Genomic DNA, 57,671 nt, shown 5'->3' with positions numbered 1-57,671 from the left:
CTCGTTCTTGTTTCCATGACCGTCCGATCCGGAGCAACTGCTGTCAACCTGAGGACGGTCCTATTCAGGAGCGGGTTTACGATGTCACTCATGGGGCGTCCTGGATCACATCGAAGGCATCGTCACCGCCGGGGCCCCGGGCCTGGAGGTGTCGGAAGGGGGCGTGGTCCCCTCGGGCGCGAAGGCCCGGCTTGTGTGGCCGATCGATGCGTCGAAGCGGGTCCGGACAGCGCTGATGCCGCCGCTGCCATGTCGGCACGGTACGACCCGGTGTCCTGGCGGTGACTGGTAGGGGAACTGTGCGATCTGCTTCCGGTCGGCATCTCCTGGGTGGGGGGGAAACTTTGCCAATAATTCGGATTTTCGTAGGCATGTCGATTCAGCGCCTGAGTAGCTTTGGCGAATATCGTTCGAATTTCGGGCATGGTCTCTGCGCGACGTTTGTAGAAGGCCTCCAGGCCTGGCGCGTTCTTGAAAATGACCAGCGTCGCAACTGCCATTGCTAGGCTCCGCTTGTCCTCTGGGTCCAGTCCGTTTTGTGCAGTGGACAGAAGGCGAGCCATCCCGAGCTGTTCCCAGTCGGGGGGCATCACCGTGGCCGGCCGGCCGTGGCCGTCCGGCCGCGGCTGCCTCGATGATGCGTTCTGCGGCGGAGGTTCACCCATTCGGGAACGCACCCAGTTGTTGGCGTGCCGCAAGCCGTACCCGATGCGTCGCAGGTTGTTCCTGGTCCTGCGCAGCCCCCTCCAGCCACGATTCTGGAGGTTGGCATGGGCGACCTTGTGCATAGCCTGATTGAACTCACGGACTCTTGTGCTCACTGAGGGAGGCTTCTGGCCGTACAACAGACTTTTGTCGTTGCGCGCCATCAAGGTGTCCCGCATCGCGCCTTGGAGGTCGTCGAAGACTGCGTCGCGCGCACGTTGAAACGTGGTGAGGGATACGGAGGCGAGTCCTGAGATGGTTCCTGAATCCATATTCAATGAACGGCCCCGTCTCCACCCCGGTTCACGACGCCCTCCATGGGCCATCTCAGATAATGGACTGTCGATGTCTCCACCGTGGATCAAGAGGCAGTAGCCTGGGGTGCGACGCTGCCGACATCGGCCGGGACCGGGGAGAGCTGCATGGACATGCTGAGACGCGCTCGTAGGGCGACCACGCTGACGGCCGCCGTTCTGCTGGCGGGGATCGGGCTCGCCGGCTGTGCCAAGGAGGACACCGGGGGCACCACCGAGTCCGGGGTCTCGCTGGTCAAGGCCGGGGTGCTCACCACCTGCACGCATCTTCCCTACGCTCCCTTCCAGGCGAAGGACGAGACCGGCAAGGTCGTCGGCTTCGACGTCGCGCTCATCGACCTGGTCGCTGAGAAGCTGGGCGTCAAGCAGGAGATCGTGGACACGCCGTTCGAGGGCATCAAGTCCGGGTCCGACCTCAACGCCGGCAAATGTGACGTCGCCGCGGCCGGCATGACCATCACCGATGAGCGCAAGCAGGTGCTGGACTTCTCCGCACCCTACTTCGACGCGACCCAGGCGCTCGCCGTGCTCACCGGCAACCAGGTCAAGACGCTGGAGGAGTTGAAGGGCAAGCGTCTCGGCGTGCAGGGCGGCACCACCGGCGAGGATTACATCAAGACCCAGGTGAAGGACAAGAGCCTCGACATCGAGGTGGTCTCCTACAAGGATCTTGCCGCGCTGCAGCAGGCGCTGGCCACCAACCAGATCGCCGCGGCCGTCAACGACCTGCCGGTCTGGAACGAGTACATCCGGGCCAACCCGGGCAAGATCGCCGTCGCGGCCGGGTTCGACACCGGGGAGCAGTACGGCTTCGCCGTCAAGAAGGGCAACGCGGCGCTGCTCAAGTCCGTCGATGAGGCCCTGGCGGCGGCCCGGTCGGACGGGACGTACGACAAGATCTACACGAACTGGATCGGCGAGAAGCCGGCCAGTTGATGAAGCTGAGTCGTCGCCGGCGGCAGCGGATCGCTCGGATCGGCGGATACGTCGTCTTCGCACTGGTGATCCTGGCCGTGGCCGGCGCCGCGGACTGGGGGCGCCTGTCCGAGGCGTTCTTCCGGCTCGACGTCGCCCGGAGCATGTTCCCTGAGGCCGTCACGGTCGCACTGCGCAACACTGTGGCGTACACATTGCTGGCCTTTGTCTTCGGTCTGACGCTCGGGCTCGTCCTCGCGCTGATGCGGCTGTCGTCGATCGGGCCGTATCGCTGGCTCGCCACCGCCTACATCGAGCTGTTCCGTGGGCTGCCGGCTCTGCTGGTGCTGTTCATGGTCGGCTACGGCGTGCCGCTGGCCTTCCCCGACCGGGAGATCCCGGGCGGTGTCTACGGTTCGGTCACCGTCGGGCTCGGCCTGACCGCCGCCGCCTACATGGCCGAGACGATCCGCGCCGGCATCCAGGCCGTGCCCCGCGGCCAGCTCGAAGCGGCCCGCACGCTCGGCATGTCGCACACCCGCGCGATGGTCTCGATCGTGCTGCCGCAGGCGTTCCGCATCGTGATCCCGCCACTGACCAACGAGATCATTCTGCTGACCAAGGACACTTCCCTGGTGTACGTCCTGGGCGTCACGTCCACGACGATCGAACTGACCAAATTCGCCGGTGACTCGCTCAACACCCGCGTCAACCCGACCCCGCTGGTGGTGGCCGGGCTGCTCTACCTGGTCGTCACGCTGCCGTTGTCGCAGCTGGTGCGCGGGCTGGAACGCCGGGCGGCGAGGGAGAGATGACCACGATGTCCACCATCGAGATCAGCGACCTGCACAAGTCGTTCGGCACTCTGGAGGTCCTGCGCGGCATCGACCTGGCCGTGGAGCCGGGCGAGGTGGTCTGCGTCATCGGCCCGTCCGGCTCCGGCAAGTCCACACTGCTGCGCTGCGTCAACCTGCTGGAGGAGCCGACCTCCGGCACGATCCGGGTGGCCGGCGTCGAGGTGACGGACCCGGACTGCGACATCGACGCCGTACGCCGCGGCATCGGCATGGTCTTCCAGCAGTTCAACCTGTTCGGCCACCTGACCGTCCGCGAGAACGTGACCATCGCCCAGCGCCGCGTCCTGAAACGCAGCCGTGCCGAGGCTGCCCGGGTGGCGACAGAAAACCTCGCCCGTGTCGGGCTCACGGAGAAGGCTGATGCTTACCCGGCTCAGCTGTCCGGTGGTCAGCAGCAGCGCGTGGCGATCGCCCGGGCCTTGTCGATGAACCCACAGCTGATGCTCTTCGACGAGCCGACCAGCGCGCTGGATCCGGAGCTGGTCGGCGAGGTGCTGGCAGTCATGCGAGGCCTGGCCGCCGAGGGCATGACCATGCTGGTGGTGACCCACGAGATGGCCTTCGCCCGGGAAGTGGCGTCCCGGGTGGTCTTCATGGACGCCGGCGTGATCGTCGAACAGGGCCCACCGGCGAAGGTGTTCGGCGAACCCCGGGAGGACCGCACCCGCGAGTTCCTGCACCGGGTGCTGGAGCCCACCCGGGTCAGCGAAACCGAGATCGGCGCCCACCCACCCGACTGATCGTGAGACCTGTGATGGCCGTATCTCGGCATGGGCAGGATCGTCCCAGACACGCGCGGATGCTGACGTTCCGACTCCGCGAGTCCGACTAGATAATGAGGATTCGTCATTTCTCCTGCCCGGGCCGGGTGAATGATCGCAGCGTGGTGAGATTGCGCTACTCACCCGACCCGTTCGTAGGGACTGCAAGGTCCGGCCTATTTGCCCGGAGAATGACTCATCTGAAGGGTTTTGTTATTTTTGGCTGACGCGTCCTGACGGCGCGTGAGGGGTCATCGGCCGTGCGCAGAGGCCATTCGCTGGCCAGTGTTCGCTGCGTATGGACGAGCGCCTCCGGTCCCCGATCCGCCCGTTCCTGGGCCTCCACCGGGGCCGCCGCGCCGCAGTCCTGCCGCGTCCGCGATTTGGGAAACCCCTGCGCGTCGGCTCCGAACGTTATCGTATACAGCGAATGCCGCCACGAACGCATTTGAATTTGCCGTATAAAGTCCACGACGGTACCCTGAAACGTCGAGGTTGTTGCTGAGAGACATCTCCGCCCACTGGCCGAAATTGCGATTCGCTTGCATTCTGGTGTTCATGTCCTGCGTGATGAGGCTTTCGTTGTAGTACTGTAATCCGATAGTAAGAAATCCATCCGCTGTATTAGCGATTTCTTGACGTGACATTTGTGGCTGTTCCATGGACCTACTTCAACCTTCCTGACTCAGTGGATGTAAATTCACCAGTTCATCTGTTTCTTTTCTTGTCCGGATCGCCTGCAATCTGCGGCTCCAGGCACACTGCAAAGCAGGAGGTGAACTGGTGTTGAAAAAATTGTTCCTTTCGTCACTCGGCCCGCCGTCAAGGCCGTCTCGGTGACAACGGGAAGAATCCAGGTTCGGTTCACGCGACGTCGCGCGGATAGAAAGGCAATGAGAGCCGGCGGCGGCCCGCGTCCTCTTCTCGGTCGGCTGCCTGATTGTCGAGCAGGGTCACCCGAGGGTCGGCGAAACCCACGAGAATGCACCCACGAACTCACTGCGCCCTGGAGCCCACCCATGTTGACGGGACCGAACTCGGCAGCGGTAGCTATCTTGTTCAGGTCTGTGTTCGCGGTTTCCAGTCTTGCGAGATTCGGTGCGGCCCAGATGGCTGCTGCGCGACCGGCGACCCTGTGGTTGTCCGCTGCGTCGCCTGCAGAAATACTCGGCCTCTGGCGCATGAACCCCTACGGCTGATGAAGACAGCACTCGGTCAGGCGACGGCTGCGAGCGGTACCTGGTTCATGGGGTACTCCAGCCTGCTACGTGGATCGACCAATTTTTTGGAAGTCGACAAGGGGCGGGGATTTTGCACCACCAGGATGGTGGTCGGAGCATGATCGCGCGATGGTGCCGGCCTCGTCCTGGACTGCAACGCGGCGACGTCCGCCATGGCTGGAGATATGCGGGGGGCCGTGGGGCTCTGTGTTCGACAGGAGCGGCGCCTGGATCGTCGAAGATCCGCATGTCCGGACGGTCTCCGCTCCGGCCCTGAAGCTTTGGGCCCTGCGGGGGTGCTGGGATCCCCAGGCATCTCCGAGAATGGCCTGGCCTATTCGGGGAGGGCCCGATTCGACCCTTTTAAGCCTGGTCAGAGCGAGGTAGATCGATCGCAGAGCCGGTGAACGTCGGAAGAAGTTCGGCTTCTTGCCGGTGGGAGACGATTGCTGGTCGTAGCTCATCGGATGCCTCTCCTCATGATCATGGGCTGAGGTTGCTTGCCGGGTGGCCGCGCCGGCCCGCTGTGAATCAAACGGCTGACTACGCGCACATGTTCACGGATCTGTCGGGGATCGCCGCTGCGGCGTGGAGATTCGGTGGTCTTTCATGGCATGGCCAGAGATGTGCTCGGCGTCACGTGCGGATGGTCATCCATCGGGAATCGTCGATACCCTGGTCCGGTTGAGGGGGTCGCAACGGACGGAGACCCCGGTCCTGGACTCAAGGAGCAGGCAATGAACGAGAAGAAGGTCATCGCGATCGTCGGTGCGACCGGAGCGCAGGGTGGAGGCCTGGCCAAGGCGATCCTGGCGGACCCGGCCAGCGCATTCACCGTTCGCGCGCTGACCCGTGACGTCACCTCGGAGAAGGCGCAGGAGCTCGCCAAGCTGGGCGCCGAGGTGGTCGAGGCCGACAATTATGATGCGGACAGCCTGACGAAGGCTTTCACCAGGGCGTACGGCGCCTTCCTGGTCACGAATTTCTGGGCGCACATGTCCGCCGACAAGGAGACGCAGGAGGCCACGAACCTGGCCGGGGCGGCCAAGCGGGCCGGTCTGCAGCATGTCATCTGGTCGACGCTGGAGGACACCCGCGATCACATCCCGGTGCACGACGACCGGATGCCGACGCTGCAGGAAAAGTACAAGGTGCCGCACTTCGACGCCAAGGCCGAGGCCGACGCGCTGTTCACCGCGGCCGGGGTGCCGACCACGTTCCTGCGGACCACGTTCTACTGGGAGAACCTGGCCACCGGCTGGGGTGCCACGCGGGACGCGGACGGTGTGCTGACGCTGGGCCTGCCCATGGGGGACAGCCTGCTCGCCGGGATCGCGGTGGAGGACATCGGCCGGACCGCGTACGGGATCCTGAAGGCCGGCAAGGAGTTCATCGGCCGTACCGTGCACATCGCGGGTGAGCACCTCACCGGTGAGCAGATCGCCGCGGGCCTGTCCCGCGCGGTCGGTGAGCCGGTCGTCTACCGTCCGATGACCCACGACGCCTATCGTGCGCTGGGTTTCCCGGGTGCGGACGAGGCCGGGAACATGCTGCAGTACTACACCGAGCACGCCGACTATTTCACCGGTGTTCGTGACCTCGACGCGGTGCGCCGCCTCAACCCGGAGCTGCAGAGCTTCGACGCCTGGCTCGCCGCCAACGGGCACACCATCCCGAGAGACTGATGCCTGGTACGGAACTGACGGCCGCCACCCGCAGCAGGGTGGCGGCCGCCGGTGTTCAGGACGCGAAGTCGAGCGTCTGCATGCCGGTGTAGCCGCCGGACGCGACGAGTTTGCCGTTGTCCACGGAGATGATGCCGAACGCGCCGCGCAGTTCGAACTGGCCGGAGTCCCCGGCCGGGACCACCTCCCAGATCTGCGACGCCTTGCCGGACTGGCAGGTCTCCAGCTTCAGCGGCACACCCGCGGTGTCCGCCACGCAGGAACCGTCGCCCAGGTCCTCGTTGAAGAACGGCGGCTTGATGACCACCCGGTTCTTCGCCGAGACCGGGGCCGGCTGCAACGACATCATCGTGGAGTCGGTCCTGCTGGTGCCGGTGAAGTCGACCACGCCGTTCTTGCCGACCGCCATGAAACGGTCCACCCCGTCGTCGGCCACATCGATGAGCACGCCCGCCCCGATGTCGATGCCCAGCTTCTTGAGCTGGGACAGGTCCGAGGTGGAGCCGCCGGACGAACCCCTCGTCGTGGCCGGCGCCGCGGTGGTCCCCCGGGTGTTCTCGGCCCGGGTGGGCTCCGCCTCCGCGGGCTCGGTCGGGTCGGTCCTCTCCACCGCGGGCGGCGCGGTGTCTTCGACCGCGGGCGGCGCGGTGGACGATGCGGTCAGGGGCGCGGAGGCAACAGCAGCCGGCGGGGCCGCCACCGGGGCGGTGCCACCGCAGGCACTCAACGCGGCGGTGCAGAGGCCGGCTACGACGAGACGGGAAACGCGCATGGTTGTTCCTCAGGAAGATGGCGGGACAGGGTTGGTGAGTGCGGCGAGTTCCTTCTCCAGCCGGCGGTTGCGGTCGCGCAGCTGGTCGAGTTCGCCGTGCAGCTTCTGCAGGGCGGGAGCCAGTTCGGCCTGGGTCCACCGGGGGGTGATGTGCTGCGGGCAGTTCCAGTCGTAGCCCTGCACGCGTACGGTGATGACTCTTTCGACGTGCGCGCGGTAACCAGGCGTGCTGACCTGGTCGAGCAGCGCCGCGGCGTCGCCGTGGCGGGCGTCGACGGTGGTGGCCTCGCCGAGGATCTTGAGCCGCTGGCGGCCCGCGTAGTCCATCAGGAAGATCGACACCCGGGCAGACGCCTTGAGGTTGCCGATCGAGACGTACTGCCGGTTGCCCCGGTAGTCCGCCCAGCCCAGCACGCTGGCGCCGGCCTCGGTGCCGAGAACCTTCAGGAACCCGGGCGGCCCGCCACGATGCTGAACGTACGGCCAGCCGCTCTCACCGACGGTGCCGAGGTAGAAGCTGTCGCGTTCACCGATGAACGCGGCCTCCTGTTCGCCGAGCACGCCGTCGGTGTCCCAGCCGGCGATCAGCCGCCGCATGGCGGTGTGACTGCCGTACTCCCGCTGGGCGGCCTCGACCGACGGCGTGTCGAGCTCGGTCAGATAGCGGTGCGGCACAGCGACCTCCAGGACTTGGACACAGCCTGGAAGGTATTGCCTGCTAGTTGACGATCAGTGAATCCACTGGTCCAGCCCTCGTCCACTGCGGCCGGTAACCCCGTTCGGTGCAACGTGCGGTGAGAGGCGTCGCCGCATCGAAGGGGCCCGGTGCTCCGCCGTTACATCCGATTGCCCGGATTGGTTGAACCATGCGTCTGGTAAGGGGGCGGGTTCATCTCGGACTGAGTCCTTTGGCCCGATACGGGTGCACGGTTTCCACCTAGATAGGAAGAAACCGTTCCGGCAAAGCTTGCAATTGTGCTTGGTTGCGCCTGCCTTGCGGCTCCTGCGATGGGCGTAAGGATGCGGCTCAAGTTGTTCGCCCTCGCAAATATAGCCCCGGCTCGTGCGGCAGCTGCGGCAAACGGGGCAAGGTGGGGAGAACTCGCGGTGTAGCGCGCTGATTCCTGCGAGGCCGCAGCGGAAATCTCAATATTCCCCGGCTTGTCGAGTTCGTTTCGGCGTCTTGACAGGTTGTGGTTGAATCGCTGCTCTCGTTGGTTTCCAGCGGCGAGTCTGGCCTGGAATTCAGGTGGGTAACCCGCCTGAATTCCTACTACTTGGTTATGATAAAAACTTTGGACTGCATGTGCCTCGTTCTTGATAATGTCGAGGGCTGGAACGACGTATTGAAGTGCGCCCGCTGCGTGTTCATAGAGCTGGCCGTAAAGGCTTGTAATATGTTGGGCGTCGGTGGCGCGAACAATGCGGTAGATTTCGTCACGAAACCATTCCTGGTTGGGGGAGTCTTGTAGTCTATCGGCGGCGATAGATATTGCCCGCGCGTCGTCGCTGGCCTGGTTTCTTGCGGCTTGAGCCTGTTGGTTGTCCATGTTTTCCTCTCAGCCCGCTTGTATCAGCTGAGTTGTACAACGGGAGCCCAGACCGACTGGTTCACTCAGGATCCCTAACCAGGTTGACCGCATTATTGGGGGCGGACTACCTCGAAGCGGCCATCATCCGCCACGACGCGGATGGTCACGGGGCGTTGCTGGCCGCCTACGAGGGCGTTGCAGGAGAATTGCAGACCTTCATCGACCGGTACGGACGGTGGGCAGGCGACCGCGTCGGCGGCTATTTCGTAGTTGTCGCGCAGGACTCGTAGGACGCCCTTCTGTAGTGCTCCTGTGTCGTAGATCGTGGAGATGAAGAAGCCCGGCGTCCAGAAGCCGAGGATGCCGACCAGAGCGAGCACCACCCCTACGCCCGCGCCGATCGCGATGCCCAGCTTTTGCCGGTTGCGGGGGCTCGACAGGGTGGGCGGGGCCGGCGGGGTGGTGCCGGTCGGGACCGCGTTCCAGGACGGTGCGATGTAGGGCTCGCTCATGGGGTGCACACGCCGGATCCCGCGGGAAGGTTCAGGAAAAAGTCGTGAACCTTCCCGGGAGATCCGGCGTGTGTGTCGGGCCAACGCGGCGGATGGGCTCATACCGCTGCGACACGATGCGAGAAAGCGAGCCGTTCATGGCTACGTACCACATCCAGACCGAGGACATCCAGGAGTCGGCGAGCTGGCTGCAGCAGAACATGCAGACGCTGCTGGACGGGATGAACCAGGCCAAGACGAAGATCGACACCCTGATCCAGGGCGGCTACAACACCCCGGCCGCGCAGGCGAAGTTCGGCCCGTACTTCGACGAGTACAAGGGCAGCGTCGACCAGACGCTGCAGGGCATGGAGGGCATCAGCCAGTACCTGACCCAGGTCGGCACCGCCTTCGAGGAGACCGACACGCAGACCGGTAACAGCCTGGGCTGATCCGGCCTGCGCAGGGGCCGCGCGGTGCACGAGGGCCGCGCGGCCCCGCCGTGTCCGTGCACCCCTGACCCGAGGAGAAACCGTGCGCCTGTTGCTCACCGTCGCGGATCCGGCCGCGGCCGACGTCGATGTCCTGGTGGACACCGCCCCGGACACCACCGTGCGGGAACTCGCCGAGGCGCTGGCCGCCCGGCGTGCGGGGCCACCGGGCCCGGTGCCGCACCTCGTGGTCGCCGGGGTGCCGCTCGATCCCACGCTGACCGTCGCCGACTCGCCGCTGCGCCAGGGCACGGTGGTCGGGCTGGACACGGCCGGGACGGTCCCGTCCGGGGCGCCCGCGCTGGTCCAGGTCCGGGTCGTCGGGGGGACCGACGCCGGCGTCGTGGTCGGGCTGGACATCGGCGAGCACGCCATCGGGGCGGCGAGCACCTGCCGGGTACGCCTGTCCGGCCCGGCCGTCGCCGCGGTGGCCGCCGAGGTCCGGGTCGCCCCGGACGGCCGGGTCATGCTGCGCCCCACCTCGCCGGGCATCCTGGTCGACCGGGCCGAGCTCGACCAGGTCCGCGAGTGGATCCCGGGGGCACAGCTCGCCGTCGGGTCGAGTCTGCTGGAACTCGCCGTGCCCGAGCGGGCCGACGCCGCGCTGCAGGTGTCCGACGACGGCGCCGGACTCGACTACAACCGGCCGCCGCGGCTGCTGCCGGTGCGCCCGGTGACCCGGTTCGCGCTGCCGAATCCGCCCGCCCCGCCGGAGCGCCGGCCGATCGTGCTCATCACGGTGCTGGCCCCGCTCGTGGTCTCGGTGGTGGCGTTCCTGTTCACCCGCAATCCGCTGACGCTGCTGTTCGCCGTGCTGTCGCCGGTGGCGCTGATCGCCAACCAGGTCGGCAGCCGCAGGCAGGGGCGGCAGAGCTATCAGGAACGCCTGACCTCGTACGGGCAGAAGCGCGACCGGATCACCGCCGAGGCGCACGAGGCCCTCGCGGCCGAGCGGTTGTTCCGGCGTCAGTCCGCTCCCGACCCGGCGGCGGCACTGCTGATCGCCACCGCGCCGCAACGGCGGCTGTGGGAGCGGCGCCGCTCCGACCCGGATTTCCTGGAGCTGCGCGCGGGCACCGCCGATCTGCCGTCCGAGGTGGTGCTGACCGATCCGGGGCAGGACGAGCACCGCAAGGAGGTGCGCTGGGACGCGCTCGACGTCCCGGCCACGATCGCGTTCACGAAGTACGGCGTGGTCGGTGTCGCCGGCCGGCACGCGGCCCGGACCACGGCGCGCTGGCTGCTCGCCCAGGCCGCGATCCTGCACAGCCCGGAGGACCTGGAGATCGTGCTGCTCGCCGGGGCCGGTGACGAGCGGGGCTGGTCGTGGGCGCGCTGGCTGCCGCATCTCGCCCCGCGCGCGGGGCAGGACGCGCTCGCCGCGGTCGGCACCGACACCACGACGCTGGCCCGCCGGGTGGCGGAGCTGGTCGCGACGGTCGGGGCCCGGGCGGCCGCGGGCAAGGAAGCGGGGGCCCATCGTACCGTACTCGTGGTCCTCGACGGTGCTCGTCGCCTGCGGGCCCTGCCGGGTGTCACCCAGCTCCTGAGGGAGGGGCCGGTGGCCGGGATCCACGCGCTGTGCGTGGACGACGAGGAGCGGCTGCTGCCCGAGGAGTGCCAGGCGGTGCTCGCGGAACAGGCGGACGGGACCCTCGTGCTGACCCGGACCCGGGCCGCGGCGGTGGCCGGCATCCACGCCGACCTCGTGTCACCGGAGCTGCTGGGTACGGCCGCGCGGGCGCTCGCGCCGTTGCGGGACACCGGGGGAGCGGGGGAGTCGGCGGCGCTGCCGGACGCGGCGCGGCTGCTGGACGTGCTGGACCTCGAACCCCCCGAGCCCGATGCGGTGGTCGCGCGGTGGGCGTCGGGTGGCCGTACCACCGAGGCGGTCCTGGGGGTCTCGCTCGATGGTCCTTTCGCCCTGGACCTGCGGCGCGACGGGCCGCACGCGCTGGTGGCGGGCACCACCGGGGCCGGCAAGTCGGAGCTGTTGCAGACGCTCGTGGCCTCGCTCGCGGTGGCGAACCGGCCGGACGCCATGACGTTCGTGCTGGTCGACTACAAGGGTGGCAGCGCGTTCAAGGACTGCGTGGCGCTGCCGCACACCGTGGGTATGGTCACCGACCTCGACACGCACCTGGTCGGCCGGGCGCTCACGTCGCTGTCGGCGGAGCTGAAACGCCGGGAGCACATCCTGGCGTCGGCCGGGGCGAAGGACATCGACGACTACGTGGACCTGCTGCGCCGGGAACCCGGACGCGACCCGATGCCGCGGCTGCTGATCGTCATCGACGAGTTCGCGTCGATGGTCCGGGAGCTGCCCGACTTCGTCACCGGTCTGGTCAACATCGCCCAGCGGGGCCGCTCGCTCGGCATCCACCTGGTGCTGGCCACCCAGCGCCCCGGCGGCGTGGTGTCGCCGGAGATCCGGGCCAACACGAACCTGCGGATCGCGTTGCGGGTCACCGACACCGCCGAGAGCCAGGACGTCATCAACGCGCCGGACTCCGCGTCCATCTCGAAATCGACACCCGGACGCGCGTACGTGCGGCTGGCCCAGTCGTCGCTGGTGCCGTTCCAGGCCGGCCGGGTCGGTGGCTTCCGGCCCGGCGCGCGGACCGTGCGACGACCCGCACCCGAACTGACGTCGCCGGCGTGGGGGGATTTCGGCCGGCCCGTCCCGGTACGGAAAGTGGCCGCGGTGCCCGACGAGGAGCTGACCGACCTGGCGGTGCTGGTCGAGGCGATCCGGAAGGCGAACGCGCACCTGGCGATCCCGCCGCAGCACAGCCCGTGGCTGCCGGCCCTGCCGTCGCTGTTCACGGTGGACCAGCTGCCGGCGTCGGTGCCGGGCGGGCCGATCCCGTACGGGATGGCGGACATCCCCGCCGACCAGGCGCAGGTGCCGTTGACGCTGGACCTGACCACGCTGGGGCACCTGCACGTGATCGGCTCCTCGCGCAGCGGCCGGTCGCAGACCTTGCGGACCATCGCCGGCGCGGTCGCGCGCACGCAGTCCACCGCGGACGTGCACGTGTACGGCATCGACTGCGGCAACGGCGCGCTGCTGGCCTGCGCCGAGCTGCCGCACTGCGGGGCGGTCGTGCAGCGCACCGAGGCGGAGCGGCTGACCCGCCTGCTGAACCGGCTCACCGCCGAGGTCGCCCGGCGCCAGCAGCTGCTGGCGGCCGGCGGCTCGGCGAACCTGGACGAGTACCGCTCCGGGGTCACCCCGGAGCAGCGCCCGCCGCACGTGCTGGTGCTGCTGGACCGCTGGGAGGTCTTCGACAAGACGTTCGCCGACTTCGACAACGGCTCGCTGATGACCGCGGTGCTGGTGCTGCTGCGCGAGGGCGCGACCGTCGGCGTGCACCTGATCCTGGCCGGGGACCGGGCGATGTTCTCCACCAAGATCTCCGCGAGCACCGAGGACAAGCTCGTGCTGCGGCTCACCGAACGCGCCGACTACAGCATGGCCGGTATCAACTACCGGACCCTGCCCGACGAGATCGCCCCGGGCCGGGCTATCCGCGCCCAGGACAGCGCCGAGGCGCAGATCGCGCTGCTCGGCCCGGACGCGTCCGGCCAGGGGCAGGCCCGGGCTCTGGTCGCGATCGCGGCCGACGCGCGCGAGCGGGACGCCGCCGTCCCGGCCGCGGCCCGGCCGTTCCGCATCGACGTGCTGCCGGAATCGCTGAGCTACGCGCAGGCCCGGGCGCTGGTGCGCGAGCCGGCCCCGTTACGGCCGTTGCTGGGCGTCGGGGGCGACGAGCTGGCCGGCATCGGCCCGGACCTGACGGTCATCCCCAGTTTCGTGCTGGCCGGACCGGCCCGCTCGGGACGCAGCACCACGCTGCTGGCGATGGTGACGTCGCTGCTGGAGTACGGCACCCCGGTCGTGATCGCCGCGCCCCGGCGTTCCCCGCTGCGGGAGCTGGCGGGCCGGCCCGGGGTGCTCGACGTCGTCACCGACGAGGGGCTGACCTCCCGGCGGCTCGCGGCGGCGCTCGACGGGGTCGACGGCCCGGCGGTGGTGGTCCTCGACGACGCCGAGATGCTGCTCAAGGCCGACGCGGGCAGCGATCTCGGCGAGATCGCCCGGACCGGCGCCGAGCACGGCCGGGCCCTGATCCTGGCCGGCACCATCGAAGGGCTGGCCGGTGGCTTCGGCGGCTGGCACGTGGACGCCCGGCGCAACCGGCAGGGTGCGCTGCTGAGCCCGTCCGGCCTCGGCGACGGCGAGCTGATCGGCCTCAAGCTGAGCCGTGGGCAGCTGGGCGCGGGCCGTCCGGGCCGGGTGCTGGCCCACTTCGGCGACGGCACGCCGCGGATGATCCAGGTGCCGAAATAGCACCGGTGGAGGGGCCCGCGCCCCTCCACCGGCTCCGGTCAGACCAGCTCGAGCGTGGCGGTGATCGCGGCGAAGAGCTCGAACATCTCCTCGGCCTCGGCCACGTTCGGGCTGCTGCCGGTGACGATGAGCATGGTCTGCTCGCCCGGCAGCGGCACCACGGTGTGCATCACCGCGCTGGGCACCGGGTGGTCGTCGATGAGCACCCGCTGCACGCCGTGCACCCGGCCGACCACGCCGACGCCCTCGATCTCGGCCGTGCCGACCCGCCGCCAGGAGCCGTCCGCGCGTTCGGGATGCTGCACCCCGAACAGGGCGTCCAGCAGCTCGCCACCGGGCGGTGGCACGACGAGCGACACCAGGACCGTGGCGATCATCGGGCCCTCCTCGGTGAGCTCGAACGTGCCCGCCGCGTGCAGGGCCCCGGTGCGACGGGCCATGCGCACGTTGCGGCGTACCGATTCGGTGAACTCACCCGCCTGTTGCTGGCTCAGGCCCGCGGCGATCGCTTGGTCCCAGCAGTCCCGGGCGATGCGGTTCTCGTCGGACTCCTCGGCCAGCCGGAAATCGGTCCAGCTCTCGGGCGTCCGCAGCCGGTATCCGTCGCTCATGCCGTCGCCGTGCCCGGGTCGAGCGCGTTGCCGACGGCCGTGTCGGTCTCGGCGAACGCGTCGGCGACCGCCTTGGCGGCGTCCCGGACCCCGCTGAGGTCCTTGCCGACCACGTGCCGGCCGTCGCCCCAGCGTTTCTCGAAGTGCCGGGCCGCCTTCTGCAGGCCGCGATGGCCCAGCGAGTCCACCTCTCGTCCCATCCCGCGGATCGGGGAGCTGTCCATCAGGTCTTTTGTCCGGCGCAGCAGCTCGTGCACCCGTTCCAGCTCGTCGCCGGGAACGTCGATCACCGCCAAGGCACACCTCCGGGTCGTAGGGGGATCGGGGCACACACGACGGCCGGGGCGAAGAGGTTCACGAGAACCGTGAACCCGCGGGCCGACCTCAGCGTGTGTTGCGCGCACCCGGCGCCCGGCCGGTTGCGGACGGAGGAAAACGGTGACCACGCGTCCAGGTGCCGGTGAATGGTCGGTGCTGCATCTCGACTCCGACCCCGTACCCGGGGATTCGGAATCGTTCGCCGACATCACCCGGGCGTATCAGGAGCTCGCGCGCACCACCCAGGAAGCGCATGACCTGCTGGCCTCCGGCGGTCGTATCGATGTCGGCCAGGGCAAGGCGATGGAGGCGTTCAAGGACCTCATCGGCAAGCTCCCGCCCCGCCTCGACGTGATGGCCCAGTCGTACAGCCGGGCCGCCGACGCGTACCTGGCGTACCTGCCGTCGCTGGAGGAGGCGCAGCTGATCTCGTTGCGCGCGCTCGACCAGGCCCGCCAGGCGGCCGACGACCAGTCCGCGTCGTCCGCGGCGCTGCGGATCGCCACGGACGCGGTCAAGGCGCTCGGCGGTGACGCCGCCCCGGCTGACGACACGGCGGCCGACGATGCCGCTGCCGCGCGTCGCAGCCAGGAAGATGCGAGCCAGGCGCTCGACTCCGCCATCTCGCTGGTCAAGCAGGCCACCGCGTTGCGGGACCAGGCGGCCCGTACGGCGGCCCGGGTCCTGGACGAACTGGCCGACGACGCGCCGCAACGGTCGCTGTGGGAGAAGATCAAGGAAGCGTTCCAGGCGTTCGTCGACTTCCTGCGCAGCACGGTCCTCGAATGGATCACGCTGGTGCTGGACGCGTTGTCGGTCATCGCGTCGCTCATCTTCCCGCCGCTGGGCTCGGCGATCGGCTTCCTGTCCGGCACGCTGGAATTCCTCGGCGCGGTGGCCGGGGGTGTCGCGACGGAGATCGGTCTCGCGGCCGGCGGCATCCTGCTCGGTCTGGTGCCGGGCGGCCGGATCGCGGCCCGGCTCATCAAGATCACCGCGAACATCGCCACGTCGGTCAAGACGGCCACCAAGGTGACGATGAAGGGCTTCCCCGCCGCCGGAAAGACGATCGGCGGCGGCTTCCCCGGCCGGGGTGTGACCGGCAGCGGTGCCAACCGGCCGCCCGACCCCGTACCCGTGTCCCGGGACATCGACCTCCGCGACTGTGTGTCCGACCCGGTCGACGTGGCGACCGGCGAGATGGTGCTGGAACAGTGGGACCTCGGTCTCGAACGGGTGCACGTGTCGTCGTACCGTGCGGGTGGCTGGTTCGGTTCCTCGTGGGCGTCGCTGCTGGACGAACGGATCGAGACCGACGCCGACGGCGCCTGCTGGTTCGCACCCGACGGGAAGATCCTGGTGTACCCGGAGGGCCTGCCGGGCGTGCCGGTGCTGCCGGTCGAGGGACCGCGGATCGCCCTGACCCGCTACCTCGACGGCAGTGCGGAACTGCGCGACCCGGGAACGGGCCGCACCTGGTCGTTCCAGAACGGGCTGCTCACCGCGATCCGGGCGGCGGACGGCACCGGCACCGGCATCGAGCGCGACGATCAGGCCCGGCCCGTCGTGGTCACCCTGCCGGACGGGCGCCGGGTCGAGGTCACGACCGCCGACGGCCGGGTGACCAGCCTGCGGTCCGGCCCGACGGAGATCCTTTTCGGGTACGACGACAGCCGCCGCCTCACCACCGTCACCGACGACACGGGACCGTATCGCTACGGCTACGACGACGAGTCCCGGATCACCTCGTGGACCGACCGTTCCGGCTACCGCTACCGGTACACGTACGACACCGACGGGCGCTGCGTGCGGACGGAGGGGGACCGGGGCTTCCTCACCGCCACCTTCGTGTACGACGCGGAGCAGCGCCGGACCGAGCACACCGATTCGCTCGGCGGCACCAGCGTCTACCTGTTCGACGAGCACAACCGCACCATCAGCCGGACCGATCCGCTGGGCCACACCACCCGGTGGGCCTGGGACCGGTACGGCCGGCTCCTCGGCCGCACCGACCCGCTCGGTGCGACGACCCGGTACCGGTACGACGACGATGGCACGCTGGTGTCGGTCGTCCGCCCGGACGGCAGTGCCGTGGAGGTCGAGGGCACCCGCATCCAGGTGTCCGGCATCATCCGGGACTACGACGGCACCCTGCCCGACGATCTCGGCACGGCGCTCGCCTTCGAGGACCTCTTCCCCGAGGACGACGACGATGACGACACCGGGCGGTCGGTCGCCACCGGTCGCGCGACCGGCCCGTTCGGCGAACTCCTGGCCGAGGTCGACGGCGCCGGGGCCCGGACCACCTACGAGTACGACACGGAGCTGCGGCTCGTCGCGGTAACCAACCCCGCGGGGCAGCTGTGGCGCTACGCGTACGACGCCGTGGGCAACCTCGTCGAGGAGACCAACTTCGACGGCCGGGTGCTGCGCTTCTCGTACGATGCCGCCGGTCGCCTGGCGAGCACGGTCGACGGGCTCGGCGCGACGACCGCGTACCGCTACGACAGCCTCGGCAACCTGGTCGGGCGCACCACCCCGGACGGCACGACCACCTACCGGTACGACCCGGCGGGGCGCCTGATCGCGGCCGCCGGGCCGGACGCGGAGCTGACGCTGACACGCGACCGTCTCGGCCGGGTAACCGCGCAGACGGTTGACGGGCACCGGGTCGAGTTCGGCTACCTCGACACCCGGGCGACCGTCCGCCGGCGCACCCCGGGCGGGACCGAGAGCACGTGGCGGTTCGACGGTTCCGGCCGGTCCGACGTGCTGACGGTCGGCGGGTACACGAGGGCGTTCGGCACCGGCGGCCGTGCGGAGCCGGTCACGCCCGGCCTCGACCTGGACCCGGCCGGCCGGGTGGTGGCGGTGCACCGGTCCGGCACCACCGAGCGGTACGAGTACGACGTGCGGGGCAATCTGCTGGGGACCGGGGTGAACTACACCGAGGACGCCCAGGGGCGGGTCGTGAGTCGTACCGTCGGGGGTCGCACCTGGGTCTTCACCTGGGCCACCGGCGACCGGCTCGTCGCCGCGCACACCCCGGACGGCGACGACTGGCGCTACCGCTACGACCCGTTCGGCCGCCGCATCGCCAAGGTCCGGATGGCCGGAGCCGCGGAGGCCGAGCGCGTCGACTTCATCTGGGACGGCACCGTGCTGATCGAGCAGATCCACACCGGCCCGGACGGCGCCCGGACCGTGACGACCTGGCAGCACGACCAGGACCAGCGGCCGGTCGCCCAGAGCAGCGGTGACGAGTTCTTCGCCATCGTCACCGACCTCGTCGGCACCCCGGTCGAACTGCTCACCGCCGACGGGACCCCGGTCTGGCGCTCGTCGGCCTCGCTCTGGGGCGCCGAGCCGGAACCGGCGCCGACCCCGCTGCGTTTCCCGGGTCAGTACTTCGACGCCGAGACCGGCCTGCACTACAACGTCTACCGCTACTACGATCCGCTGACCGCCCGGTACCTGAGCCAGGACCCGCTGGGCCTCGCCCCGGCACCGAACCCGGTCGCCTACGTCCCCAACCCCTTCGCCGCCGCCGACCCGCTGGGCCTGAAGAAGAACAAGGGCAAGGGGAAGGCCCCGGCGAAGGACGAGCCCGCGCCGGTGTGCAACAAGAAGAAGAAGGGCGGGAACAACCCCGGGGCCGGCAACGACGCGGCCGGTGCGTCGTCGTCGGCCTCGTCCTCGGGCAAGAACGCGAGCAAGACCATGGTCGAGGACCCGAATGCCGTCGTGCGGCTGGACAACCATCAGCTCAAGCATCAGCCGGGTCTCTTCCCGGAGGACTGGGGCAACTACCGCGGAGATCGCGGCAGCCAGTTCCCCGCGTCGTACGGCGTCAACTTCCACAAGGCGTACATGGCGCCCAAGGCCAAGCTGATCGCCGAGGCCTACCTCGAGGAGATCAAGCAGAGTCAGCCCGCTCTGTACAAGGACATCCTGGCGGGGAAGAAGACCGGGACGCCGGCCAAGACCAAGGACTACCTGGGTGAGGACGACGGCATCACCTATGACGTCGCGGTCAGTTACGAAGACGGGAAAATGGTCGTCGACTATCACGGAAACCCGAAGATCGACAGAAACTCGTCCCAGGAGGAATGGCAGCGCACCTACGGCAAGAAGATCGAGAAGAAGTACGGGAACGGCAGCGGCGGTTTCCCCGATCCGGCTGGCACCGGCACCGCCGGCGGCTCGAAGCCCCGGGGGAGGAGAGGGTGATCCGGTGGCGGTCCATCGTCATGACAGCCGCGACGGTTCTCCTGGTGTTCGGACTCTCCGGGCCGGCGCTGGCGGATCCGGATCCGGTGTACTGGGTGGTGCCGGGCACCCCCGGGGCGGTCAGCGAGTTGTCGCTGCCGCAGGTCGCGCAGCGGGTGCTCGGTGACAGCCAGCGGTGGCCCGAGCTCCTCGAGCTCAACGAGGGCCGCCCGCAGGCCGACGGCGGCGCGGTCACCGAGGCCGGGCAGCTGAAGGCCGGGTGGGCGCTGGTGCTGCCCGAGGGGGCACGGTCTGGTGAGATCCGGTTCGGTACCCCGCCCGGCCCGTCCCGGGCCGCCGCACCCGTACCGGAGGCTTCGGGGTCTTCGTCCTTGCCCTGGGTGATCGCCGGTGCCGGCGCGGTGGCACTCGGTCTCGGTGGCGGTCTGTTCCTGATGCGCCGCCGGCGACATCGGGCCGGCGCTCCGGTCGTCCCCGTCGCCGGAGCAGAGTCGCGCGAGTCGCTGGACCGGGCTCTGCGTGCGGTCGCCGGGTTGCCCTCGGCCCCTGGCGTGTATGCCGCGGTCGTCGGGCTCGACCGGATCTCGTTGCGGCTGGCCCCGGCGCTGCCCGACCCGCCGCCACCGTGGCAGGCCCGCGCCCAGGGCACCGTGTGGGAGGCACCCACCTGGCAGTTGGACGCGGCACCGGCCGCTCCCGGCTCCGGTGGGATGCCGCTGCTGGCCACCATCGGCACGATCGGTGGGGAGCCGGTCGTCGTCAACCTGGGGCGGGCACCCGGGCTCGTGGCCCTGACCGGCGACAAGACCGCGGCGCGGACCCGGCTGGTGTCCTTCGTGGATGGTGTCACCGTGCCGGTCCTGGTGCTCGGGCCGGCACTGCCGGCCTCCCGCGGCCGGGTCGTCACGGATGTCGCGCAGGTGGAGGGGGCCGGCCCCTGGCTGGTCGCGGTGACCGGCGCGCTGCCGCCACCCGCGCTGCAGCGGCTGAGCGAGCTGGCGGCGAACGGTGGCAACACCACCGCCGTGGTGGTGCTCGGCGACGTCCCGCAGGCCGCCTGGCGGTTCGCGGAGCGGCCCGACGGCACGCTCGACGCGGGTGTGCTCGGCCTGACCCTCGATGCGAAAGGAGCTGCCCGATGAGAAGGGCCGTCCCACTGCTGGCCGTCCTGCTGCTTGCCGGGTGCACGACGGTGATCACCGATCCGGCCGCGCTGCCGCAGAACGAGAAGGAAGAGGTGGCCGGCCTGGGGCCACGCAGTCCCGAGGGCGGTTACTGGCCCCGGACGGTGCAGCTCGGGCAGAGCTCCGAGCTGGGCTCCGTGGTCCTGGACGGACAGGGGTTCACGCTGTACCGCTTCGACCGCGACGAGGCCGACCCGCCGCGGTCGGCGTGCGTGGACGACTGCGCGAAGCGGTGGCCGCCGGTGCTGGCCGGTGAGTCCATCAAGTTCCAGAACCTCGACCCGGCGGTGCTCGGCGTCGTCGACCGGGCCGACGGGACCCGGCAGGTGACCGTCGGCGGCCACGCGCTCTACCGCTTCGCCGACGACGCGGTGCCGGGTCAGGCCAACGGTCAGGGCGCGGACGACGAGTGGTTCGTCGCCGGCCCCGACGGCAGCAAGGCGCAGGCCTGAACACCGGCACCGGGTCAGCCGCAGCCCGCGGTGCCCTCGGTGAAGCCACGGCGGAACGAGTCGACCCGGGCGAAGCCGGACGGCACGCTCACTCCCCGCGCGTCGGCGGCGATCAGCGAGTCGGCGGTGAGCATCTCGGCGACCGCCTCGTCGAGGTCACCGGGGGAGAGCTGCAGCGCCTGCCGCCGGGAGGCGACGATCGTGGCGGCCCAGGCGCCGGTCAGGCAGGCCGTGCGCTGGGCCGCGGCGAGGCCTTCGACGGACAGGTCCCGGGCGCGTTGCAGCGCCAGGGCATAGCGGGACGCGACCTCGGCGAAGGCGGCGAAGTCACCGATGCCGCGGGTCTGCGGCGCCGGTTCGGCCCCGATCGCGGAGAGCGTCGTCAGGTCCAGGTGCACGGTGTCGTCCTCGGCGCAGTAGGAGACGGCGCCGGGGGCACACCCCGCCGTGTCGACGAGCTGGGGGCGCGCGGGACCGAACGCCGCGCCCAGCGTCTGCTCCAGCAGTCGCAACGCCTCGGGGTCGGCGATGTCCAGGTTCCCCTCGGCGTCCCGGGCGTCCTGCGCCGTGGTCTGGGTGACGCGGCGGTTCACCTCCGCCAGGTCGATGCGGGCACAGCGGGCCGGGCCCTCACCGAATCCGAGCTGGAACGCCGAGACCCGGTCGAAGGCGTTGCCGTGCGCGTCCGGGGAGTCCACGGACGCCCCGGCGCCGTCGCGGATGAAGAACAGGGTGGACAGGACCTGGTTCAGCCCCGGGCCGGTGGACACCTGGAAACGCGCGGAGCGGCCCTCGGCGACGTGCCGGAAATAGCCGCCGGTGTAGCAGTCGGCCTGCTGCTCCCGGACGATGGACGCGGCGTTGCCCGCGCCGAGGCGGTTCTGCACCGCGTGCCCGAGCTCGTGGGCCAGCACCGCGACGACCGAGATCTCGCCGAACGCCCCGGCCAGCGTGGGCAGCAGCTGCCCCCGGTCCCAGGACACGGTGTCACCGGTGCCGCAGTAGAACGCGTTCACCAGGCCGGCCGTGTCGATGCCGCACACCCGCGACGACGCCGCGTCCGAGTCGTACGATGTCACGCCCGCGAGCGGCTCGTACGCCGTGCCGGCCAGCGCCGGGAACTGCTGCTGCCAGTACGCCTGCACGTCCTCGACGGCACCGGCGGCGAGGTTGTCGATCGCACCGCCGTCACCGCCGGTCACCCGCAGGCCGGTGCCGGGCGCGCCCGGGCGCTGCCCCGCCGGGCCGTCGGTGATGGGCAGGCCCGCGACCCGGTCCGGCGCCCACTGCTGCGCCACCCCACCCCCTTCGACGGTACGCACACAGCCCGCGAGCAGCAGCACGACGGCGGCCGCCACGAGGGGCTTCCGCGTCCTCACGCGGTCCTCGCCAGGTCGGCCCGCAGCGCCTGCATCGCGTAGTGCGCCCGCGACCGTACGGTGCCGGGCGCCACCGCCAGCCGGCGCGCCACCTCGTCGATGGTGCGTCCCTCGAGGTGCAGTTCGAGCAGGACCGCGCGGTGCCGGTCGTCGAGCCGGGTGAAGGCCCGGCGCACGGTGTCGGTGGCGAGCGCCTTGTCCGCGGTGTCGTCGGTGCGCGTGACCGACATGTTGTCCTGCAGTGGCACCTCGGCCGGCCGGGTGCGCCGCCGCCGGACCGCGTCCACGGCGACATGGCGGGCGACGGTGTAGAACCAGCGCCGGGCGGCGTCGCTGTCCTCCGGCACCCAGTCGATCCGCCGCCACGCGCGGACCATGGTCTCCTGCAGGAGGTCCTCGGCCTGATCGACCGCGCCGCCACACAGACGGATCAGGAACCGCAGCGTGGCGGGTCCATGGTGGGCGTGCAGATCGGCGAGCCGGTCCGGTGTGTCGAGCACGATTGTCCATCCCTCGGATTGGGCCTTTGCCAAGCGCCGAGGAGCGTATTTCGCCCTGGTTGACGGGGAATTGATTCCGCGTCCCGGACCCGGAGCCTTGATCAAGTAGTCGTTCAGCGGGCCGGACGTCACGCCATCGCCATCCGTCCACCGGCCTTGCCCGCAGCGTCGGTGAGCAGCCCGCGCATCGTCCGCAGCGCGTAGTACGTCCGGGACTTGACCGTGCCGGGCGGGATGGCGAGCAGCTCCGCGGTGTCGGCGATGGAGTAACCGCGCAGATAGATGTAGTCGATCACCACGCGGTGCTCCGGGGACAGCTCGCGCATGCTCGCGGCGAGGACCATGGTGTCGACGACCTGCTGGGCGTGATCGTCGGTGACCGCCTGGTCCACCGGGCCCTCGGCGACCTCCTGGGCCCGGATGGCGCGCGCCCGGATCCGGTCGGTAGTGATGTTCCTGGCTACGGTGAGTAGCCATCCGCGAATCGACCCGGGCCGGCCGACCAACTCGTCGGCGTGCCGCCAGGCCCGGACCAGCGTCTCCTGGACGATGTCCTCCGCCGCCGCGCGGTCCCGGGTCAGGTGGGTGGCATACGCCAGCAGGGCCGGCCCGTGCTCCGCGTACAGGAATCGGACCAGCGCCTCGTTCGGCGCCTGGCCCGGTGTGGTGGTGTGCCGCATCCGTCGTTCCCTCCTCGGCGGCACCGGCCTTGCTCAGGCTGGTGCTCGCCGCGAACGAACGCACGACAGGGCGTGATTCTCACGGAGAGATCGTTGCAAATATCACTCTCTGTATAACTAGTGGAAATCTACTGAACCGCGGTGACGGCGGGCGCGTCGTGCCGCCCGCCACACCGGGTCCCATCCGCTCAGCCGAACGAGACGGACTGCGTCTTGTTGTCGAAGTCGACCAGCGTCAGGTCGCTCGTTCCCCGGGCGCCCGGCTCGAGGGAGATCGACTCGCCCTGGCACTTCTGCTGCGACCACAGCGTGATCCGGCCGTCCGAGGCGACCGACGAGAACGTGTTCGGCCGTACGTTCTGGCACTGGCCCTGGCTCACGTTGGTGGCCTGCACCGCGCTGGTGTCGGGGAAGTTCGGCTCGTCGAAGAGCATCACCTCGGTCGCGGCGCCGTCCTGCGGCTCGGCGTCCCCGGTCGGTGCCGGCGACGCGCCGCCCTCGGCGTCCTCGTCGATGGTGCCTTCCTCGATGTCGACCTCGCCGCCGTCCTCGCCGCCGGCCGCCTTCTTGCCGTCGGGCTGCACGCCGAACCAGGTGCCGCCGACACCCTGGCCCTCGGTGTCGCCGGGCGCGCTGTCCTTGCTGAAGCGGTAGACCGGCCAGCCACCGATGGTGACCTGCAGGCGGCCGTCGTCGCGCTTGACGACACCGACGTCGCGCTTGCGGATCCCGGCGATGAAGATCTTGCCGCCGGCCTTCACCGTCACCGGCGGCCAGGTCACCGCGCAGTCACCGTTGCAGGTGGACTTCGAGGGCTTGGCGGTGTCCTTGTCGAACCGGTACAGGGTCAGCCGGCTGCCGTTGACGACCACCGGGTCGAGGTCGCCGGCCTTGGCCGCGGTGAGCTGCACCCACCTCTGGGAGGCCTCGGACGGTGCCTTGCTCTGCGCGCCCGGGGTGATCGCCCAGTCACCGGTGTTCGCCTCGGCGTTGTTGGACTTCGCGGTACCGGCCTTGAGGTTCAGCCCGGCCAGCTGGTCCGACCCGGCCGAGTCCGCCGGCGCCTGAGCGGCCGGCGCCTCGGCCACCGACGAGTCCCCACAGGCGGTGAGGCCGAGAATCCCGGCGGCGGCGGTGGCGACCAGGGCCGCCGTACGTTTCCTGAGCATGCTGCGTCTCCCGTTCTTTGCGGCACCGGCGGGCCCGGCGCCGAGCGGGGAACACACGGGGGATCACGCCACCGGGTTCATCGTCCGTGGTGGTGACTCAGGCCATAGTGGGCCTCACCGCGACATGGCCGGCACCGGTGAACCGGGCGGGGTGACGGCTGCGGCAGCAGGCGTGCCGGTCGCGGTTCTGCTCGGATCGGGGCTCACGGGCCTGCTCGGGACGGTGCTTGCCGCGATGTGCAAACCAGGGCTCGCGGACCTGCTCGGGGCGGCGCTTGCCGGTGAGCGGACGTCCGCAGCGTCCGTGACGCGGTCGGCCAGTTCCGGCATCGACCCGAGTTCGAGGTCGGGCTGACGGGGGGAACGGTGGCCCGGGCCGGTGGTCGGGCGCCCGCGCGTGACGGCGACGATCCCCGCGATCGCACCCGCCGCGGCCGATGCGGCGGCCCCGGCGGAGGAATAGGCCGCGTTCTTGAGCCCGGCGCGAACCAGGACCGTGGCATCGGGGGTGTCCGCCGGTCTGGCCGACGCCCACGTCTGGCCGGTGGTCGCGACGGCACAGAACAGCATGGCCGCCTTCGCCGCGGTCAGTGCGACGCTTTCGGCCGTACGGTCCTTGCGCTGATATTCGTCCCAGACCGCGGAAACGCCGGCATGCCCCAGATGCAGAGCCGTGCCGGCGATGATCGCCGGGGGATACTGGTAGCGCCGCCCGGCCCCTTCGACGATCTGCGCGACGAACTCGACGAGCTTGCTGCGCTCGGCGGTGGTCGAGAAGGAGTCTTTCATCACCGACAGGTTGTCGGCGGTGGACCTTCTCCAGGCACTCGTTCCGAAACTGGCAAGACTGGCGGCTGCGGATGCGAAACCGAAGTAGCCGGCGGTCTGGGCCTGGGCCCTGTCGAGCCGGACGATGGTCGGGTCATGGTTGGTCGCGTCGATGGAGCCGATTGTCGCAATCGGAATGCCGACCTGGAGAAAGGCGCGCGACGATTCGAGCACCCCGGCTCCCAGACTCACCATGTCGATCGGCTTGCCCTGCCGGAAGTTGCCCCATTGTTCGGTCAGAGCCCCGGAGAGCGCGGCCGCACCGTCGACGCTGGTGTTGAGAATGGCACCGCCCAGGAGGGCATTCTTCGAGACCAGGGCCCGGCCCAGCGTGTCGCTGGTGTATCCGATGAGGTAGGCCACGCTCTCGACAACATCATGAAAACCCGGCCCTCGCGCCTCGTCCGGTTGTGCACCGTCGACGGGGGCGCGAAGGCCCGCTTCCAGATCGGATTCTTCCGTGCTCAACGTTGCTTCCTGCATCTGCCGTCCTCGTCATGATGGGACAGACCGTGACCCGATCAGGTCGTTCCTGTCATCAGCGACAACGGCGCGGGCGGCGGCCAGGTTCACGTCCAGTACTTGTAGCAGTGCGGCCTGCAACCCGCATGCCGTCAGCGGTGCCTCGACGTGGCGGCGGGGGAGAACGGCGGGCGCGGTGCCGCCCCCGGGGGAGAAGCAGAGGTGCCGGCCCGGTTCAGGACCGAGGAGATCGATCCGGCCGCGCTGCTCCAGACCTTCTGCAGGATCGAGCCGTTCGCCTTCAGGTGCGCTCGTTTCAGCTCCGCCTTGAAGTCGCCCGCCCTCGGTGATCCCTGCTTCTCGGTGTTTCCGACCGCGCGCCGGATGCGTTCCGCGACGTATGGCCGCGCCGTTTCGACGATGATCCGGGCAACCAGGGTGCCGTCGGCGATGCGCGGCAGCTGCCGATCGATCTCCTTGGTCAGGAAGTCTTTCTGGTTGACCCCGTCGATCGTCGCCGCGACAACCATCTTCCGGGCGATATCGGTTGCCAGGGCGCGTTTCTCTGACTCACTCATGATGGTTCGGGACATCGCTCTTTCCTGTTCTTTCCATGTCGCAGGGTCAGCACCGCAGCGGGCCGCCCGGGCTCACGCCGAGCAACGCGCAGTACTGGGTGTAGGAGTTGACCCGGTTGTTGATCGCGGGCGTGTTGCCGCCCTTGCCGCACTCGATGGCGCCGTTGATGCTGCGGATGGTGCCCGCGAAGCCCGCACTGCCGTTGATCGCCGCGTGGGCGGGGATGGGGCCCGCACCGGACTGGGTCATCCAGAACCACATCGCCGATCCCCAGGCGACCATGGGATCGGTCATGACCAGGCCCGGCTGTGTCAGCAGCGGCCGGCCGAGGGAGTCGCCCGCGGCCTTGTAGTTGTAGTTCCAGCTGAGCTGGAGCGGTCCCCGGCCGTGATACGCGCGCTGACCGGCCGGGCAGCCGTACGACTGCGAGCGGTCGCAGTAGTCGCCCCACAGCGACTGATTGAGCTCCTCGATGTAGCGCAGGCCGCCGGACTCCTGGTTGACGTTCGCGAGGAAAGCCGCGATCTCCCGTTTGGCGTTGTCGCCCGATCCGGCGGCGAAGGCCGGGTACTTGGCCATGGCCTGGGTCAGGCCGGCGTAGGTGTAGATGGGCAGGGGATGAGGGAAGATCCGGGCGAACATGGCCTGGTTAAAGCCGGTGCTCCCCGGCGGGCCCGCGGGCCCGGTCGGCGCCGGTCCGGGTGACGCCGTGCCGGTCGCCGGGGCGGTCGTCGTCGGCCGGGTGGTCGGCGGCGTCGTCTCGCCGGTCAGGAACGCGGCGAACAGGGTGCGCACCTCGTAGGGGTAACTCTGCACCGGCACCGGCAGCAGCCCCAGGGCCTTGACGTTGTCGATGCCGACGTCCCAGACCAGCAGCGTCAGGGAGAGCTGATCCGCGGCGACCTCGTGGTTGGCGATCAGCTCACCGACCTGCACCCCGAGGGCGCACAGGTAACGGGCCTGGGCGTGGATCGAGTCCGCGTCGTCCAGGACGGCGGTGCTGCCGTTGTCGTCGTCGTCCTGGCCGTACTCCTCGAAGACCCCGGCGGGCAGCTGGGAGATGCCGAGCTCCCCGGCCGGGCCGACGACGTCGCGGTCGAACTGGGACTCCACCTGGATCTGGGCGGCGAGCACCGCCGGACTGATCAGCTCGCATTCCCGGCCGGCCTCCTGCAAGACCGGGACCAGGGCGGCGATGGGTACGGCGTCCGCGGCGAGCTGCCCCTGACCGTTGCCGCCGAGCAGGCCGCTCGGCACGTCGCCGACGCCTTCACCCAGCAGTTCCGGGAGGCCCGACGCGGTGCCCATCGGGTTCGACGACACGCTCGTGCTCCCGGTCAGGATGACGATGCCGAGCAGGCACACCAGCACGATCGCCAGCAGCGGGATGAAGCCGATGACGGACACGGTGATCCAGGCGATCTGGGTCGCGTCCGGCGGCTTGCCCGCCTGCTCGGCCGCCCGGCGTAGCTTGTTCGCGCTTGCCATCCGCTCCTCGAGTCCGTTCGGTGGTGTGTTCCCCTCTGAGGAACGGCCACCGATCCGTTCGGTTCAGTGCCGTGAACCTTCCCCGGATTCCTCCGTTGTCAGCACAGTGCCTTGACAGCGGCGGAGGAAACGGGGAGTGGGATGAGTGCTGACACGCGTGGGTCGTACCGGCGCCCGAGGGTTCTGCGTGCGGTCTTCGCTCTCGCGGCGCTCATGGTCGTGGTGGTCTCGGCGCCGCCGCAGCTCGACGGGGATGCCCGGCGGGGATCGGGTGCGGTGGCACTGGTGGCCCGGCCCGTGCCGCTGGCCGTGCCGCCGGCCCGTCGCCCGCCGGAGACCAGTTACGGCATCGACTTCAAGACCAGCGGGGCGTTCGTCTCGCAGGCCTGCCTGCGCAGTGACACCACCATCCGGAACAATTATCCGGGTCCCTACTGCTCCGGGTGGAAAGGCATCACCAACAAGAACTGGTCGATGCTGGTCCCGTACACGGCGGGTGACCATGTCTATGCCGATGTCAAGGTGCGATACGGCGCCGCCAAGAACGACATCGATGTGACCGACGCCAAATGGTGCACGTTCTCCGGAACGGTGCAGGCGGTGAAATTCCAGTGCGACAGCTTCATCAACGCCACCCGTTCGCCGCCGCCGCCGCCCACCATCGCGCCGTTCGATCCGGCGACCGCCGTGGGTGACCGTGGCAAGTCCGCCCAGCTCAACCTGCTCAATGTGCTGGCCTGGTGCGTCTCGGCGGCCGGCGTCGCGGGCCTGCTGATCATCGGTATCCAGATGGCACTGCAGACCCGGCGCGGCGTGCCGGGAGCGATGGCGGAGCTGCGGCAGGAAGTCACGATCGTCGCGGTGGCCTGCATTCTCTCGATGGCGGCCGGGCCGCTTGTTCAATTCGTCGGGCTTCCCGGCTCCCTGTGGTAACAAATCTCGGTCGGAGGAAACAATGTCTTTGTCTTCGCTCTATGTTCAGGCTTCCCTGGGACTGCTCGAGCTGGTTCCCCGGGCACCGGCGGTGCCCCAGCCGGACGCCGGGGGTGACGCGCCCGCTGTCCTAAAAGGACTGGTGACGCTCGGTCTCAACATCGTCGCGTGGGCGGGGACCGCCGCCGGTGTGGCCGGTGTCCTCATCACCGGCACGATGATGGCCGTCTCGCACAAGCGCGGGGAGACCTCCGAGCACATGAGCCGTCTGGGTATGGTGCTGGGCGGCTGCATCCTGGTCGCCGCCGCCGGCCCGCTCGTGCAGTTCGTCTTCGACTTCAACGGCTAGCGAACGATGCCGAGACTCTTCACCTTCGGCCGGGACCCGGATCCCGACGAGCGGCCGTACTGGCGGCAACGGGGCTGGCAGTTCTCCGCGGGGTTCCTCGCCGTCGCGTTGTTCGCCGGGGCGATCGTGGTCCTGCTGGACGTGTCGGACGGGAACCCCACGATCGCGGCGGCGGCCTCGGTGCAGATCAACGCCGGCCCGGGACAGCGGCCGGCGGGCTGCGGCACCGATGACTCCGATCAGGAGGCCCCGGTCCGCGCGCCGGACGACGTGACCTGGCGGGAGCTGAACGGCGCGCCGGTGCCGTTCTCCCGCTCACAGGGCCCGAGGGTGGTCGACGGCGGCCCGTTGCTCTGGTGCTTCGCGCACACCCCGATGGGCGCCGTCATGGCTGCGAACGTCATTCCGCGGCAGATGAGTGGTGGCTCCTGGGCCACCGTCGTCGACCAGCAGGTCGTGGCCGGCCGGGGCCGGGACATCTTCGTCGCGATGCGCTCCACCGTCCCGGACACGACCCCGCAGTACAGCGCCGGCTCACTGGCCGGTTTTCTCCTGGTCTCCTACACACCGGAGACGGCGACGGTGCGGGTGCTGATCAGATCGGCGCAGGTCGTCGCCGCCACCGACTACACGGTCACCTGGTCGGGTGGTGACTGGAAGATCCAACCGCTGCCGTTCGGGGACCTGCACTCGCCGCTCGTCCCGGTCTCCGGGATGGCCGGCTTCATCATGTGGAAGGTCTGAGATGGCGGAATGCACGTCCGGCGACGCGGTCTGGTTCGGCACGCTCGCGGGTGTCGGGGAATTCTTCGACTCCGGGATCGACGGGATCCTCCGCAAGATCGCGGCCGCGATCATGACCGCGGCTGCGAGCCTCTTCGAGGACGCGGCCGACAAGGTGCCGACGTTGTCGGCCGACAAGGACTTCAACCACAAGCTCGGGCTGCAGGTCAACTGGCTGGTGCTGACGATCGCGGTGGCCTCGCTCCTGTTCGCCGCGGGGCGGATGGCCCTGGAGCGCCGCGCGCAGTCCGGGGTGACCGCGTTGAAGGGCATCCTGCGGGTGATCCTGGTGGCCGGCGCGGGCTCGTTCGTCATCACCGAACTGGCGACGCTCTCCGACCGGTACACCAGCCATCTCTACGAGGCCGGGGTCAAAGCACAACTGAGATCGATAGCGAGCTGCGGGAACGCGAGCATCGCCACGTTCCTGCTGATCATCATCGGGTTGCTGTTGCTGGTCGCCGGGATCATCCACATCATCCTGCTGTACCTGCGGCTCGGCGTCATGGTCCTGCTCCTCGGCACCCTGCCGCTGGCCGCGGCGGCGTCCATGACGGAGTGGGGATCGTCGTGGTGGCGTAAGCACATCGCCTGGATGGTGGCGTGGCTGATCTACAAACCGGCGGTGGGCCTGGTGCTCTACGCCGGTACCACCATGATCGCGTACACCGGGACCAACGCGACCCAGCAGCAGATCGCCGGATGCGGGGTCCTGATCTTGTCCGCCGTCGCGTTGCCGGCGCTGCTGCGGCTCATCGTGCCGGCCATGGCGGCACTGGGATCCTCCGACCCGACGGGCGCCGTGCTCAACGCCGGTGCCGCCGCGACCGGTGCGGTGTCCACCGGCGCGAAGGCGATGACCGCGGGCCGGGGCGCCGGCGGGGCCCGCGGCGCCTCGGGAGCCGGTGGGGCGACCGGAGCGGGTGCGGGGGCCGGTGCCAGCGGTGGTAGGGGAGCCTCGGGTGCTTCCGGTTCCAGCGGATCGAGCGGTTCCAGCGGTTCCAGCGGCTCCGCCGGCCGGGCGCTCGCAGGAGCGGGTCGCGTCGCGGCGGGTGCGGCGGGTGTCGCCGCCGGTGCCGTGGGCGGGGCCGCCACCGTGATGCGGCACGCCTCGACCATCGCCAACGGGGCGATGCCCGGTGTCCACGACGGCGCCGACAACTAGCGACAACGAGAGCGGGAAGTAGTGAGCACCGAAATCATCAAGACGCGGACGTACGGCAACTGGCGCCGGCCGCGCAAAGCGGGGCTGGGATCGTTGGGCCTGGTCGGCACCGTCGGAGTTTTCGGCGGACTCGTGATGGTCCTGATCGCGTCCATGTTCTCGTTGGTGGCGGCGGTGCTGATGCTCCTGCTGGGAGCGGTCGTGCTGGGCCCGCTGGCGATCCGCACCCAGGACGGCCGCAACGTCTACAACATCCTGTCGGTGCGCCTGGGATGGTCGCGCCGGCGGGCCAACCGCAGCAACCTGTACGTCTCCGGGCCGCTGTCCAACCGCCCCGGTGGCCGGTTCCGCCCGCCGGGAATGCTCAGCCGGGTCACGATGATGGAGGGCATCGATCCGTACGACCGCCGCTTCGGTGTCCTGCACGATCGGCACCGCAACCTGTACACGATCGTGCTCGGCTGCGAGCCGGACGGCGGGTCGCTGGTCGACGAGGACCAGGTCGACGTCTGGGTGGCGCTGTGGGGTGACTGGCTCGCGCGGCTGTCGCACGAACCGGACCTGCGGGGCGCGTCGGTGATCGTGGAGACCGCGCCGGACCCCGGCACCCGGTTGGCCAGCGAGGTGCTGACCCGCATCTCGCCGAACGCCCCGGCGGCGGCGCGGCAGGTGATGGAGGAGGTCGTCGCGCGGTATCCCGACGCCTCGTCGGAGATGAACACCTACGTCACCCTCACGTACGGCCTGCGCGGCGGGTCCCGGCGGCCGTCGGGGGAGATCCTCACCGACCTCGCCCTGCGCATCCAGGGCCTGGTCAGCGGCCTGATCAGCGCCGGTGGCGGCGCGGCCGCACCGCTGTCGGCCGAGCGGATCGCCGAGGTGGTCCGGGTCGCCTACGATCCGGCGGTCGCCGCCGACGTCCTCGACGTCCGCGCGCAGCAGGGCGGCACCGGCCTGGAATGGCTGGACGCCGGGCCGGCCGCCGCGGTGGAGACGGTCAACGCCTATCACCACGACTCCGGGGTCTCGCGGAGCTGGCTGCTCACGCTCGCCCCGCGCGGCACGGTGCGGTCCAGTGTGCTGCGCTCGCTGCTCGACCCGGCCCCGAGCATGCGGCGCAAGCGGGTCGCGCTGCTGTACCGCCCGATCGACCCGGCGACCTCCGCGAAGATCGTCGAGGCGGACCGGCGGGCGGCGCAGTTCATGGCCAGCTCGGGCAAGGGCCCGGTCCGCGCGCGGGCGTCCTCCGAGGTTGCCGCGGCCGAGCAGACGGCCACCGAGGAAGCGGCCGGCGCCGGTCTCGTGGAGTTCTCGATGATGGTCACCGTCACGGTCGACTCGGTCGACGAGATCCCGGACGTCAACGCCACGATGCGCAACCTGCTCGGCTCGACCCGGCTCGCCATGCGGCCGGCGGACCGGATGCAGGCCTCGGCGTTCAGCTGCACGCTGCCGGTCGGCATCCTGCCCTGGGAGCAGACCCTCATCCCGCGCGAACTGCAGGAGGCGCTGTGAGCACCGCACCAGAGATCACCGTCCCGCAGACCACCGCCCTCAGCGGGTTGCGCGTCCCGCCGGTCGAGGAGCAGTACAGAGAACCCGACGAGCTGGGCCCGCAGTCGCCCCGGGCGCAACGCCGAGCGGCCCGCGAGCAGCACAAGCAGGACCAGGCCGAGCAACGGCGCCGGACGTACGGGGCGAAGCGCAACCGCGAGGACAGCATCCCCAACCGCGGGTCGTACGCGGCCGGTGGTGGGCGGGTGAGCCCGATGGACCCGCCGGCGATGTGGCGCGCCACCACGGTCCAGGCCTGCGGTCTGTGGCCGTTCGCGTCCGGCTCCGGGGCACCGACCGTCGGCGTGCCGCTGGGTCAGCACCTCTCCACCGGGGCGACGGTGTGCGGCGATCCGCTCAACTGGTTCACCCGCGCCCGCTACATCTCCAACCCGTCGCTGTTCATGCTCGGCATGCCCGGCCTCGGCAAGTCGACACTGATCAACCGCATGCTGATCGGCCTGTCCGCCCAGGGTGTGGTCCCGCTGGTGCTGGGAGACCTCAAACCTGACTACGCGGACACGGTACGGGCCCTGGGCGGCCAAGTGATCTCCATCGGCCGCGGTACCGGTGGTCTCAACGTGCTGGACCCCGGTGCCATGGGCGCGGCGGCCGCGACGATCGGCGGCCGGGCCGGGCAGATGCTGGAGGCCGAGGCACACGGCCGGGTCCTGAACATCGTGGCCGCGCTGCTGACCATCGTCCGGGGCCAGGCGATCACTGACCACGAGCAGTCGGTGCTCTCGGCGTGCCTGCGGCACCTGCGCGCCCGTAACCCGGTCGGGCACGCCGCGCACCTCGGTGATCTGCTGGCGGTCCTGCAGGAGGGCCCGGACGAGGTCCGGCAGTTCACCCTCGACCGCGGCGAGGAGTCCCGCTACCGCGACGCGGTGGACCCGCTGCACCGCTCGCTGCTGGGCATCCTCGACGGCCCGCTCGGCAGCACGTTCGCCTCCGAGACGTCCACCCACATCGACCCGGACGCCACCGCGGTCTGCATCGACATCTCCCGGATCGGTGAGTCGGACAGTCAGCTGACCGCGGCGGCGATGCTCGCGGCCTGGTCCGACGGCCTCGGCACGGTCGCCGCCTCGCACGCGCTCGCCGACGCCGGCCTCACCCCGCGCCGCTGGTTCTTCACCGTGCTCGACGAGTTGTGGCGGCCGCTGCGGGCCGCGTCCGGCATCGTGGACCGGATCGACGCGCTGACCCGGCTCAACCGGTCGCTGGGCCTGGCCGACTCGAAGATCACCCATACCCTGAAGGACGCCGAGGCACTGGGCAGCGAGGCCGACAAGGCCAAGGCCCGGGGCTTCGTGGAACGCGCCGGCATGGTGGTCTGCGCCGGCCTGCCCCGCGCCGAGATGGAGGACCTGGGCAAGATCGTCGGGCTGTCCCGCCGGGAGATCGACCTGGTCTCGTCCTGGTCGTCGCCGCCGGGCTGGTCGCACAACGGTGAGAACGAGGAGCCGCCCGGCCGCGGCCGCTTCCTGATCAAGGTCGGTGGCCGCCCGGGCCTGCCGATCCGGGTGGCGATCACCGAGACCGAGCGGCACCTGCACGACACCAACACCCGCTGGGTGCAGAACGGCTACGCGGAGAAGATGGCGGCCGCCCGCGACGCGGCCCAGGCCGCCTTCACCGCGGGCGACGTGGTCCGCGACGGCATCGGCCGGGATCTCTGATGGCCGGGGGCGGCTCCCGGGGCGGCGGCGACGCCATGGCCTGGCTGATCCCGGGCTTCGCGCTGGCCAACGTCATCGTGCTCGGCGTGACCTGGCTGGGCGGCACGGCCGGTCACGCGGTCACCGGGAACGGCTGGCACCCACCACCGTTCACCGGCTCCGTGTACCGCCGGATCCTGACCGGCGACGTGACAGCGGTCTGGCCGGGCAGCTCACCGTACGTGATCTACGGCGGCGCGGCGCTGACCTTCGCCGTGATCGTCCTGCCGCTGCTGATCGCCGGGATCAAGGTCTACGGGAGGGTCACGAAGACCAAGAGCGGTCTGGCCGGCCGCCGGGAACTGCTCAGCATGATGCCCGAGCAGGCCGCGATCCGCGCTCGGGACCTGCGCCCGTCACTCAAGGGCATCCGCAAGCTGGAACCCGACGACACCGGGAACCTGCTGGGCAACCTCGATCCGGACGGGCCCGAGCTGCGGTCCTCGTACGAGGACGTCGAACTTGATCTGATGGCCCCCCGGGCCGGCAAGTCCACCGGCATCGCGATCCCCAGGTTGTTGCGCGCCCGCGGCGCGGTATTGCTGACCTCCAACAAGTCCGACGTCTTCACGGTCACCCGGCAGGAGCGGGCCAAGGTCGGCACGGTCTGGACCTTCGACCCGCAGGGCATCGCGCACACGCCCCGGGACATGTGGTGGGACATGCTGGCCAGCTGCGACACCATCGAGGGCGCCCGCCGCCTCGCCGGGCACTTCGTCAGCTCGGTCAACGACGACTCGTCCAAGAAGGACTTCTGGATCTCGGCGGCCCAGAACACGCTCACCGCACTGTTCCTGGCCGCCTGCCGGGGCCGCCGATCGGTGACCGAGCTGCTGGGCTGGCTGGCCGACCCGGCCGACCGCACCCCCGTCGACATCCTCCGCGACGTCGGCATGCAAGCCATGGCAGAACAGCTGCAGGGTACGGTCCGTGGCGCCGTGGAGACCCGCGACGGCATCTACGAAACGGCCCGGCAGTGTGTCGCGTGCCTGCTCGACCCGGAGATCCTGGCTTGGGTCAGCCCCGACCGCCACCGCCCCGAGTTCATCCCCGCCCAGCACGTCATCGGCCGCGACACGCTTTACCTGTTGTCGAAGGACGGCGGTGGCTCCGCGGCCGGCGTCATCGCGGGCCTGGCCGACATGACACTGCGAGCCGGCGTGGTGGCCGCGGAACGCATGGGCGGCCGCCTCGACCCCCCGATGACCGCGGTCCTCGACGAGGCGGCCAACGTCTGCCGGATCAGCGACCTGCCCGACCTTTACAGCCACCTCGGATCCCGCGGCATCAACGTGGTGACGCTGCTGCAGAGCTACCGCCAGGGCGCCCGGGTCTGGGGTGAGCCGGGGATGGACGCCCTGTGGAGTGCGGCCACCATCAAACTGCTGGGCGCGGGCCTGGATGACGCCGACTTCGTCGAGAAGATCTCCCGCCTGGTCGGCCAGAAGGACGTGGCAACCTCGAGCCGCTCGCGAAGCCGCGACGGATCGTCGCACTCGGTGTCCTACCGCCAGGAGAGCATCCTGCCGGCCGACAAGATCCGGGCCCTGCCGAAGGGCACGGCCCTGCTGCTCGCGACCGGCGTCAGGCCGGCCCTGATCCGTCTGCGCCCCTGGTACAAGGAACCCAACGCCGGCCCCATCTCCCAGGCGACCAAGGAAGAGGTCGACGCCATCACCCAGCGAGCAGCGGCAACCTGGGCCGCCCGCCCCTCGCTCTGAGAGCGCCGCGATCCGAGGACCACCAGCGGCGGGGCCGGCCGCACTCGGACCGGCGATCTCGCAAGCCGTGCGATGGGCCGAGTCGGACCCATCAGGGTTACAACAGTGACTCTCTCAAGTACTAAGGAGCTGTAGAAAATGGCGGATTCATCGCCGGAGGATAAAGTTGTCAAGGTCGGAAAAACCACCTTCGAAATGGTTTCTCCCCCCGTGCCGGTTGCGGGAATGCCCCCGAGCTGGAGCCTCCCGAGTGCCGCGCGCCTGACATCGGGGGCGGCTACGCCCGCGCAACTGCCCCCTGGCTTGCAGAGGCGGGGTGCGGTCTCGAGAAAGGGTCAAGGGTCGGGCCGTCCGAGAACTGTGCAGGATGTTGCTGGTCGGCCCTCGACGTCGCCTGCTCCGATTCCCGGCGCCGGACCGGTGGAACCGTCGGGTGCAGCCGTCGCGCCAACGCGAGTGGCGCGGTTAAGGCAGAATCGCGACTTCTCGACAGTCGACGTCGACATCAAGAAGGTGGAGGAGATCACGAAGCAGAGCATGGCCCTTGCGGCGACGCTGAGTGGCATGAGGCCGCAGATAGCGTCGCTGAAAGCTGTGGACAAAACGGCTCAAGATCGATTCAGAGCTGGTGTCAAGACCCCGGCCAACGTCGTTCAGAACCCGGTGCGGGACAGTGCATCGCGTATCACGAGGCGATGACGCCGCGCTGGCTTCAGCGCGACGACCGGGACCACCCGGCCCGGTCGTCGCGGCGACCTAGCGGTGAAGCGGCATCGTGTTCCTCGGCGTCACCCCGCATGCTGCTGCCGTCGGCGTTGCCGATCCCGGAACCGCGGGATGTGCTTCCGGTAGTGCGGGCGTGGCTGCCCTTGGCAGCGATGACGAGCTGACTTCCGCGGCCCACTGCCGCATGGCCGGGGTGAGCGGTTTCCTCCTCCGGATCGGTCTGCCGGTCCGGTCCGTCTTTCCCTCGAGATGGTCGATCGCACTGTCGGTCGACGGCTGGTTGAGAGGCGGCCATGCGTGGATCCGCATCTTCGACAGCCGCCAGGTCTGGTACTCCTGCCGGTAGTTCCGCCGGGACGCTATGCGTGTTTGCACCTGGTCACGACGCAAGCCTTCGTATTCGGGCTTGAGCATCTGGTCGTCGACGTAACCGTAATCCAGGCGGGCCCGCACGGAAATGACCTCCTGCACCCGCCTGAGGCGTTTGCCGTTCACAGCGAGCTCCCACCGGATATTGTTGTCGCTCTCTTGCGCCCCTGTGGTGGATGCGGAAGAGATTTCCCTCAGATGCCGCTCCACCATGATCTCGTCCGCGGTGATGTGGCCGGTGAGTACCCGCTGCTCGTCCAACCGCGGTCTGGACTCCTCTCGAACGTCTGACGTTCGGGAACTGCTATCCATGGTTTCTCCTTTGTTCGCTCAGAGCTCCAACGGCTCTGGAGACTGGATGGGAGGGGTTTCCTTGGGGCGGTGGGAGCCGGGTTTGCAGCCGGCGAACGGGCCGTTCGGGGAACGAAGGGTGTTCATCGCCGGGGCGAGGAAGTCGCGGTGCCAGGTTGCCGGGCCGATGAGGTCCGCCTTGGGGCCGGTCAGATGTTGCCAGGCCAGCCACAGGCCGTGCAGCTGGGCGATCGCCGTCACGTGCTGCCACCACTGGGGGCACCAGGGCAGCGTCGTGGTCACCTCCTCGCCGTAGGCCGGGAGCAGCAGGCCGTGGACCCACTGGGTGAGCAGATTCAGTTCGGTGGAGAACTCGGGCTCGCCGAGGTAGAGGATGAAGAAGGGCTTGGCCGACTCGGCGGCCTGGGGGTCAGCGGTTTCAGCGGTCTCAGCGGTCGCGATTGTCATCTCTGTGGCAACGGATGCCACCGGGTTTGGTTCAGCGGTGGCCGTGAACCAGATTCCTGATGGTCCGTTACTACCTGCGTGAGTGCGATGAGCGTTGATGCGCAATGGGGGTACGCGGACCCGGCCGGTGCCGAGGATGCCGGCCCGGCGCACCCGGACCGGGTAGGTGCCGGCCGGCTCGCGCCCCGGGGTGCGGCGTGGGTGGCCGCTCATGGCGGATCCGGGGCGACCACGCTGGCCCGGGTCCTGGGTGGGGCGGACATCGGCAGCCGGTGGCCGCGGACCGACCGGGGGGAGCCGGCGCGGGTGCTGCTGGTGGCGCGCACGCACGCGCACGGTCTCGAGGCGGCGTCGCACACCCTGAACGCGATGCGGGAGGGCCGGCACCCCGCCGGTATGGAGCTTGTCGCCGTGGTGCTGGTGGCCGACGCGCCCGGGTCGCTGCCGCGACCCCTCGTGAACCGGATCCGGTTGCTGCGCTCCGTCGCGCCGGTGCACCGGATCCCCTGGATCGCGCAGTGGCGGCTCGGTGAGCAGCCGGCCCGGTTGCCCGGGCAGATCGAGCGGCTGGGCCGGCAGCTGCAGGAGCTCGGTGTCGCGGTCCCGGGCCATCGCTCCTACTGAACTTATCGGTCTCCATCGATCCAGTGGCTGTCCATAAGGGAGCGGCACCATCAGCGGGTCGGGGAAACCTCAGGGAGGCTTCATGGGTACGGATGTCGCGCTGGCGAAGCCCGCTGCCGTGCGGGTGGCGCCGACCGGGGAGCTCGATCCGGATGCTGTCGGTGTGGTCTTCCCGGTGTTCGGCGCGCATCCGCAGGCAGGCACGTCGGGTGTCGCCTTGGCCCTGGCGGACGCCGCGGCGCTGGCCGGTCTGCGGGTCCAGCTGATCGACAGCGCCGAGCCGGCCCGGTCCGGGCTGGTCACGGCGACCCAGGCGGACGGCCGGTCCTGGCCGGTCGGTGACGACCGGGGATCAATCAGGCTGGCATCGCGCAGCCTCGGCCGGGCCGTGGTCAGCGTGCGCCGCATCGTCTCGACCGGGCCTCCGCTGGGGCCGTGGGCGGTGCCGCGGCCGGTCGACTGGGTCGCGCGGGAGCCGTGGCAGGTCGACGTGACCATCGTCGACCTGGGCTGGGACATGTGGCGGGTGATGGCTCCGCAGGCGGGCCTTGGCCCGCTGGAGTGGTGCGTCCTGGGCAACGCAACGGTCCACCCGATCCTGGTGATGCGGGCGACGCTGCCGTCGGTGTCCGCGGCCGAGCTGATCCTGCACCGCTACGGCGTGGGGGTGGAACGGGCCGGGCTGACGCCGGTGCAGCGCCTGGCCGTGGCCGGCGCCGGCGGGTGGCCGGACCGGGTCCGCGGCGCCACCGGCAACCTCGTCGAGGGGCTCGCGCACGACGCGGTGTTCCTGCCGCACGATCCGGTCGCCGCGGTGGAGGGGTGGACCGCCGCGCCCACCCCGCCGGCGTCGTCCCGCCCGGCCGCCACGATCCTGCGGGGGTTCGGTGACCCGTTCGCGGTGGCGCTGGCACCCGCTTCCCCGGGACGCCGGCCCCGGCTGTTCCACCGCAACTGACCCTCTCGAGGAGGCTCTTCCTTGTCCGCGCTCCTGCCGCACGTCCACGGCGTGCTGGCCGACCTGGTACGCGACGTGCCCGGCAACCCCGACCCGTCGCCCCCGCCCGGGGTGTCGGGACCGGTGGAAACGCTCATGTCGTACGTGAAGTGGGGGGTCCTGGTCGTCATCATCACCGCCGGATTCGTCGGCGCGGGCGCGGTGGCGGGCGGTCGGCTCTTCGCCAATCACGGCGCGAGCCGGACCGGTCTCGCGATTCTGCTGAGCGCCCTGGCCGGGGCGGTGCTGTACGCCGGCGTCTACGCCCTGATCACCGCTGTCGCCGGTTGATGGCCGGGAAATCGCGCGCGGGGGCCGTACCCATCGCTCTGGGGATCCTGGTTCTGGTCCTGATCGCGGGTTTCGGACTGCATCTGCTGAACCGGTCCGACGCGGAGGCCGCACCGGAACCGAGTACTCCGCCCCCGCGGGAAAGCACGGACTGGCGGGACACCATCGCCGCCGAGCCGATGCTGCAGTTGCCGGCCGCCGCGGCGAGGCCCCAGCCGCTGGTGGCGCGGACCGCGGGGACGCCGCTGCGCATTCCCGCCTCCCGTAAGGGCTCCGATCCGGTGCCGACGGGTTTCCCGCGCACCGCCGAGGGGGCTCTGGGCCAGTTGGCCGCCATCGACGAGGCGGCGATGTCGACGGCGGACCCGGGTCTGGTGCACGAGGTGTACGAGACCGTCGCCGCGTCCGGTGCGGTGCCGGAGGCCGAATGGACGCCGTCGGTCGCGGTCCAGCGCCTCACGAAGAGCCTGGGCGAGCAGAAGGGTACGGCCGCACGGGTCACGTTCCGCGTTGTGCAGGGCCAGATCAAGGGAACGGTAGGGGATGATTTCGTGCTTGCTTGCGTGCTCGGGGAGTACAGCGTCGCGCTGAGCACCGGTGCCAGTGTCGGTCTCGGTGACTGCCAGCGCATGGTGTGGGACGGCGGCCGCTGGCTCATCGGTCCCGGGGCGCAGCCCGCGTGGGCGCCGTCGGCGTGGCCGGGCAGCGCCGACGCGGTCCGGGCCGGTTGGAAGGAGCTGCGCCGTGCCGCCGCCTAATCCGGTCGGGGATCTGGTCGGTACGGTCGGCGACACGGTGGTGGACCCCGGGTCGTCGGCGTTCGACGCCGCGATGACGTCGATCTGGTCGTTCGGCCTGGAACTGCTCGACGGCTCGCTGGCCACCGTGGACAGATACACCACGCCCGACGTCAACCCGCTCGACGGCCCGCTCGCCGGGGTGCTCCCGATGACCCTCTGGCTCGGGCTCGCCACGCTGATGCTGCTCGCGTTCGTCCAGATCGGCCGGGCCGTCGCGATTGGCGGCCGCGGGCTGGCCCGGATCGCCGTCGGCCTGTTCCAGTACGTAGTGGTCTCGGCGGCCGGTCTCGGTGTGCTGGACACCATGCTGACCGCGAGCAACGCCGTCGCGACCGGCATCCTGTCCGCCGGTTTGCACACCGACCGGTGGCAGAGCATCACCGGCGACGACGCCGTGCTCAAGCGCGCCGAGGGCACGGTCTCCGGCACCGGGCTCGGCATCATCGCGTTGCTGTGCCTCATTCCGGCGGGCTTCTTCTTCCTGGTGGAGTTCCTCGCCCGTAACGCCGGGGTGCTGGTGCTCGCCGCGGCCATCCCGGTCGTGGCCGCCGGGCTGATCTCGGACACCTCACGGGCCTGGTTCTGGACCACGTTCCGGTGGCTGATCGCGCTCGTGCTCATGCCGCCCGGCGTGGCGCTGACCCTGGTGATCGGCATGCGTGTGGCCGGCGACCCCGCGCAGGCCTCCGTCGCGGCGGTGGTGAGCGGTGTCGTGCTGCTCCTCTCGCTCGCGTTCCCGCTGCTGCTGTTCAAGCTGCTGGCGTTCGTCAACCCGGGTACGCCGAGCGGGGCCGCCGCCCGCAACTTCCTGTCCAGCCGGTCGTCCGCGTCCGGTGCCGGGATCGCGGTCAGCTCGGAACGCAACGCCGAGGCCGCGGGCGAGGGCCGGTTCGCCCACGTGCTGGCGGTCCTGGACGCCGCGCGCACCGAGCGCCGGCCCCGGGCCGGCCTCGTCGACCGGCCCGGGCCACGGGTGAGCGATCCCGGTGATGCACCGCCGGACGAGGGTCTCGCGCCCAGCGCGCGGCGGGCCCCGGCCGGGGAGGACAAGGACCGGGCCGAGCCGGAGCGGAGGGAGACGTCCGATGAGCATGCCGTCAGCTGACCGGTCCTACTCGGGCTGGCGCCGCGAACGGTTCGGCTGGTTCCTGGGTCTCACCGGACCGCAACTGACCTGCTGCGTGCTGGCCCTGCTGCCGCTGCTCGTCGCGGTGGGGAGCAGCCGCTGGCTGCTGGCGCTCGAACTGGCGCCGTTCTCCGCCGTCCTGGTGGTGCTGTTCGTTGTCCCGGTCCGCGGGCGGCCCGCCGCCCGGTGGGTCGCCGATGTGTGCCTTTACACCTGGGGGAGAGCAATGGGATGGTCGCGCTGGCGGTCCGCCGCCGCGACGGGAACGGCGCAGGCCGACGACCTCGGCCGGCCCGACCTGCCGGGGATCCTGGCGGGACTGCGGATGTACGACGGACCGCCGTTCGGGTCGACCATGCAACGCGTGTGCGTGCTGCACGATCCGCGGGCGGGCCGCTGGTCGGCGATCGCCCGGGTGTCGCACCCGGGGATCGGTGCGGCCGACGACACGATCCGGGCCCGGTACGCCGATCAGCTCGGTGCGCTGCTCGCGTCGGCGGCCCGGGGCGAGCAGATCTCCCGGGTGTCCGTCCTGGTGCGCACCGTGCCCGACGACGGCGCCGAACGGGCGGCCTGGCTCGCCGACAACGTCTCACCGCTCGCACCGCGACTGGTCCAGGAGATCACCGCCCAGCTGGAGCGCGTGGTCACCGCGGCGGCGGTCCGGCACGAGGTGTACGTGACCGTCGGCGTCGACGAGAACCGGATCCGGCGGCAGGCGGAACAGGCCGGCGGCCGCGTCGAGGGCCGGGCCCGGGTGCTGTACCGCCACCTGCAGGAGATGGAGACCCACCTGCGCGGCCTCGACGCCTCCTCGGTCAGCTGGCTGCACACCGAGGAGGTCGCGGCGGTGATCCGGACCGGTTACAACCCCGGCGAGGCGGCCGCCATCGAACGGGCCCGCCAGGAATGGCTGCGCGGGACGCCGACCCTGACCGGTGTCCCACTCGCGGCGGCGGGACCGGTCAACGCGCCACCGCCGGCGGCCCGGTCGTACGTGCACGACGCGTTCACCACCGTCAGTTACGCGCTGCTGCTCCCCGATCTGCCCACCCACGTGGGAGCGCTGGCGCAGATGCTCGCCCCGTCGGCGCCCGGCGAGCGCCGCACGCTCGCGCTGCACTACCAGCCGGCCGAACCGGCCAAGGCGTCCCGGCAGGTCGAGCGGGACCTGTGGTCGGCCGAGATGTCCGCCGACGTGCGGCAGCGGCGCGGTTTCCGGGTGTCGCGCTCCCAGCAACGCCGCCAGGCCGAGGTGGCCGGGCACGAGAACCAGCTCGCCGCCGGGCACACCATGGTCCGGGTGGCCGGGGCCGCCGCGGTGACGGTGCCGTCGACCTGGCCGGTCGACGACCACGCCGCGTCGTTCGAGGCCACCGCCCGGTCCAGCCATTTCCGGCTGCTGCGCCTCGATCTGGCGCAGGACACCGGTTTCGTGGCCGCTGTCCTCCCGCTCGGCATCGGTCTCCCGGAGAGGAACGCGCACTGATGGCCCCCACCGGCATGGGGCGGGGCCGCTCGGTGACCGACCTCGTCAGCGAGTTCGGCGGCAGCCTGCCCGGCCCCGCGGACGTCCCGGAACCGGCCAGCCGCCGCGACGAGTACGACCTGCTGCGCCCGCGGGCCGGCCGGCGCGGACGGCGTACCCCGGGCTTCGGGTGGTCCCCGGTCCCCGCGCCGCTGACCGCGTACCGGGCCTCGACGGCGGAGATCGGCGGGGTCTTCCCGCTGCTGCCCACGAACGGTCTGCGTCCCACCGGCACGCTGCTCGGGTACGACTCGCTGACCTCGGGCGGGTTCTACTGCGATCCGGTCGGTTGGCTGCTCGACGGCGTGGTCACCAACCCCAACATGATCGTCTTCGGGAAGCCCGGCTCCGGCAAGTCGACCACGGTGAAGGCGTTCCTGCTGCGCTCCATGCGTTTCGGGGTGCGCACACTGATCGCGGGAGACGTCAAAGGCGAGTACGAACAGCTGTGTCACGCGGTCGGGGTGCAGCCGATCGCCCTGGGCCTGGGGCTGCGGGCCAGGATCAATCCGCTCGACCCCGGCCCGCTGGGACAGGGCTGGGACCGGCTCTCGGCGGACGAACGGCGTACCCGGGCATCCTTGATCTTCGCCCGGTGGGTGGTGCTGCTCAAGGCGCTCATCGGGGCGCGGGGCATCGCGGTGAGCCCGGCCGACGAGAACGCGCTGACCACCGTGCTGGCCGAGCTCTCCGGATGGTCCGCCGGCGGGGGACAGCTGCGCACCGTGACGATCCCCGAGGTGCACGACGCGCTGGCCCGGCCCACCGAGGAGCTGGCCCGAGGCTGCCGGTACGCCGGCCGGCAGCAGATGATCGACGACACCCGGCAGGCCACCGACGCGCTCGGCGCCCTGGTCCGGGGCGCGCTCGCCGGGCTGTTCGACGCGCACACGAACGTCGGCCTGGACTGGGACGCGCCGATCCAGTCGTTGTCGCTGCAACGGCTGGAGGACCTCGGCGACGAGGTGGTCGGCGTCGCGCTGGCCTGCGTCAACTCCTGGTCGCGGGCGATGACCGACCTGCGGGCCCCCGGCGAGATCACCATCGTGGTCCGCGACGAGGTGTGGCGGCAGATGCGGCTCGGCGTCGGCGCGGTGCAGTCGCTCGACGCCGACCTGCGGCTGAGCCGCAACGACGGCGAGATCCAGATCCTGGCCGCGCACAAGCCCTCCGACCTGCTGTCGGTCGGCGCGGCGGGCAGTCAGGAGGTCGCCATCGCCAAGGACATGATGTCGCTGTGTGACACGAAGATCATGTTCGCGCAGGACCCGGGCGTCGCCGAGGAACTGTCCAGCCTGGCCGGGCTCAACGACGTCGTGGGGGACTGGGTCTCGGGCTGGGCCCGGCAGCGGACCGGCCGGGCGGTCTGGATGGTCGGCAACCGGCCGTTCAAGGTCACCACGGTCCGGGCCCCGGCGGAGATCCCGCTGCTGGACACCAACGCGGCGATGGTGGCCGGATCGTGAAGCGGATCCTGCTCGGCCTCGCGCTGGTGTTCTGGCTCGTGCTGCCGCTCGGTGCGGTGCTCGTCGCGGCCTCCACCGCGTCCGCGTCCGCCTCGGCACCCTGCGGGCCCGGTGGGAGCACGACCCAGGTGCAGGGCGTCGAACTGAGCGCCGAGCAGCTGGGCAACGCCGCGACCATCGTGTCCGTCGTCCGGCAGCGCAACCTGCCCCCGCGCGCGGCGGTGATCGCGGTCGCCACCGCCATGCAGGAGTCGTCACTGCACAACGACCTGCGGATGCTCGACCACGACTCGATCGGGTTGTTCCAGCAACGGGTGCAGTTCTTCACCGCCCGGGTGGCCGGCGACCCGGTCGCGTCGACCACGCTGTTCCTCACCAAACTGGTCAAGGTCGCCGGTTGGGACACCCGGCCGCTGACCGACGTCGCCTCCGACGTCCAGGTCCCGCGCGCGGACCTGCGCGGCGAGTACGCCAAATGGGAGACGCTGGCCCAGACCGTCGCCGACACGATCTGGCCGGGGGCGGTGACGGACTGCGCCTACGGTACGGACGACGCGGCCGCGGGTGCCGGCGGCCCGCTGCCGGTGGGGTACCGGCTGCCGACCGAGGGCCAGGCGCGCACGGCGGTGAACTTCGCTCTGCAGCAGCTCGGCGACCCGTACGTCTTCGGTGCCAACGGCCCGGACACCTGGGACTGCAGCAGCCTGATGCAACGGGCGTGGGCGGCGGCGGACGTCGCGATCCCCCGGGTGACCACCGACCAGGTGCGCAGCGGCATGCCCGTCCCGGGCCTGGCGGCGATGCGTCCCGGCGACCTCATCTTCATCGCGGGCAGCCTCGGCACCATGTCCAGCCCTCGCCACGTGGGGATGTACATCGGCACCGGCGACGACGGCAAGCAGTACCTCGTCCAGGCCCCCCAGAGCGGCGATGTGGTCAAGGTGAGCCCGGTGAGCAACTGGGCCAACCTGATCGCGGCGATCCGCCGTCCGGGATAGCTAGGCCGGGGCGGGGAGCCGGACCGTGACGAGCAGTCCCCCGGAGGAGCCGGGCCGCAGCTCCAGGGTTCCGTCGTGGGCCTGGACGACGCTCTGCACGATGGCCAGGCCGAGGCCGGCTCCGGCATGCTCGTCGGTACGGGTCCGGCTCGTCCCGCGCTGGAACGGCTCGGTGAGCGTCGGCACCAGACCGGTTGGGAGCCGCCGGCCGGTGTTCTCGACGCGCAGGACGCTCGTGTCGTCGTACCCACCGGTGTGGATCGTGATGGTCCCGCCGGTGGGGAGGTTGTGGACGATCGCGTTCTGGACGAGGTTCGTCACCATCCGGGTCAGCAGTTCGGCGGAACCGCTGGTCCGGGCCGGCCCGCCGGTGAGGTCCAGCGTGATCCGGCGCTGTTCGGCCAGCGGCAGCAGGGTCTCGACGGACTCCTCGGCGAGCAGGGAGAGGTCGACGTCCCGGCGGGTGAAGCGGTCGCCGCGGCTGAGCAGCAACAGCGCCTCGGTGAGGTCGATGGCCCGGGTGTTGGCGGCGTGCAGGCGGTCGATGAGGTCGTCGCGGCCCCGCGCGGGGTCCTGGCGGGCCACGTCGAGCAGCGCCCGCGAGATCGCCAGCGGTGTGCGCAGCTCGTGCGAGGCGTTGGCGGCGAACCGCTGCTGCTCGGCGACGTGCGCCTCGAGCCGGGCGAGCATGGCGTCGAAGGCGTCGGCCAGCTCCCGGAACTCGTCGCCGCGGCCCGGCAGCCGGATCCGGTGGTCGAGTGATCCGGCGGTGGCGGTGCGGGTGGCGTGCGTGATGCGCGACAGTGGCGCGAGCATGCGGCCGGCGAGGATCCATCCGCCGGCGAGCCCGAACACGAGCAGGAGCGCCAGCACCGCGGCCGCTCTCGGGGCGAAGAACCGCAGGAGGTTGGAGCGTACCGGGAAGACGCCGGTGTATTCGGTGCCGCTGGGGACGAGGAGCGCGCGGTCGGGGACGTATCGCAGGAGGAACACCCACACGGCCGCGAGCAGCAGGGCGCCCGCGACCATGAGGAACCCGGCGTAGCTGAGCGTGAGTCGCAGGCGGACGCTCGGCCCGGGTGCCCTATCCATGGTCGATGCGGTATCCGACACCGGCCACGGTGGCGATGACCCACGGTTCGCCGAGGCGTTTGCGCAGCGCCGAGACCGTGATCCGCACGGCGTTGGTGAACGGGTCGGCGTTGCTGTCCCAGGCCCGTTCCAGCAGGTCCTCGGCGCTGACCACGCCGCCCTCGGCGGCGACGAGGACCTCCAGCACGGCGAACTGCTTGCGGGTGAGCGCGACGTAGCGCCCGTCGCGGAACACCTCCCGGCGGAACGGGTCGAGCCGCAGGCCGGCGATCTCGCGTACCGGGGGCCGGGCGTGCCCGCGCCGGCGGTCGAGCGCCCGCAGCCGCAGGACGAGTTCGCGCAGGTCGAACGGTTTGGTGAGGTAGTCGTCGGCGCCGAGCTCGAAGCCGGACGCCTTGTCGTCGATGCGGTCGGCGGCGGTGAGCATGAGGATCGGGATGCCGCTGCCGGAGGCGATGATGTGCCGGGCCACCTCGTCGCCGGACGGACCGGGGATGTCCCGGTCGAGGACCGCGAGGTCGTAGGCGTTGACGCCGAGCATCTCCAGGGCCGCGTCGCCGTCACCGGCGATGTCGGCGGCGATCGCCGCCAGGCGCAACCCGTCCCGGACCGCCTCGGCCAGGTGCGGCTCGTCCTCCACGATCAGTACGCGCATGCCGCGAGCCTAGACATGCCGGACCCGCGACCCCGGCGGTTGTACCTCCGACGGGTGGCGCCACCAGCGGCGGGACGCCAGCGCGGCCAGCCCGGCGCCGGCGGCGTTGACCAGGACATCGTCGACGGAGGACACCCGGTCCAGCTGGAAGACGTACTGCGCGGTCTCGACCAGGACCGAGCAGCCCGCACCGAGCGCCAGGACCCGCGGCAGGGAGGCCGCCGCCGCGAACCGGATCGGGGCGAAGAACCCCAGCGCCGCGAAGATCACCAGGTTGCCGGCGATCCCGAGCGGGCCCATCGTCACCAGGTCCTGCAGCGGGATCAGGCTCACCCGTCCGGGGACGACGCCGGCCCCGGGGCCCGGCATCAGCGTCAGCCACACCATCGGCGCGGTCCCGTAGACCATGCCCACCTCGGCCGCACTCGTCCGGACGGCACGGCCGGACAAGGTCAGGACCCACCCGGCGAGTACGGCCAGAGGCAGCCCGGCAAGCGTCATCAGCACCACGCCGTTCTCGGTGTCGTAGCAACCGTGCCACCGCCCGGAGAAGCACGCCGGAGCGGCCATCAGCAGGGGACGCCGCACCGCGAACGCCGCGGCGGCCACGCCGAGGACAACCAGGAGGATCCGCTTCATACCCCCAGGGGAACCGACGGGCGGTTGCCGTGGCGTATCCGGTTCCGCATACGCCCGCGATACAGGTGATCGTCAGCGTGGCGTGGCGGCCAGGGTCACCGAGACGAGGGTGCCGCCGTCGGCGCGGACGACGGTGACGAAGGACAGGCTCGCCGGGGTGGCCCGGACGTCGCCGGAGACGTCCTGGACGACGCCGTCACCGGTCCAGGAGACCACCGGGATCGCCGCTCCGTCGGTGGTGACGGCGTACATCCGGTAGCCGGTCGCCGGGACCAGGCCCGAGACGGTGGCTTTCAGGGTGGCCCCCGCGGGTGAGCTCGTCAGCAGCAGGGAGATGGACGCGCCGGTCGACCGGTCGGAGGCGGAGACCGTCGCGGCCACCGGCACCGGGCGTTCCGCGGCCTCCGGTGGGTCCCCGTCGATCAGTACCGACAGCACGAGGCCGCCGGACATCAGGACCGCTGCGGCGACGAGGGCGTTCTGCACGAGCGCGCGCACCCGGTGGGCCGTCCAGCGGGCCGGCCGGTGGCGGCGGGCCGAGGTGACCGTACGCGTGGGGACCCCGGCCCTGAGCCGGTCGCGATCCGCCGCCGGGAGCAGGGCGATCGCCGCGAGCGCTTCGCAGACCTCGCCGGCGTGGGCCTGGCAGGCGGCGCAATGCGGGAGGTGTTCCTCCACCCGGCGGTTGTCGTCCGGGCCGAGCCGATCGGCGTAATAGGGCCCGAGCAGCACCGCGACATGCGACTCATCACGGACATTTTCGAGCGCGTCCAAGGGTGTCCTCGCAGATTCTGTCCGCCGATATGGTGCTCATTCAACGGCGCGGCCGGTGACCGGGTTCACCCCGATTTCGCATTCCCGCACCGGAACCGGGCGCGTGAACCGATTCCGGTATCCCGCCGTTGGATGTTCGACCCAGATCATTATGGCCTTGAAGGTGCGTTGATGACCTCGTCCGTCCGAAAATCTCGAAGGCTTCGATGGCGGTCTTCCCCTATGGCCCGCCGTCGTGCGGCGTTCGCCGGGTTGAGCGCCACGATTCTCACCGCCGGACTCCTGCCGCTGCAAGGCGACGGCCCGGCCTCAGCCGGCGGGGCGAAACTCGCGGGAAAGAACGTGCCACCGGCCCTGGCGGAAGCGATCGTCGCGGCCTCGCTGTCCTGTCCGACGCTGAGCCCGGCGCGGCTGTCCGCCCAGATCATGATGGCTTCGCGGTTCACCAACGGGGCTCAGGGCGTGGCCGGGCTGACCGACGACATGTGGGAGAAGTGGCGTCCGGCCGAGGACGCGGTCCGCGGGAACAGCGAGGCGAACATCTACGCGCTGGCCCACGGCACCTGTGACCTCGTCGGGCAGCTGCGCTCCGAGGGCCTCACCGGCGACATGTGGCCGTTGGCGCTCGCCGCGGGCCGCAGCGGCCTCGACGTGGTGGCGAAGGAGAAGGGCGTCCCGGAGGACATCCGGTCCGATGTCGACAAGGCCTCGGCCTATGCGCGGTGGTATGCCGACCAGGAGCCGTTCCGGATCAGCGCCCGTACGGTGCAGGCGGTCCAGCACGTGCCGGCGGCGGCCAAGGTCCCACCCGCCTACACCGCCGCGATCCGCAAGGCGGGCAAGATCTGCCCGGCGATCACCGCGCCCCGCATCGCCGCGCAGCTCATGGCGATGTCCAAGTTCGATCCGAACCTGCGCTCGCCCGACGGTGAGCAGGGCATCGCGCAGTTCAGCCCCGAGATGTGGCGCCAGTACCGCCCGTCGGAGTCCGCGTCGGTGTGGAAGCCGGACGACGCGATCCCCGCGCTCGGCATGGCGATGTGCGACCTGGACGCCCAGCTCGGCGAGCTCAACGGGGCCGAGCCCTATCGTCTGGCCCTCGCGTCGTACCAGTGGGGGGAGTCCGCGGTGCGGGCGGCGAACGGGGTCCCACGGGCGAACGTGTCGCAGCTGGCGGAGTCCGCGGTGAACTTCGTCGCGGAGTACGAGAAGGACCCGGAGCTGAACCCCGGCCTGCCGGTGGCCGCGAGCCCGTCGCCGTGGACGGGGCCGGTGGTGGGCGGCAGCACCCCGCAGGTGACGGTGCCTCAGCCCGGCTCAGCTGCGAAGCCGGCCCCCGGCGCCGGTGGCAAGCCCACGGCCGGTGCGAAGCCCACGAAGAAGCCCCGGCCCACCGGCGGTGCCAAGCCGACTTCCGGTCCCCGGCCGACGACCGGTCCGGAGCCGACCACCGAACCGACTACTGCTCCTGAGCCGACGACCGCTCCTGAGCCGACGACCGGACCGACGACCACGAAGCCCCGGCCGCCGGCCACCACCAAGCCCACGACCCGGGCGCCGGCCCCACCGGCGACGATCGGCGGGTTCCGGGTCGGCGACACCTATCAGCTGGTCAACGACTGGACCAATTCGGTGGCGGAAATTCCCTACCAGGATTCCAACAAGACCGTGGGTGCCCATGTCGTGCTCTGGAAGAACAAAAAAGAAAAGGACATGTACTGGCGGCTGACCGCCGCTCCCGAGAAGAACTACATCGTCTGGGTGAATGCTTACAGCGGCCTTGCGATGGCGGTGGAGCCCGGCGGTACCTGGAACGGCGCGAAAATCCTGCAGGTGAAAGTGAACCCCACGGACCGTTACCAGCAATGGTCCCTGGAATACGCGGGTTACAGCAGGTTGCACATCCGCAACCACGCTACCGGCAAGCTGCTGGAGATCCTCGGTTCCGACGTGGCGCCGACCGCGAAGGACGGCACCTGGAACGGCCACTGGGTCGAGGTCTGGGACGAGGTCTCCACCCAGCGTGACCAGAGATGGAGTCTCGTCCGATGATGGCGAAGAAGAACGTGATCGCCGCCGGGGCCACCGGGGCCGCCGCGGTGGTCGTCGTGGGGGTGGTCGGTGTCCTGGGCGTCACCGGCGCCGACGCGGGCTCCGGGTTCGCGATCATCGACCCGGGTGGCAAGTGCGTCGACGTGGCCGGGGCGTCCCGGGCCGACCGGACCGCGGTGCAGTTGTTCACCTGCAACCGCACGGTGGCGCAGAAGTGGACGATCGAGGACGACGACTCGGTCCGGGCGCTGGGCAAGTGTCTGGACGTGACCGACGGGTCCACCTCCGACGGCGCCAAGGTGCAGTTGTTCGCCTGCAACGACACACCGGCGCAGAAGTGGGAGGTCAACCACGGTCTGCTGGTCAACACGGGTTCGGGCAAGTGCCTGGACGCGACCGACTGGGGCTGGGCGGACCGCACCAGGTTGCAGGTCTGGACCTGCACCGGCGCCAGCAACCAGGTCTGGCTGCTGCCGCTCGAGGTGCCGGCCGACCCGACGGCCACCCCGCCGGCCGGACCCACGGTCGGTCTGCCCGCTGACCCGACGGACGATCCGACCGGCGATCCGACCGGCGATCCGACCGGTGGCCCGACGACCAGCCCGGCGACCGGCGAACCGGCGACAGGTGCGCCGACGACGAGCCCGACGAGCAGCCCGGCGCCGGATCCGACGGTGGGGCCGACGGCGCCACCGGCCGGGCTCGACCCGGGGGTGGCTCCGGGCGGCAACTTCGACCTGTCGACCTGGCACCTGGAGCTGCCGGTCGGCAGCCCCGGTCGGCCGGACGTGATCCCGCCGTCGCGGCTGCGCGGCCCCGACGGATACGTCAACCCGGCCTACTTCTGGACCGACAAGACGGACGGCTCGATGACGTTCTGGGCGCCCGAGCGGGGCGTGACCTGGAAGGAGTCGAGGTACCCGCGGTCGGAGCTGCGGGAGATGAACCCGGACGGCTCCGCGAAGTACTGGGCCAAGGCAGGCAGCCACACGCTGAGCGCCGAGCTGCGGGTGGCGCAGGTGACCAAGAACGTGTGTGTCGGTCAGGTGCACCTCGGCTCGGGCGGCCCGTCGATGAAGCCGTTGCTCGAGCTCTATTACCGGCCGTCCGGCGACATCTACATCGGTATGGAGAACTCGCCCGCCGGTGGCCAGACCCTGCACAAGGTCGGCAACGTCCGGCTCGGTGACCGCTGGAGCTATGTCATCAACGTCTCCGGCAACACCGTCAACCTGACCGTGAACGGCAAGCGGACCAGCTATCCGATCCCGTCCTCGTTCAACCAGTACAAGCACTTCTTCCAGCTCGGCGCGTACAACCAGTCCGTGTCGTCGAACAGTGCCAACGGCGCGCGGGTCAAGTTCTACAGCATGGACGTCGACCACAGGTAGGAAAAGGCCGGCGGAGCGATCGCTCCGCCGGCCGTCGTCTCACCAGTCCTTGTCACCGGGTACGGGTTCCGCGTCGCCGTCCGTCCAGTGCGACGTGGCGGCGGCCGGCACCGCGGGACCGGTGGTCGAAGGCCCGGCCCATGCCGGGTCACCCCGGTCGGCGGCGGTGTCCGATCGGCGGCTCATCGCGTCGACCGGGACCAGTGGGCCGTGCACCTGGACGGGCAGCGCCGACAGGTGTTCGTCGCCGTCACCGCCCCGCCAGATCCGCCGGATCCGCCGGACCAGGAACGTCGTGGCGGCCGCGATGACGACCAGGACCAGGACGAGAAGCCAGGTGTGCCGGCGGGGTTCCGGCGCCGGGGCCTCGTCGGCCGCCGCCGCGGTCTCCTCGGCGAGGGCCCGGGTCACCGACACCCCCGGGTTGATCATTCCCCAGCCGAAGGAACCGTCGGGCAGCGTGCCCTCGCCGATCTGGTCCGCGGTCACCTCGATGCGGTGCGCGACCTGCGCGGCGGTGAGGTCCGGGAAAGCGGACCGGACGAGCGCGGCCTGACCGGCGGTGAAGGCCACGGCGTAGTACGTGCCGTTCCCCGCCGATCCCCCGGAAGCGGTGACACCGAGGCTGGTCACGTTCACCCCCGGCGCGGAGACGTCGACACCGCCCTTGCGGTACGTGTCCGCGCCGCGCAGGTCGGCGCTGACGCCGGCGACCCGGATGAACCCCGGCCCGGCCGGCGGTTCGCCCTTGTCGTCCTCCGCCTTGGCGCCGAGGACGACGACCACGTCGTTGCGCACCGCCTCCTGCAGCGCCGCGGCGACCTCGGGTGCCCCGGCGTCCACGGCGGGACCCAGCGCGATGATGCCGGCGCCGGACGTCACCGCGTACGCGATGCCCTGGGCCTGGGCGTTGGGGGGTTGCACGGCCGCGGGTCCGGCGGCCACCCGGACCGGCAGGACCGACGCGTCCGGTGCCACGCCGGTCAGTTCGCTGCCCGGGATCTGATGGGCGGTGATCAGGGCCGCCATGGAGGAGCCCGTCCCGATGCAGTCGGAGTCACCGGGACTCTTGTCGTCCGCCATGTCCCGGCCCGGGCTGACCCGGCCGGTCAGCTGCGGCAGTTTCCCGTTGACCCCGGAGTCGACCACGGCGACGACCTGGCCCTTGCCGCTGCTGTGCGGCCAGGCGAGATCCGCGGCCAGGCGCAGCTGGGCCCAGTCCACCCGGGTCGTCGACGCGGCGCCGGCACAACTCGTTCCCGCCGGGGCGGCGACCACCGGTGGTGCGCCGGTGCCGGCGCTGTCCGCTGTGGAGAGCGGCCCGTAGACGATCTCCGGGCCGACGGCGTCCCAGGGCATGATCAGTCGCCACCCGGCCGTCAGGCGAGCCGGATCGGCCAGCACGCCCTGGTCCGGCTGCGCCCGCCCGACGTTGAGGTTGAATATCTCCGTCGACCGCGCGTCACTGCCGAGAAATCGTCCCGCTATCTCGGTCAGGTTCTCCGGGGAGCCCGCATATGTCGCCGCGACGACGTAGTACTTCACCAATGCGGTATCGGCCCCGGCGGGCTGGGCCGGACCGATTCCGAGCAGTGCCGCCGACGCCGTGACAAGGCTGAAAAGGGCACCTCGCTTCGTGGTTGACCAGCGGGAACGATGGGCCCCTGGCTTCATTTCGTTGACCTCTCCGGATATGTTCCCGTGAAGAATCCGCGCTCTGCCAAGGACTTGCGGAGTGCGCGGATAGCGTGAAACGATCTTGACTTGACGGTGCCCGGGGGAATGTTCAGCGACGCTGCCGCCTCAGCAATGGAATGTTCCTCGAAATACAGGGTGATCAGCGTGGTGCGCAGGCGTTCCGGCAGGGCGGCGACCGCGTCGCGGACCGTCCGGGAGTCGAGATCGCGCAGGATGCGCTCCTCGGTGTGGTCGTAGGCGACCTCGAGGACCTCGTCGGTGTATTCGACCGGCCGCACCCGTGCCGCGCGGACGTTGTCGATCGCCACCCGCCGCGCGACGGTGAACAACCAGGCCCGGTTCCAGCGCCCGTCCTCGTTGCGGGCCCCGGGGTTCCGCCACGCTCGCAGCAGCGTCTCCTGCACGATGTCCTCGGCCCAGTGGATGTCGCCGTTCGCCAGCCCGACGGCGTACGCGACGAGCACCGGACGGTGGATCAGGTGCAGATGCCGCAGCGCCGCGGCCTCTCCGGGATCCCGTACGTCCACAGTGCTCCGACCCTCAGCGGCCGAGCGCTGGACCTCGTCGTCAACCGGATGCACGCGCCACCCCTTCCCCCGGGGTTACGCACCCCTGGCCGCACCGGCCGTCCGGGTACCGCGGCCGGTGTCTGGCGAGTCGCGACGATCGCCGCCGGCCCATTCAAGTGCGCGGCAGTGGACTTCTACTTGATCGCCTCAGGGCCGTTCGTTCACTGTGGATTCAGGAGCTCGCGCAGGAATCTCTCGGTGCGGTGGGCGAAAAGGTGCGCACCGCGCTCGGTGGACAGCGCGAGCGCCCGGCCGGCGGCGGCCCGGACGGTGGCGGTGGACTCCCCGCGGGCGTGCAGCAGGCGGGCGCGCAGCAGCATCAGGAGCCCTTCCGGGTATCGCTGGCCGTGCCGCGCGAGGAGTAGATCGGCCCGGTCCAGGGCCGCCGCGGCCTCGTCCGTGGCGCCGGCCGCGAGGTGCATCTCGGCGAGCAGGCCGAACCAGGTGGCGACACAGGACAGCGGTGGGTCGAGCAGGTTCGCGGCGATGATGTGTGCCGCCCGCTCCGCGTTGCCGGCCGGGTCGGTGCCGGTCATGGCCAGCGACCAGCACCGGGCCAGCCGCTGGTAGGTGCCCAGGAAGACGAATGAGAAGCCGGGATCCACGGCGATGCCACGGTCCGCGGCGCGCAGGGCCCGGACCGGGTCGCCGACGATGGACGCGATCCGGGCGGTGAAGGTGGCCCAGACGGTGGCCATGTACGGGTCCGCGCCGGCCACGGCCTCGAGCCGGTCGAGCAGGGCCTGCGCCGCCGCGACGTCGCCGTGCAGCGCGGTCGTCTCCGCGAGCGTGCCGGCCATGAGCAGTTGCAGGTCGTGGCGACCCGGATCGTCCTCGCGCCGGCCGAGGTCGAGGATCATGGGCTGCGAGCGGCGGAGATAGCGGAAGGCCTCGTCGATGTCGCCCATGTCCCACTGATGGATGCCCCAGGCCTGCAGACCGCAGGCGAGGACGAACGGGTCGGTGGCGGCCTCGCCCTGCCGGAGCAGCCGGCGTGCCAGCGGGGCGCCGCGGTCGAACTCCATGGCTTGGGCGTACGCCGCCCAGCGGGCGTACAGCAGGGCCGCGGCCTGGACGTCCCGGCCGAGGGAGCGGGCCAGGTGCTCGGCGCGTTCCAGCAGGTCGGGGGTCGAGAATCCGTACATCGAACGCATCCCGACGACCGTGCTCAGGTGCGCCAGCGCCGCCAGTTCCAGTTCGGCGAGGTTGTTCGCCCGGGCCAGCTGTGCGGCCGATCGCAGGTGGTGTTCGGCCGCTTCGAGCGCGGACTTGCCCGCCGCCCGCAGCCCGGCCCGCACGAGGGCGTGGGCGGTACGCGCCGGATCGGCGAGCGGGCCGGCGCAGCGCAGGTGGTGGGCGAGGCGCTCGGCGACGTCGTCACCGCCGGGGCCGGTGGCCTCCAGCGCGTCCGCGACGAGCAGATGCAGCCGGAGCGCCCGCGCCGGGGACGTCGTCTCGGTCAGCGTCTCGCGGACCACGTCGTGCGCGAAGCGGAACGAGAACGGATCGTCCGGTGTGGACTCGAACACCCCGAGTGCCTCCACCGGCTCGAGCAGGGCGAGGCAGGCACCGACGTCGAGGCCGGCGGTCCGGGCGAGCAGGCCGATCCCGACGTCGCGCCCGATCAGCGCGGCGGTGCGCAGCAGGAGCCGCGCGTCCTCGTCCAGGCCGGCCATCCGGTCGAGCACGACGTCGCGCACGGTGGCCGGCACCCGGGCCCGAACCGCAGCCTCGTCGGACAGCACACCGTCGGCGGTGAGCAGCCGGGACAGCTCACGGACGAAGAACGGGTTCCCGGCCGTACGGGTGTGGATGTCCCTGCTCGTCTCCGGCCCGGGTTCGTGCCCGGTCTCCCGGCGGACGAGCTCGGCGACCTCGTCCGGGCCGAGGGGACCGAGCCGGATCCGGCGATGGCCGGGCACCCGGCTGGCCGCGGCGAGCGTGCGGGACAGCTCCGGGCCGGGCCGGGGAGCACGGTCGCGCAGCGCGGCGATCAGCGCGTTGCGCCGGGGCATCCGGGCCACGAGGTGGCCGAACAGCGCGAGCGAGCCGGCATCGGCCCACTGCAGGTCGTCGATGACGATCAGGACCGGCCGCCGCGCCGCGACCTGCCCGATGAGCGCGACGACCTGTTCGAACAGGCGGAACGGGGTGCCGTTGTCCGGCAGCACCGGGGCGGCGAGCAGGTCGCCGCGTCCCTCGACCAGCCGGCCGAGCTCACCGGCGAGCCATCCGTCTCGGTCGGCGGCGGGCAGGTGATTGACGACCGCGCCGATCACCTGCACCCACGGCCACATCGACGGCGTCCCGGCGCCGTCCAGGCAGGCGCCCCGGGCGACGAGCGCACCGCGCCGTTCCGCCTCGGCGGCGACCTCCAGCAGGACGCGGGTCTTGCCCGCGCCGGGTTCGCCCTCGACGATGCCGCACGCCGTACGCCCGGCGAGTGCCGAGCTCACCGTCTGCCGCAACGCGCCGAGCTCCTCGACGCGCCCGACGAGACCCGCCGCCGGCGGCCCGACGGGGATCCCCGGCCGGCCCGGCGGTACCGCCGCTGCCGGTCCTGGAGCTGCCGGTGGGGAGTCTGCCGGTGGGGAGTCTGCCGGTTCCGGGGGCCGGATCAGCACCAGCCGCTGGGCGTCCCGCAGCGCCGGGCCGGGCCGGACGCCGAGCTCCTCGTCCAGCCGGATGCGGACCCGCTGGAACGTCGTCAGCGCCTCCGCCTGGTGCCCGGCGGCGCCCAGGACGGTGACGAGCATCGCCTGCACGGCCTCGTCCAGCGGTGCCATCGACGCGGCGAGGTGCAGCGCCGGCAGCGCCCGCCTCGGGGTGCGCAGCGCGACTGCGAGCTCCGCCGCGACCAGGCAGGTGCTGAGGAATTCCGCGTCCAGTGCCGCGAAGACGGGCATGGCGG

Annotated in this window: 48 protein-coding genes (1 of these 48 only partly in view); 26 read left to right on the top strand and 22 right to left on the bottom strand. The window is 70.7% G+C overall.

From position 1 onward, the window contains the following. The first annotated feature begins 1,127 nt into the window (after positions 1 to 1,127). The 4 genes from ACIA6A_RS18270 to ACIA6A_RS18255 all read left to right on the top strand — a co-directional run bounded on the left by ACIA6A_RS18270 (position 1,128) and on the right by ACIA6A_RS18255 (position 6,457). Positions 1,128 to 1,955: a basic amino acid ABC transporter substrate-binding protein gene (locus tag ACIA6A_RS18270; protein WP_396098852.1), complete on the top strand. Its 828-nt coding sequence runs from the start codon at positions 1,128 to 1,130 to the stop codon at positions 1,953 to 1,955. Then, complete coding sequence (locus ACIA6A_RS18265; protein ID WP_396098851.1) at positions 1,955 to 2,749, top strand: amino acid ABC transporter permease; 795 nt, start codon at positions 1,955 to 1,957, stop codon at positions 2,747 to 2,749. Before ACIA6A_RS18270 ends, ACIA6A_RS18265 begins: the two co-directional genes overlap by 1 nt. 5 nt (positions 2,750 to 2,754) lie before the next feature. After that, a complete protein-coding gene (locus ACIA6A_RS18260) occupies positions 2,755 to 3,531 on the top strand; it encodes an amino acid ABC transporter ATP-binding protein (RefSeq protein ID WP_396099001.1) in 777 nt (258 codons plus the stop codon). Positions 3,532 to 5,509: 1,978 nt separating this feature from the next. Then, entirely contained in the window at positions 5,510 to 6,457 is a 948-nt protein-coding gene (locus tag ACIA6A_RS18255; RefSeq protein ID WP_396098850.1) for an NmrA/HSCARG family protein, read from the top strand. A gap of 55 nt (positions 6,458 to 6,512) precedes the next feature. Here ACIA6A_RS18255 and ACIA6A_RS18250 read toward each other — a convergent pair whose 3' ends face one another. From ACIA6A_RS18250 to ACIA6A_RS18235, 4 genes are all read right to left on the bottom strand, one after another. Beyond that, positions 6,513 to 7,229: a hypothetical protein gene (locus ACIA6A_RS18250; protein WP_396098849.1), complete on the bottom strand. Its 717-nt coding sequence runs from the start codon at positions 7,227 to 7,229 to the stop codon at positions 6,513 to 6,515. Positions 7,230 to 7,238: 9 nt separating this feature from the next. After that, on the bottom strand, positions 7,239 to 7,904 hold the full coding sequence (locus ACIA6A_RS18245; RefSeq protein WP_396098848.1) for a pyridoxamine 5'-phosphate oxidase family protein: 666 nt from the start codon (positions 7,902 to 7,904) through the stop codon (positions 7,239 to 7,241). Positions 7,905 to 8,065: 161 nt separating this feature from the next. Continuing rightward, a complete protein-coding gene (locus ACIA6A_RS18240; protein ID WP_396098847.1) occupies positions 8,066 to 8,779 on the bottom strand; it encodes a hypothetical protein in 714 nt (237 codons plus the stop codon). 92 nt (positions 8,780 to 8,871) lie between these two features. Then, entirely contained in the window at positions 8,872 to 9,273 is a 402-nt protein-coding gene (locus tag ACIA6A_RS18235; protein WP_396098846.1) for a DUF4333 domain-containing protein, read from the bottom strand. Positions 9,274 to 9,410: 137 nt separating this feature from the next. Here ACIA6A_RS18235 and ACIA6A_RS18230 point away from each other — a divergent pair, with 137 nt between their 5' ends. Further along, positions 9,411 to 9,704: a WXG100 family type VII secretion target gene (locus ACIA6A_RS18230; RefSeq protein ID WP_396098845.1), complete on the top strand. Its 294-nt coding sequence runs from the start codon at positions 9,411 to 9,413 to the stop codon at positions 9,702 to 9,704. A gap of 82 nt (positions 9,705 to 9,786) precedes the next feature. Further along, positions 9,787 to 14,097 carry an FtsK/SpoIIIE domain-containing protein gene (locus tag ACIA6A_RS18225; protein ID WP_396098844.1) on the top strand — a complete coding sequence of 1,437 codons (4,311 nt, stop codon included), beginning with the start codon at positions 9,787 to 9,789 and terminating at the stop codon, positions 14,095 to 14,097. A gap of 38 nt (positions 14,098 to 14,135) precedes the next feature. Here ACIA6A_RS18225 and ACIA6A_RS18220 read toward each other — a convergent pair whose 3' ends face one another. Both ACIA6A_RS18220 and ACIA6A_RS18215 read right to left on the bottom strand, forming a co-directional pair. Next, positions 14,136 to 14,708: a hypothetical protein gene (locus ACIA6A_RS18220; protein WP_396098843.1), complete on the bottom strand. Its 573-nt coding sequence runs from the start codon at positions 14,706 to 14,708 to the stop codon at positions 14,136 to 14,138. Further along, positions 14,705 to 14,998: a hypothetical protein gene (locus ACIA6A_RS18215; RefSeq protein ID WP_396098842.1), complete on the bottom strand. Its 294-nt coding sequence runs from the start codon at positions 14,996 to 14,998 to the stop codon at positions 14,705 to 14,707. Before ACIA6A_RS18215 ends, ACIA6A_RS18220 begins: the two co-directional genes overlap by 4 nt. Positions 14,999 to 15,146: 148 nt before the next feature. On the opposite strand from ACIA6A_RS18215, the gene ACIA6A_RS18210 reads away from it, so the two are divergent. From ACIA6A_RS18210 to ACIA6A_RS18200, 3 genes are read left to right on the top strand one after another with little or no spacing between them, the layout of a single operon-like run. Next, positions 15,147 to 19,256: an RHS repeat-associated core domain-containing protein gene (locus ACIA6A_RS18210; RefSeq protein WP_396098841.1), complete on the top strand. Its 4,110-nt coding sequence runs from the start codon at positions 15,147 to 15,149 to the stop codon at positions 19,254 to 19,256. Between the two features lie 20 nt (positions 19,257 to 19,276). Next, positions 19,277 to 20,398: a hypothetical protein gene (locus tag ACIA6A_RS18205; RefSeq protein WP_396098840.1), complete on the top strand. Its 1,122-nt coding sequence runs from the start codon at positions 19,277 to 19,279 to the stop codon at positions 20,396 to 20,398. Further along, positions 20,395 to 20,892 carry a hypothetical protein gene (locus ACIA6A_RS18200; protein WP_396098839.1) on the top strand — a complete coding sequence of 166 codons (498 nt, stop codon included), beginning with the start codon at positions 20,395 to 20,397 and terminating at the stop codon, positions 20,890 to 20,892. Before ACIA6A_RS18205 ends, ACIA6A_RS18200 begins: the two co-directional genes overlap by 4 nt. 14 nt (positions 20,893 to 20,906) lie before the next feature. Here the strand turns inward: ACIA6A_RS18200 and ACIA6A_RS18195 are convergent, their stop codons facing one another. The 7 genes from ACIA6A_RS18195 to ACIA6A_RS18165 form a co-directional block, all read right to left on the bottom strand. Continuing rightward, positions 20,907 to 22,271 (bottom strand): neutral zinc metallopeptidase, encoded by a 1,365-nt coding sequence (locus tag ACIA6A_RS18195; protein ID WP_396098838.1) that lies wholly within the window; start codon positions 22,269 to 22,271, stop codon positions 20,907 to 20,909. Continuing rightward, entirely contained in the window at positions 22,268 to 22,771 is a 504-nt protein-coding gene (locus ACIA6A_RS18190) for a sigma-70 family RNA polymerase sigma factor (RefSeq protein WP_396098837.1), read from the bottom strand. The genes ACIA6A_RS18195 and ACIA6A_RS18190 overlap by 4 nt, the downstream gene beginning before the upstream one ends. A gap of 128 nt (positions 22,772 to 22,899) precedes the next feature. Beyond that, positions 22,900 to 23,451 carry a sigma-70 family RNA polymerase sigma factor gene (locus ACIA6A_RS18185; protein ID WP_396098836.1) on the bottom strand — a complete coding sequence of 184 codons (552 nt, stop codon included), beginning with the start codon at positions 23,449 to 23,451 and terminating at the stop codon, positions 22,900 to 22,902. A 188-nt stretch (positions 23,452 to 23,639) separates the two neighbouring features. After that, entirely contained in the window at positions 23,640 to 24,620 is a 981-nt protein-coding gene (locus ACIA6A_RS18180) for a hypothetical protein (protein WP_396098835.1), read from the bottom strand. Between the two features lie 114 nt (positions 24,621 to 24,734). After that, entirely contained in the window at positions 24,735 to 25,931 is a 1,197-nt protein-coding gene (locus ACIA6A_RS18175; RefSeq protein ID WP_396098834.1) for a hypothetical protein, read from the bottom strand. A gap of 131 nt (positions 25,932 to 26,062) precedes the next feature. Next, on the bottom strand, positions 26,063 to 26,488 hold the full coding sequence (locus ACIA6A_RS18170; RefSeq protein ID WP_396098833.1) for a hypothetical protein: 426 nt from the start codon (positions 26,486 to 26,488) through the stop codon (positions 26,063 to 26,065). Between the two features lie 46 nt (positions 26,489 to 26,534). Continuing rightward, on the bottom strand, positions 26,535 to 27,977 hold the full coding sequence (locus ACIA6A_RS18165; RefSeq protein WP_396098832.1) for a glycoside hydrolase family 19 protein: 1,443 nt from the start codon (positions 27,975 to 27,977) through the stop codon (positions 26,535 to 26,537). Between the two features lie 141 nt (positions 27,978 to 28,118). Here ACIA6A_RS18165 and ACIA6A_RS18160 point away from each other — a divergent pair, with 141 nt between their 5' ends. From ACIA6A_RS18160 to ACIA6A_RS18130, 7 genes are read left to right on the top strand one after another with little or no spacing between them, the layout of a single operon-like run. Next, positions 28,119 to 28,910: a hypothetical protein gene (locus ACIA6A_RS18160; RefSeq protein ID WP_396098831.1), complete on the top strand. Its 792-nt coding sequence runs from the start codon at positions 28,119 to 28,121 to the stop codon at positions 28,908 to 28,910. 22 nt (positions 28,911 to 28,932) lie between these two features. Then, entirely contained in the window at positions 28,933 to 29,259 is a 327-nt protein-coding gene (locus tag ACIA6A_RS18155; RefSeq protein WP_396098830.1) for a hypothetical protein, read from the top strand. 6 nt (positions 29,260 to 29,265) lie between these two features. Beyond that, positions 29,266 to 30,003, top strand: a complete 738-nt coding sequence (locus ACIA6A_RS18150) for a hypothetical protein (RefSeq protein ID WP_396098829.1) — start codon at positions 29,266 to 29,268, stop codon at positions 30,001 to 30,003. Between the two features lies 1 nt (position 30,004). Then, positions 30,005 to 31,207 carry a hypothetical protein gene (locus ACIA6A_RS18145; RefSeq protein ID WP_396098828.1) on the top strand — a complete coding sequence of 401 codons (1,203 nt, stop codon included), beginning with the start codon at positions 30,005 to 30,007 and terminating at the stop codon, positions 31,205 to 31,207. A gap of 21 nt (positions 31,208 to 31,228) precedes the next feature. Then, positions 31,229 to 32,722 (top strand): SCO6880 family protein, encoded by a 1,494-nt coding sequence (locus ACIA6A_RS18140; RefSeq protein ID WP_396098827.1) that lies wholly within the window; start codon positions 31,229 to 31,231, stop codon positions 32,720 to 32,722. After that, entirely contained in the window at positions 32,719 to 34,446 is a 1,728-nt protein-coding gene (locus ACIA6A_RS18135; RefSeq protein WP_396098826.1) for an ATP/GTP-binding protein, read from the top strand. Before ACIA6A_RS18140 ends, ACIA6A_RS18135 begins: the two co-directional genes overlap by 4 nt. Further along, positions 34,446 to 36,206 carry a TraM recognition domain-containing protein gene (locus ACIA6A_RS18130; RefSeq protein WP_396098825.1) on the top strand — a complete coding sequence of 587 codons (1,761 nt, stop codon included), beginning with the start codon at positions 34,446 to 34,448 and terminating at the stop codon, positions 36,204 to 36,206. Before ACIA6A_RS18135 ends, ACIA6A_RS18130 begins: the two co-directional genes overlap by 1 nt. Positions 36,207 to 36,962: 756 nt before the next feature. Here ACIA6A_RS18130 and ACIA6A_RS18125 read toward each other — a convergent pair. Together ACIA6A_RS18125 and ACIA6A_RS18120 are read right to left on the bottom strand one after the other, a co-directional pair. Next, a complete protein-coding gene (locus ACIA6A_RS18125) occupies positions 36,963 to 37,562 on the bottom strand; it encodes a hypothetical protein (protein WP_396098824.1) in 600 nt (199 codons plus the stop codon). 69 nt (positions 37,563 to 37,631) lie between these two features. Further along, positions 37,632 to 38,060, bottom strand: a complete 429-nt coding sequence (locus ACIA6A_RS18120; RefSeq protein WP_396098823.1) for a DUF4913 domain-containing protein — start codon at positions 38,058 to 38,060, stop codon at positions 37,632 to 37,634. A gap of 87 nt (positions 38,061 to 38,147) precedes the next feature. On the opposite strand from ACIA6A_RS18120, the gene ACIA6A_RS18115 reads away from it, so the two are divergent. The 8 genes from ACIA6A_RS18115 to ACIA6A_RS18080 all read left to right on the top strand — a co-directional run bounded on the left by ACIA6A_RS18115 (position 38,148) and on the right by ACIA6A_RS18080 (position 45,890). Next, positions 38,148 to 38,684, top strand: coding sequence for a DUF6668 family protein (locus tag ACIA6A_RS18115; RefSeq protein ID WP_396098822.1), 537 nt, complete (start codon positions 38,148 to 38,150; stop codon positions 38,682 to 38,684). Positions 38,685 to 38,766: 82 nt separating this feature from the next. After that, a complete protein-coding gene (locus ACIA6A_RS18110; protein ID WP_396098821.1) occupies positions 38,767 to 39,642 on the top strand; it encodes a hypothetical protein in 876 nt (291 codons plus the stop codon). 21 nt (positions 39,643 to 39,663) lie between these two features. After that, complete coding sequence (locus ACIA6A_RS18105; protein WP_396098820.1) at positions 39,664 to 39,972, top strand: hypothetical protein; 309 nt, start codon at positions 39,664 to 39,666, stop codon at positions 39,970 to 39,972. Continuing rightward, the gene (locus ACIA6A_RS18100; protein WP_396098819.1) at positions 39,972 to 40,730 is read left to right on the top strand and encodes a hypothetical protein; all 759 of its coding nucleotides are present in this window, start codon (positions 39,972 to 39,974) and stop codon (positions 40,728 to 40,730) included. The genes ACIA6A_RS18105 and ACIA6A_RS18100 overlap by 1 nt, the downstream gene beginning before the upstream one ends. Further along, positions 40,717 to 41,877: a hypothetical protein gene (locus ACIA6A_RS18095; RefSeq protein ID WP_396098818.1), complete on the top strand. Its 1,161-nt coding sequence runs from the start codon at positions 40,717 to 40,719 to the stop codon at positions 41,875 to 41,877. The genes ACIA6A_RS18100 and ACIA6A_RS18095 overlap by 14 nt, the downstream gene beginning before the upstream one ends. Next, a complete protein-coding gene (locus ACIA6A_RS18090) occupies positions 41,858 to 43,387 on the top strand; it encodes an SCO6880 family protein (protein WP_396098817.1) in 1,530 nt (509 codons plus the stop codon). Before ACIA6A_RS18095 ends, ACIA6A_RS18090 begins: the two co-directional genes overlap by 20 nt. Further along, positions 43,387 to 44,892, top strand: a complete 1,506-nt coding sequence (locus ACIA6A_RS18085; protein ID WP_396098816.1) for an ATP-binding protein — start codon at positions 43,387 to 43,389, stop codon at positions 44,890 to 44,892. Before ACIA6A_RS18090 ends, ACIA6A_RS18085 begins: the two co-directional genes overlap by 1 nt. Next, positions 44,889 to 45,890: a C40 family peptidase gene (locus tag ACIA6A_RS18080; protein WP_396098815.1), complete on the top strand. Its 1,002-nt coding sequence runs from the start codon at positions 44,889 to 44,891 to the stop codon at positions 45,888 to 45,890. Before ACIA6A_RS18085 ends, ACIA6A_RS18080 begins: the two co-directional genes overlap by 4 nt. On the opposite strand, the gene ACIA6A_RS18075 is transcribed toward ACIA6A_RS18080, so the two are convergent. The 4 genes from ACIA6A_RS18075 to ACIA6A_RS18060 form a co-directional block, all read right to left on the bottom strand. Continuing rightward, positions 45,891 to 46,982, bottom strand: coding sequence for a sensor histidine kinase (locus ACIA6A_RS18075; protein ID WP_396098814.1), 1,092 nt, complete (start codon positions 46,980 to 46,982; stop codon positions 45,891 to 45,893). Next, positions 46,975 to 47,637 carry a response regulator transcription factor gene (locus ACIA6A_RS18070; RefSeq protein WP_396098813.1) on the bottom strand — a complete coding sequence of 221 codons (663 nt, stop codon included), beginning with the start codon at positions 47,635 to 47,637 and terminating at the stop codon, positions 46,975 to 46,977. Before ACIA6A_RS18070 ends, ACIA6A_RS18075 begins: the two co-directional genes overlap by 8 nt. A 9-nt stretch (positions 47,638 to 47,646) precedes the next feature. Next, positions 47,647 to 48,276 (bottom strand): VanZ family protein, encoded by a 630-nt coding sequence (locus ACIA6A_RS18065; RefSeq protein WP_396098812.1) that lies wholly within the window; start codon positions 48,274 to 48,276, stop codon positions 47,647 to 47,649. 72 nt (positions 48,277 to 48,348) lie between these two features. After that, a complete protein-coding gene (locus ACIA6A_RS18060) occupies positions 48,349 to 49,050 on the bottom strand; it encodes a zf-HC2 domain-containing protein (protein ID WP_396098811.1) in 702 nt (233 codons plus the stop codon). Between the two features lie 222 nt (positions 49,051 to 49,272). Here ACIA6A_RS18060 and ACIA6A_RS18055 point away from each other — a divergent pair, with 222 nt between their 5' ends. Both ACIA6A_RS18055 and ACIA6A_RS18050 read left to right on the top strand, forming a co-directional pair. After that, positions 49,273 to 51,102, top strand: a complete 1,830-nt coding sequence (locus tag ACIA6A_RS18055; protein ID WP_396098810.1) for an RICIN domain-containing protein — start codon at positions 49,273 to 49,275, stop codon at positions 51,100 to 51,102. Continuing rightward, positions 51,084 to 52,493 (top strand): polysaccharide lyase family 7 protein, encoded by a 1,410-nt coding sequence (locus ACIA6A_RS18050; RefSeq protein ID WP_396098809.1) that lies wholly within the window; start codon positions 51,084 to 51,086, stop codon positions 52,491 to 52,493. Before ACIA6A_RS18055 ends, ACIA6A_RS18050 begins: the two co-directional genes overlap by 19 nt. Positions 52,494 to 52,532: 39 nt before the next feature. Here ACIA6A_RS18050 and ACIA6A_RS18045 read toward each other — a convergent pair whose 3' ends face one another. From ACIA6A_RS18045 to ACIA6A_RS18035, 3 genes are all read right to left on the bottom strand, one after another. Continuing rightward, a complete protein-coding gene (locus tag ACIA6A_RS18045; protein WP_396098808.1) occupies positions 52,533 to 54,038 on the bottom strand; it encodes a S8 family serine peptidase in 1,506 nt (501 codons plus the stop codon). A 125-nt stretch (positions 54,039 to 54,163) separates the two neighbouring features. Then, entirely contained in the window at positions 54,164 to 54,772 is a 609-nt protein-coding gene (locus ACIA6A_RS18040) for a sigma-70 family RNA polymerase sigma factor (RefSeq protein WP_396098807.1), read from the bottom strand. Positions 54,773 to 54,921: 149 nt separating this feature from the next. Further along, positions 54,922 to 57,671, bottom strand: the 3' portion of a protein-coding gene (locus ACIA6A_RS18035; RefSeq protein ID WP_396098806.1) for an AAA family ATPase. It continues 469 nt past the right edge of the window; the window shows 2,750 of its 3,219 coding nt (coding positions 470-3,219); its start codon lies off the right edge, out of view — the gene reads right to left on this strand; its stop codon occupies positions 54,922 to 54,924.

This window comes from Actinoplanes sp. NPDC051494, from assembly GCF_044454705.1.
Classification (GTDB): domain Bacteria; phylum Actinomycetota; class Actinomycetes; order Mycobacteriales; family Micromonosporaceae; genus Actinoplanes.
This window is presented reverse-complemented; position numbering and strand designations above follow the sequence as displayed.

Bases quoted from the DNA above. Each gene is read 5' to 3' on its own strand.
- ACIA6A_RS18200 (WP_396098839.1), top strand. From the start codon at position 20,395: ATGAGAAGGGCCGTCCCACTGCTGGCCGTCCTGCTGCTTGCCGGGTGC.
- ACIA6A_RS18055 (WP_396098810.1), top strand. From the start codon at position 49,273: ATGGCCCGCCGTCGTGCGGCGTTCGCCGGGTTGAGCGCCACGATTCTC.
- ACIA6A_RS18230 (WP_396098845.1), top strand. From the start codon at position 9,411: ATGGCTACGTACCACATCCAGACCGAGGACATCCAGGAGTCGGCGAGC.
- ACIA6A_RS18075 (WP_396098814.1), bottom strand. From the start codon at position 46,982: ATGGATAGGGCACCCGGGCCGAGCGTCCGCCTGCGACTCACGCTCAGC.
- ACIA6A_RS18155 (WP_396098830.1), top strand. From the start codon at position 28,933: ATGTCTTTGTCTTCGCTCTATGTTCAGGCTTCCCTGGGACTGCTCGAG.
- ACIA6A_RS18165 (WP_396098832.1), bottom strand. From the start codon at position 27,977: ATGGCAAGCGCGAACAAGCTACGCCGGGCGGCCGAGCAGGCGGGCAAG.
- ACIA6A_RS18235 (WP_396098846.1), bottom strand. From the start codon at position 9,273: ATGAGCGAGCCCTACATCGCACCGTCCTGGAACGCGGTCCCGACCGGC.
- ACIA6A_RS18185 (WP_396098836.1), bottom strand. From the start codon at position 23,451: ATGCGGCACACCACCACACCGGGCCAGGCGCCGAACGAGGCGCTGGTC.
- ACIA6A_RS18115 (WP_396098822.1), top strand. From the start codon at position 38,148: ATGAGCGTTGATGCGCAATGGGGGTACGCGGACCCGGCCGGTGCCGAG.
- ACIA6A_RS18220 (WP_396098843.1), bottom strand. From the start codon at position 14,708: ATGAGCGACGGATACCGGCTGCGGACGCCCGAGAGCTGGACCGATTTC.
- ACIA6A_RS18065 (WP_396098812.1), bottom strand. From the start codon at position 48,276: ATGAAGCGGATCCTCCTGGTTGTCCTCGGCGTGGCCGCCGCGGCGTTC.
- ACIA6A_RS18205 (WP_396098840.1), top strand. From the start codon at position 19,277: ATGACAGCCGCGACGGTTCTCCTGGTGTTCGGACTCTCCGGGCCGGCG.
- ACIA6A_RS18050 (WP_396098809.1), top strand. From the start codon at position 51,084: ATGGAGTCTCGTCCGATGATGGCGAAGAAGAACGTGATCGCCGCCGGG.
- ACIA6A_RS18100 (WP_396098819.1), top strand. From the start codon at position 39,972: ATGGCCGGGAAATCGCGCGCGGGGGCCGTACCCATCGCTCTGGGGATC.
- ACIA6A_RS18255 (WP_396098850.1), top strand. From the start codon at position 5,510: ATGAACGAGAAGAAGGTCATCGCGATCGTCGGTGCGACCGGAGCGCAG.
- ACIA6A_RS18240 (WP_396098847.1), bottom strand. From the start codon at position 8,779: ATGGACAACCAACAGGCTCAAGCCGCAAGAAACCAGGCCAGCGACGAC.
- ACIA6A_RS18130 (WP_396098825.1), top strand. From the start codon at position 34,446: ATGGCCGGGGGCGGCTCCCGGGGCGGCGGCGACGCCATGGCCTGGCTG.
- ACIA6A_RS18175 (WP_396098834.1), bottom strand. From the start codon at position 25,931: ATGCAGGAAGCAACGTTGAGCACGGAAGAATCCGATCTGGAAGCGGGC.
- ACIA6A_RS18180 (WP_396098835.1), bottom strand. From the start codon at position 24,620: ATGCTCAGGAAACGTACGGCGGCCCTGGTCGCCACCGCCGCCGCCGGG.
- ACIA6A_RS18150 (WP_396098829.1), top strand. From the start codon at position 29,266: ATGCCGAGACTCTTCACCTTCGGCCGGGACCCGGATCCCGACGAGCGG.
- ACIA6A_RS18070 (WP_396098813.1), bottom strand. From the start codon at position 47,637: ATGCGCGTACTGATCGTGGAGGACGAGCCGCACCTGGCCGAGGCGGTC.
- ACIA6A_RS18250 (WP_396098849.1), bottom strand. From the start codon at position 7,229: ATGCGCGTTTCCCGTCTCGTCGTAGCCGGCCTCTGCACCGCCGCGTTG.
- ACIA6A_RS18145 (WP_396098828.1), top strand. From the start codon at position 30,005: ATGGCGGAATGCACGTCCGGCGACGCGGTCTGGTTCGGCACGCTCGCG.
- ACIA6A_RS18120 (WP_396098823.1), bottom strand. From the start codon at position 38,060: ATGACAATCGCGACCGCTGAGACCGCTGAAACCGCTGACCCCCAGGCC.
- ACIA6A_RS18260 (WP_396099001.1), top strand. From the start codon at position 2,755: ATGTCCACCATCGAGATCAGCGACCTGCACAAGTCGTTCGGCACTCTG.
- ACIA6A_RS18085 (WP_396098816.1), top strand. From the start codon at position 43,387: ATGGCCCCCACCGGCATGGGGCGGGGCCGCTCGGTGACCGACCTCGTC.
- ACIA6A_RS18265 (WP_396098851.1), top strand. From the start codon at position 1,955: ATGAAGCTGAGTCGTCGCCGGCGGCAGCGGATCGCTCGGATCGGCGGA.
- ACIA6A_RS18110 (WP_396098821.1), top strand. From the start codon at position 38,767: ATGGGTACGGATGTCGCGCTGGCGAAGCCCGCTGCCGTGCGGGTGGCG.
- ACIA6A_RS18160 (WP_396098831.1), top strand. From the start codon at position 28,119: ATGAGTGCTGACACGCGTGGGTCGTACCGGCGCCCGAGGGTTCTGCGT.
- ACIA6A_RS18090 (WP_396098817.1), top strand. From the start codon at position 41,858: ATGAGCATGCCGTCAGCTGACCGGTCCTACTCGGGCTGGCGCCGCGAA.
- ACIA6A_RS18170 (WP_396098833.1), bottom strand. From the start codon at position 26,488: ATGAGTGAGTCAGAGAAACGCGCCCTGGCAACCGATATCGCCCGGAAG.
- ACIA6A_RS18270 (WP_396098852.1), top strand. From the start codon at position 1,128: ATGGACATGCTGAGACGCGCTCGTAGGGCGACCACGCTGACGGCCGCC.